Source organism: Phenylobacterium sp., assembly GCF_030646615.1.
Taxonomy (GTDB): domain Bacteria; phylum Pseudomonadota; class Alphaproteobacteria; order Caulobacterales; family Caulobacteraceae; genus Phenylobacterium.
In genome coordinates, this window is the sequence record NZ_JAUSLG010000038.1 from 1 (window position 1) to 56,015 (window position 56,015).

Consider the following 56,015-nt stretch of genomic DNA (forward strand, 5'->3'; position numbering starts at 1 on the left):
TGGAGATTTCTGCGGCAGTTCATTTACACCAATTGGGTGATAGTAGTGGACGACGACATCGACGCCCGCGACTGGAAGGATGTCATGTGGGCGCTGTCGACCCGCATTGACCCGGCCCGGGAAATCACCCTCGTGGAGGGCACCCCCATCGACTATCTGGACTTCGCCTCCCCGGAGAGCGGCCTGGGCTCCAAGATCGGCCTGGACGCCACCAACAAGTGGCCGCCGGAAACCCACCGCGAATGGGGCGAAAAGCTCGACATGGACGAGGCCACGGTCGCCCGGGTCACCGACCGCTGGGCGAGCCTCGGCCTGCCGCCCCTGAAGGGCTGATGGGCGCGCCGCAGGCGCAGGAAAGATCAACCACGAAGGTCACAAAGAGCACAAAGGTCAGCGCCGACCCTTGGTGTCCTTGGTGCTCTTCGTGGTGAAATATCTCCGCTGCGCGCAGGGTCTCAGGCCGCGGGCGGCGGCAGACGGCGGGCCGCGACGATGGGCCAGAGGATGTTGAGGGTGAGGCCGGCCATGACCAGGGCCGCGGCGCCGATCTTCCAGACCGGCATGGCCTCCCCCAGCAGCAGGGCCGAGGCGCCCATGCCAAAGACCGGGACCAGCAGGGCCATGGGCGTGATGGTCGCGGCAGGATGGCGGGCCAGCAGCCAGCCCCAGGCGGCATAGCCGAACAGGGTGTTGCCCACCGACTGCCAAACCACCGTGGCCCAGGCCGCCGGGCTCGCCGTGACCAGCGCCGCGCGCACGGTCGGCCAGCCCTCCAGAACCAGCGACATCACCACCAGGGGCGGGACTGAGAACAGGCTCGCCCAGACCACATAGGCCAGCATGTTCACCCGGCCGCTCAGCTTGGCCACATGGTTGCCGCCGGCCCAGCCCATGGCCGCGAGGATCACCAGGGCCAGGCCCAGGGGCGTGGTCGTCCGGTCCGAGTGGGCCAGGATCACGCCCACTCCGGCGGTGGCCAGCACCAGGGCGGCGATCTGGAAGCGCCGCACCCGCTCCCCGGCGGCCGCCATGGCCAGGCCGATGGTGAAGAAGACCTGCACCTGCACCACCAGGGAGGCGAGGCCCGGCGAAATCTGGCCGTTCATGGCGATGTAGAGCAGGCCAAACTGGCCCGCGCCGATCAGCACCCCATAGGCCGCCAAGTGGCGCCAGGGGACCATGGGGCGCAGCAGGAAGAAAACGGCCGGGACCAGGGCGAAGAAGAACCTCAGCGCCGCAAAGGCGAGCGGCGGCAGTTCGACCAGGCCGTACTTGATCACCACGAAGTTGGTCCCCCACACCGCCACCACCGCCAGGGCCAGGAGGACGTGCGGCAAGGGCAGAGCGGCGACGGGCATCGGGCGGAGCCTGGGGACAGAACGGAGGCTCATGTGGCGCGTGGCGCCGAGCTTGTCCATGGCGGCGTCCAAGGTCGTTTCGAAAGGGATCGAACCCCCTTGCCCCTGGGGCGAATTCGCAGTCCAACTGCGACCCGTGCGGGGGCGCACGGGGAACCATCATGAACCTGATCACATCGGGACACGCCGCAGCGCTCTGGACGGGGCTGCATCTGTTTCTGCTGCTGGCCCTGTCGATGCTGGTCGTCCGCCAGCGGCAGCGCCACAAGGTGGCGTTCGGCGACGACGGCATTCCAGAACTGGCCCAGGCCATCCGGGCCTTCGGCAACGCCACAGAGTATGTTCCCACTGGCCTGGCCGCGATCGCCGTCCTGGCCCTGGTGGAAGCCCCGCCCCTGGCCGTTCACATCTCGGGACTGGCGCTGTTCTCCGGCCGGGTGATGCACGCCATCGGCCTCTCGCAGAGCGGCGGCGCCTCTTTGCCGCGGGCGATCGGCGTGACCCTGACCTGGATTTCATACGTCTTCGCCGGCGTCGCCCTGCTGTTTTACGCGATCGTCTGACGATAGAATCCCGCCGTGACGCAGGCGCGCCACGGCGGGACATCAGGCGTCGGTGTGGGTCAGGCCGCCCGAGCCAGGTCGAAGCGGTCGGCGTTCATCACCTTGGTCCAGGCCTTGACGAAGTCGTCGACGAACTTCCGGCTCGCGTCAGAGGCGGCGTAGACCTCCGACAGGGCCCGCAGCTGCGAGTTGGAGCCAAACACCAGGTCGGTGCGCGTGGCCGTCCACTTCTCTTCGTCGGTGGCGCGGAGGGTGCCGACGAAGACCTCGTCGCCGCGGTCGTCCACCTGCTTCCACGCCGTGCCCATGTCGAGCAGATTGACGAAGAAGTCATTGGTCAGCTGACCCGGCCGGTCGGTGAAGACCCCGTGGGGCGAGCCGCCGTGGTTGGCGCCCAACACCCGCAGGCCGCCGACCAGCACCGTCATCTCCGGCGCGCTGAGGCCCAGAAGCTGGGCCCGGTCGATCAGCAGCTCCTCGGTCGGCACGCTGAACCGCACCTGCAGATAGTTGCGGAAGCCGTCGACCTTGGGCTCGAGCACCTCGAAGTTCGCCACGTCGGTCTGTTCGGCGGAGGCGTCGGTGCGGCCTGGCGTGAAGGGCGCCTCGACCTCGTGGCCGGCGTCCTTGGCCGCCTTCTCCACCGCCGCAACGCCGCCCAGCACGATCAGGTCGGCCATCGACACCTTCTTGCCGCCCGGCGCCGAGGCGTCGAAGCCGGCCTTGATCCCCTCCAGCACATGGAGCACCCGGGCCAGCTGGGCGGGTTGATTGACCTCCCAGTCCTTCTGCGGCGCCAGGCGGAGGCGTCCGCCATTGGCGCCGCCCCGATGGTCGGAGCCGCGATAGGTCGCAGCCGAGGCCCAGGCGGTCGCCACCAGTTCGGCCACGGTCAGGCCCGAACCCAGGATCTTGCTCTTCAGCGCGGCGATGTCGGCCGTGTCGATCAGCGGATGGTCGACGGGCGGGATCGGATCCTGCCACAGCAGGTCCTCGGCCGGCACCTCAGGCCCGAGATAGCGGGACTTGGGACCCATGTCGCGGTGGCACAGCTTGAACCAGGCCCGGGCGAAGGCGTCGGCGAACTGGTCCGGATTGGCGCGGAACCGCTCGGAGATCTCCCGGTACTTGGGGTCCATCTTCATGGCCATGTCGGCCGTGGTCATCATGGTCGGCAGGCGCTTGTCGGGGCTGTGGGCGCCGGGCGCCATGTCTTCCGGCTTCTGGTTGATCGGCTGCCACTGCTTGGCCCCGGCGGGGCTGCGCACCAGCTCGTACTCGTAGTCCAGCAGCATGTGGAAGTAGTTCATCGTCCACTGGATCGGGGTCGGCGTCCAGGCGCCCTCCAGGCCGCTGGTGATCGTATGATCGCCAATGCCGCTCTCGTGGCTTGAGGTCCAGCCCAGGCCCTGCTGGGCGATATCGGAGCCCTCGGGCTCGGCGCCCACCTTGGAGGCGTCGCCGGCCCCGTGGCACTTGCCGAAGGTGTGGCCGCCGGCGGTCAGCGCGACGGTCTCCTCGTCATTCATGCCCATGCGGGCGAAGGTCTCGCGGATGTCGCGCCCCGACTGGATCGGGTCCGGATTGCCGCCGGGCCCTTCCGGATTGACGTAGATCAGGCCCATCTGGATGGCGGCCAGGGGATTTTCCAGGGCCATTTCCTTGTCGGGCTGGATGCGGGTCTGGTTCTCCTCGTGGCCGACCCACTGCTCCTCGGTGCCCCAGTAGATATCCTTCTCAGGCTCCCAGATGTCCTTGCGACCGCCGCCGAAGCCGAAGACCGGGCCGCCCATGGACTCGATGGCCACATTGCCGGCCAGGATCATCAGGTCGGCCCAGGACAGCTTGGCGCCGTATTTCTGCTTGATCGGCCACAGCAGGCGCCGGGCCTTGTCGAGGTTGGCGTTGTCCGGCCAGCTGTTCAGAGGCGCGAACCGCTGTGAGCCCGACGAGGAGCCCCCGCGGCCATCGCCCGTGCGATAGGTGCCGGCGCTGTGCCAGGCCATGCGGATGAAGAAGGGGCCGTAATGCCCATAGTCGGCCGGCCACCAGGGCTGGCTGTCGGTCATCAGGGCGGTCAGGTCCCGCTTGACCGCCTCATAGTCCAGGGACTGGAAGGCCTTGGGATAGTCGAAGTCGTCCCCCATCGGGTCGCCATGCAGGCCCTGCTGGTGGAGGATTTCCAGCGACAGCTGGTTGGGCCACCAGTCTCGATTGGTGCGACCGAGCAGGGATCGGAGCGCCGCAGGCTGCTTCATCGGGCAGCCCAGCGGATCGCCGGTGTTGGAGGCGTCGTCCATGGTCGTTCTCCCTCGCGTTCTAGGCGTTGATGGAGCCTAGGCCCGGGGGCGGGGTATTGGAAAATCAATAAACTTGATGATCACGCACGGGAATTTCTATCAAGCTGCGCCACAGCCCGGCCGACCCCGCCATCCCTGAGCCGGCTTGCTCCACCGCCTGAGGTTCGCCATATGGCTGGGATGGATCAAAACCTGCTCGCCGAGCTGATCGCCGCCGCCCGCAAGGCCGGCGCCGATGCCGCTGAGGCCGTCACCGCCGAACGCCAGTCCCTGTCGATCTCCGTCCGCGAGGGCGAGTTGGAAGAGGTCGAGCGTGAGGAGTCCCGTGATCTCGGCCTGCGGGTCTTTGTCGGCCAGCGGCAGGCGACGGTCTCGGGCTCGGACCTGTCGCCGCAAGCCCTGTCCAAGCTGGTCGATCGGGCCGTGGCCATGGCCAGGCTGGCGCCGGAAGATCCCTATGCCGGGTTCGCCCCGGCCGAGCGTCTGGCCCAGGGGCCGCACCTGGACCTGGATCTCTACGATCCCACCGAACTCTCTCCGGAAGCCCTGGAGGATCGCGCCCGCGCCGCGGAGGCCTCGGCTCGCGCCGTGAAGGGCGTGGTCAATTCCGATGGGGCGACGGCGGGCTGGTCCACCGCCAAGTGGCTGATCGCCACCAGCCACGGCTTCGCGGGATCCCACCAGGCGTCGGGCTTTTCCCTGGGCGCCTCGGCGATCGCCGGCGACGGCCAGTCCATGGAGACCGGCTATGACGGCCGCTCGGTGCGCTGGCATGAGGACCTGCCGGCGCCTGACGGCATCGGAACCGAAGCCGGGCGCCGGGCCGCCGCGCGGCTGGGGTCGCGCAAGATCGCCTCGACGACAGCGCCGGTGATCTTCGAGAACCGCCTGGCCATGTCGATCATCAGCCCGCTGATCGGCGCGATCTCCGGCCCCTCCATCGCCCGCGGGTCCTCCTTCCTGAAGGACAAGCTCGGCCAGCCGGTCTTCGCCCCTGGCGTGACGCTCACCGATGATCCCCACCGCCGCCGGGGGCTCGGCTCCAGCCCCTTCGACGACGAAGGTGTGGCGACCACGGCCATGGACCTGATCGACAAGGGCGTGCTCACCACCTGGCTGCTGAATTCCAGCTCAGCCCGGCAGCTTGGCCTAGAGACCACGGGCCACGCCTCCCGCGGCCTGGCCGGCCCCCCCGGGGTCGGCGTCTCCAACCTGACCCTGCAGCCCGGGACCGAGGATCAGGCGAGCCTGATGCGCAGCGCCGGCAAGGGACTGCTGATCACCTCGATGTTCGGTCCTTCCCTGAACGGCAACACGGGCGACTGGTCGGTGGGCTGTTCGGGCTTCTGGTTCGAGGACGGAGAACTGGCCTATCCGGTCAGCGAAATCACCGTGGCCGGCAATCTGATCGAGATGTACGCCCGCCTCGTCCCCGGCTCCGACCTGGAGATCCGCGGGGCGTCCAACGCGCCGTCGGTGCTGATCGACGCCCTGGCGATCGCGGGGAAATGAGCCCCAGCGCCGCCCCCAGTCCCGCCCAGGACCTGGAGCTTCTGGTCGCCGCCGCCGTGGAGGCCGGGACCCTGGCCCTGGACCTGCGCGCCCGGGGCCTGAAGATCGCCTGGAAGGAAGGCAACTCCCCGGTCACCAACGCGGACTTCGCCACCGACACCCTGCTGAAGACCACCCTGGGCCGGGCGCGCCCCGACTATGGCTGGTTGTCAGAGGAGACGGCGGACGATCTGGAGCGGCTGGATCGGCGCCGCGTGTTCGTGGTCGACCCCATCGACGGCACGCGGGCCTATATGAAGGACAAGCCCTGGTGGGTGATTTCGGCGGCCGTGGTCGAGGACGGCCAGCCGATCGCCGGCGTCGTCTATGCCCCGCAGGTGGGCGAGGTCTACACTGCCATCCTGGGCGGCGGGGCCAAGCTGAATGGCTCCCTGATCGTGCCGGCCCCCACGGTGCGGCTGGATGGCTGCGGCATGGTCGGCGACCCGCGGATGTTCGACCACCCGTCCTGGCCGGAGCCCTGGCCGATCATGCGGGTGGAGTCCCGTAACTCCACCGCCTATCGCATGTGCCTGGTCGCCTCTGGGCAGTTCGACGCGGCGCTGGCCCTGGTGGCCAAGGCCGACTGGGACCTGGCCGCCGCCGATCTGGTGGCCCGGGAGGCCGGGGCCTATTGCGGCGACCATCTGGGGCGCAGCTTCGCCTATAACGGGCGGATTCCGTCGCAACGGAGTCTGTTATGCGCGGCGCCACGATTGGCCCCATTGATCATGGCGCGGGTCTCGCATATCGCCATACCAAACTGAGCCCTCTTTCGAGGAAGACATGCCCGAAAAACAGCTTTTGCACATCGTCATCGGCGGCGAACTCGAGGAAGTCGAGCAAGTTCGTTTCCGCGACCCGTCCAAGATCGACCTGGTCGGCGCCTATCCGACCTACGAGGAAGCCCTGGCGGTCTGGCGCTCCAAGGCCCTGGCGACAGTGGACAACGCCCTGATGCGCTACTTCATCATCCACGCCCACAAGCTGCTCGATCCCCAACTGGACGGCGAGAAGCCCGGCGGCTGAACAGGCGCAGGGCGACAAGCCCGCACCTTGTCTGAAAACTGTCACCCGCCGTAGGCAGAATGTCGCCCACGGAGGCTCCATTGTTCAGATCAGTTCTTCCCAAGCCGGGCGTGGCGGCGGCCACGGCCCTTGGTCTGTTGCTTGCCGGTTGCGCCAGCTTCGGTTCCGACGCGCCCAAGGATGGTACGCTCAGTGGAACCCTGGTTCCCGCGGCCCACGAGACTGTGGCTGTGGGCACCGCCAATAGCGACGCCGCCGATGACCCCGAAATCTGGGCCGACCCCCGCGATCCGAGTCGCGCGGTGATCTTCGGCACCGACAAGAAGGCCGGCCTTTACGTCTATGGCCTGGACGGTCAGGTCCGCGCCTTCCTGCCCGAAGGCCCGCTGAACAATGTGGACCTGCGCGACGGCTTCATGGTCGGGGGCAAGGCCCAGGTGCTCATCGCCGCCAGCCACCGCAGCCGCGGCGGGGCGCTGCTCTTCCTGATGGACCCCGACACCCTGGACGTGCGCCCCTGGGGCCTGGTCCCGGTTCCGGTCAGCGAGCCCTATGGCCTTTGCATGGCCCGCCGCGGCGACGACGTGGTGGTGATCGTGGTCGGCAAGGACGGCGACGTCCGCCAGGTCCGGGTGCGCGACCAGGGCGGCGAGCCCGTGGGCGTCGAGGAACAGAGCTTCGCCGTCGGCTCCCAGTCCGAAGGCTGCGTCGTCGATGACGAGACCGGCGTCCTCTATGTGGGCGAGGAGATGAAGGGGATCTGGCGCTATTCCCTCGATCCGGCGGCCGGCGGCGCCCGCACCCTGCTGGAAGCGGCCCCTGGTCCCCGCCTGACCCCCGATGTCGAAGGGCTGACCCTGCTGCGGGATTCGGGCCAGACCTTCCTGATCGCCTCGAGCCAGGGGGACAACGCCTTCGCCGTCTGGCGGGTGGCCGGCGAAGCCGCCGATTATCAGGGCCGGTTCTCCGTCGCCGCAGCCGGCGACGTGGATGCGGTCACCGGGACCGATGGCGTGGCCGCCCTGGGCGGCCCGGTCGGCCCCTATGCCGAGGGCCTGATCGTCGTGCAGGATGACGCCGACACCGAAGGCGCCTCCAGCGAGGTTCGTCGGGAGCGTCAGAACTTCAAGCTGGTGGACTGGCGGGCGGTGAAGTCCGCCCTGGAAATCAACCCCACGGCGCCTTAGGCCTAGGGGCCAAAATGGGGCCTTTGAGCCAAATGGGCGCTGCGTTGCGCCCCGCCGGCAAGCTAGGAGAGACATGATGAAGACGCTTACGGGCCTCTGCGCCGCCGTCGCCCTGCTGGGCGGCGCCGGCAGCGCGCATGCGGCGCGGGACTATGTGTGGGCGGCCGGCTCCTCGACCGTCTTCCCCTTCGCCACCCGGGTCGCCGAGAACTACGCCCGCAAGTCCGGCATGAAGGCCCCCAACGTCGAAGCCCTGGGGACCGGCGGCGGCATCAAGCTGTTCTGCAGCGGGGTCGGCGACAACTTCCCGGATATCGCCAACGCCTCGCGGCCGATGACCCAGCAGGAATACGACACCTGCGCCGCCAATGGGGTGACCGACATCGTCGAGCTGAAGGTGGGCTATGACGGCATCGTCATCGCCGCCGACCGTAGCGCGCCGGACTATCAGTTCCGCCTGCCCCACCTCTATCTGGCGCTCGGCGCCAATGTGCTGCGCGGCGGCAAGTTCGTGCCCAACCCCTACACCAACTGGAACGAGATCGGCCCGGGCCTGCCCAACAACCGCATCCTGGTCTATGGCCCGCCGCCGACATCGGGCACCCGCGACGCCTTTGTGGAGCTGGGGATCGAGGCTTCGGCCCGCACCTATCCTACCGCGGCGGCCCTGCGTGACCGCGATCAGGACGAGTTCAAGCAGATGACCCACCCGCTGCGCCGGGAGGGCTGGGTCGACTCCGGGGAAAACGACAACGCCATCGTCCAGACCCTGACCAAGACCCCGGGGTCCCTGGGGGTGTTCGGCTATTCCTTCCTGGAAGAGAACGGCGACAAGGTGAAGGCCATGTCGATCGACGGGATCGCGCCCACCGTGGCCACCATCGCCCAGGGGACCTATCCCCTGTCCCGCTCCATCTTCATCTATGTGAAGAAGGCCCATGTGGGCGTGACCCTTGGCCTGCAGGAGTTCACCACCGAGTTCACCTCCGATGCGGCGACCGGGCGCGGCGGCTATCTGCAGAGCCGCGGCCTGATCCCGCTGCTGCCGCCAGAGCATGAGGCCGTGAAGGCCGCCGCCGCCAACATGACCACCATGAGCCGGCCCAACTAAGGACCGATCGGCGGGGCGCAGGCCCCGCCGGCCCCGCCATGCCCCTGCAACCCGACCTGAGCTGGCTGGTCGCCGCCGTGGCGCTCGGGCCGTTCATCGGCAGTTTTCTGGGCCTGATGAGTCTTCGACTGCCTGAGGGGAAGCCGGTAGGCCTCGCCCGGTCGGCCTGCCCCGCCTGCGCGCGGCCCCTAGGGCCGGTCGACCTGGTCCCGGTGCTCTCCTTCGTCGCACTCAGAGGGCGGTGTCGCACCTGCGGCGCGCCGATCCCTCGCCGTTATCTGGCCCTGGAGCTGGCCTGCCCGGCGCTCGCCCTGTGGGCGGCGCTGGTCCATCCGTCAGCGGAGGGATTTCTCGGCGCTCTGCTCGCCTGGCAACTCCTGCTGCTGGCCCTGCTCGACGCCGAGCACTTCTGGCTGCCGCGGATGCTGACCCTGCCCCTGATCGTCTCGGGCCTGGCGGTCGCCGCAGCCCAGGGCGTGCTCGGAAGCCACCTGCTGGGCGCTGTCCTCGGCTTCGCCGGCCTGAGCCTGCTGGCCTTGGCCTATCGCAAGGCCCGGGGCCGAGAAGGCCTGGGCGGCGGCGACGCCTATCTGCTGGCCGGCGGCGGCGCCTGGTGCGGCGCCATCGCCCTGCCCAGCATCCTGCTGATCGCCGCAGCCTCCGGTCTGGTCTTCGCCCTGGTCCTGCGGTTTCGGGGCCAGGCGCCGGCCGCCGACCAGCCCCTGCCGTTCGGCGTGTTCCTGGCCGTGGGCGTCTGGCTCACCTGGCTCTATGGCCCCCTAGGGCTGGCCTAGCCGCCCGATCCACCGGCGCCGGTGGCCGTTCAGGGTGCGCTCATAGCCGGCCATCCCCAGGGCCGCCTCCACCTCGGGGCGGCTGGTGCGCAGGATCATGTCCATCTGATAACCGCCATCGGCCCCGATCAGCAGGTCGGCCTGCACATCGACCCCTTCGGCCTGGCCGCGAAGTGGCAAGGCGAGCGAGGCGCCCGCGCAGGCCGGGTCTCCCGCCAGGACGAGGCCCGGCAGTTGCAGGCCCGCAAGGCTGATATCGGCCAAGGATACCTGGCCGCCGGCCCTTCGGCATTCGCCGCCCCGAAGGTCGAGGGAGAGGCCGACCATCCGCACCGTCCCGGCCAATCCCGACGCCGGCGCGAGCTGGCCAAGGGGCAAGGCGGCGTCCACATCGATCAGTTCCACAGCGCCCCGGCCAAGCCGCGCCGCGCCGGTCGCGACCTCGCCAGCAAAGGTGAGGCGCGGCCGCGCCGCCAGCAACGACAGCGGGCTCAGCCCCAGGCGGACCTCGCCGAGCCGCAGGCCGCGGTAGGCGGCGTCCGACAGGCGGCCGCGCCAGACCGTCCCCGAGACCTGGGCTGCGCTCAGACCCGCTGCGCCGGCGCGGTCTCCCAGGACAAGGCTCAGGGGCGCCATGGCCAGCACGACCACCAGCGCCGCCAGACCGAAGACGCCCCCCAGGGCCGGGGCGGCGAGCGGCAGGCTTGGCCCGATGAGCCTCATGGAGTCACCGCCGCGAAGGTGGCGTCCACATCCAGCTGGCCGACCTCGCCTTTCAGCACCGTCAGGTGGCGGGCGGCGATGGCGTGTTCGGCCTGCAGGCGGGCGATCCAGGGCATGACTGAGGCGCTTGGCCCCATGACCACGGCCTGGACGCCGCCGTCCTCGCCGGCCTCGATCCGCACCACCTCCAGGCCAGCCGCCGCGGCGGTGTCGGCCACCAGTTGCTCCACCGGGGCCGACCGCGTAGGCGCAGGCGCGGCTTCGCCCAGGCGGGCGATCTCGGCGACGGCGGCGTCCACCACCGCCTCGTCAGCCAGGGCGCGGGCGAGGTGGTCTTCAGCGTCCTGGGCGGCGCCCCGCAGGGGCGAAGCCACGCCAAACCACAGGATGAAGATCAGCAGCAGCCCGGCGAGCGCGCCCAGGAGACTCTGCTCGCGCCGGCTGCGCGTCGTCCACCATTCCACCATCACCGTGCTCCCAGAATGACGTCGCTGATCACCCGCCCGCCCTCTTCCCGCGAGCCCTCGACCCGCACGGAGAGGCCAGAGGCGTTCAGGGCCTGGGCCAGGCTCTCGCCATCGGAATAGGCGGCATGGCTGAGGGCGGCCCGGGCTGCGCCGTCAGGCATGATGATCAGGCTTTCGACCTGGACCTGATCCATGGGTTCGACGGCGGCGAACAATTGCGCGGCCAGGCCGCTGGCGCCGCCGCCGGACACCAGGCTGAGCGCGTCCAGCTGCGCCTGGGCCTGGACGGCCGGGTCGGTGACCAGCGTCCCCTGGGGCAGGATGGCGGCGACCTTGGCCTCGGCCCGGGCCTCGGCCTGACGGGCGCGCAGGTGGTCGGCGCCGGCCTGGGCGCCCCAGAGGACCAGCGGGCTGATCAGCAGGGCCGCCGCCAGGATCGCGGTCCGGCGAAGGTCGCGGCGACCCAGGGGCTCGCGCCGCGTGGGATCGAACGCCCCCTGCAGCAGGTTGACCGCAGGGCTGACCGCCATGTCGGCCAGGGCGCGCTCCAGGGCGGGGCCGGCCAGGGCCTGGGCCGGACGTTCGCCGACGATGGCGGCCACCAGGTCCGGCTCACCGGTGAAGGCCAGCCGCTGGCCCCGCACGGCGGTCAGGGCGCCGAAATCTGCGGTGATGATCACCGGCACGCCCTCAGGATCGTCCGGCGGCTCGGGCAAGGCCAAGCAGTCGGGGATGACCAGATCGGGCGCGACCCCGTGCAGGGCGGCGTGGTCCAGCCAGGCCTGCATCCGGACCGCCGAAAGCGCGACGATCAGGCGATGACCATCGGCCTCAGGCGGCGACAGGCCCAGATGGGCGCCCACCGCGCTGGTCATCTGGTCTTCCAACAGGGCGAGCGCCGCCCCCCGGGCCTGGGCCTCCGACGCGGCCTTGATCGGCGCCCAGCGGACCAGGACTTCGGCGCCGGGGATCACCAGCACATTGCGCATGGGCGTCAGGGCCGAGGCCTCCTGCACCGGCAGGATGCCGCGCCCCACCACCGAGCCCAGCTCGTCGAGGATCAGATAGGTCGGCTCGGCGTCGGGCGCCGCGCCGGCGAGGACGATACGGGTTCGGTTCATTCGTCATATGTCCATCGGCGGGCGACCAGGCGGACCTGGCCGGCGGAATCGACCTCGAACAGGCCGCTGGCGACCACCTCGGCGTCGAGATAGTCCACCTGGGTCTGCAGGGTGAAGAAGCGGGTGATGGCCTTGAGCTGGCTGGGGTCGCCCGGGATGTGCTCGGCAAGCGCGGGCTGGGCCCAGAAATCGGTGACGCTCCAGCCGCCGGCCGGCCGCGCGGCGATCACGCGCAGGGCGAGCTCCGGGCTCACCTCGCCCTGCGTCAGCATGGTGATCAGCACAGCCTTGTCCGGCGTCAGGGTGTTCACATTGATCGGCGACAGGTCGGTGATCGGCAGGGCGCACACATAGGGGCGCAGGCGGGCATAGACCGAAGGCGTGAAGCCGCGGATGGCCCGCAGTTCGCTGACCTCGGCCAGCAGGGTCCCGCCGGTCCGATAGGCGGGCGATCCCGCCAGATAGGCCTCGTCCTCGGCGCCGCCGCTCTCGCGAACCCCGTCGCTGTCGATCCAGTCGGTGAGGGCCGCGCCCAGCATCTCGGCCTCGCGGGGGGCGAAATTGAGGGCGCCCAGCAGGGCGTTGAACTGGGCGACCCCGGTCTCGCGCCGGCTCAGCACATCGCCGGCCCCCTGGACCACGCTGTTCAGATTGAAGCAGGCGCCGCCATCGGTGATCCGGCTCTGGATCAGGCCGTTCTCCACCGGGAAGCTGAAGGGGCGATCATGCCAGCCGCCGTCCAGGGTGACCCGGTCCGACGCCCGCACCAGCTGGCTGATCTGTCCCGCCGCCAGGGTCTCGGCGCCCAGGGCGTACCAGCGGGCCTGGCCCACGGCCTGGGCGTTGGCGGCCCGACGAATGCCAAAGCGGATGTCGTCCAGCACCACGGCGGCCAGGGTGGCCAGCACCGCCACCAGCAGGAGGACGGTCAGCAGGGCGACGCCCCGCTCCGATGAGCTCGCCGCGGGCCTCATGCCCCGCCATCCGGCAACAGGACCAATTGCGTGACCTGGCCAAAGGACTCCAGGTCCATCTCCAGGCGGATCGCCTGCGGCAAACGCCGGTCGGCGCTGGGCGCCCAGGCCGGCGCCCAGGCCCCGCGGGCGTAGAAGGCGACCACCAGACCCCTCACCCCGCGCAGCAACACCTGAGGTTCGCCCAGGGCCGCGCCGTCCAGGGCCGAGCGGGCGCGCCGCTCCAGGCGGTCCTCCACCAGGCGGTATTCCACATACTGCATCGCCGCCCGCGGCGCGGCGTCGGGATTGTCCCAGCCCCGGCGGGTGAAGGCCAGGACCGGCGCGGCGTCGCTCTCGCCGCCTGAGAGGCTGCGGCTGGGGACGCCCCCATCGGCGCGGGTGCGGCGATCGGCGATCTGCTCCAGGTCGGTCTTGATCAGGGCCCGCGCGCTCTGCAGGGCGGCGATCTCGTCCATCCGTTCGCGCACCACCGCGCGGTTGTCGGCGGCGAAGCCCAGCACCGCCACGCCGGCGGCCGAGAGCAGGCTGAAGACCAGCAGGGCCACCAGCATCTCCACCAGGGTGAAGCCCTTCATGCGCCCCCCCGGAAGACGGTGACCTCGGCCACGGTGCGCGGCTCGCTGGCGCCCCGGACCTGAATGTCGATGCGCAAAAGACCCTGGTCGGCGGGCGCCGTGGTGCGCCGCCAGACCCAGTCCTGACCGCCGAGCTGGACCTGGCCCTCGGCCTCGCCCAGGGCCGGCGGCTCCGGCGAGATCAGGGCCTCGACGGCGGCGTTCTCCGCCACCATGGCCGCCAGGGTTCGGGTCTGCAGCAGTTGGGCGGTGCGGGTGTTTTCCCCCGCCAGGTTCAGGAGCGCGAGCACCACCAGGCTGAACACCGCCAGGGCGACCAGCAGCTCGATGAGGGTGAAGCCCTGTTCAGCCGGCCGGCGCATCGAGCCGCACCTCGCCGGTCCCATCGACGCTGACTGTCATCTGCTGGTCGGCCCGAGACAGGGTCACCCTGGCCGGCTCGGCCGACCCGGTGGGATCGAACCGCACGGCGTCCCGGCCCGGGGCCGCCTGCAGGCGCGCCCCCAGGCCGGCAGGCCAGGCGTGGGCCTCGAAGGGCGCAGCCTCCAGAGGCTCCCACTGGCCCCGGCGCAGGACGCGGAAGTCGTAGCCGTCCTCGTCCAGGCGAACCTCAACGGCGCGGTTGGTCAGCAGGGATTCCTCCCGCGCCCGGGCGAAGCGCCCGGCGAGCGCTTCGGCCTCGCGGCGCACCTCGCCGCGGCCGTCTGGGGCGGTCATCACCACCGCGGCGCCCATCAGGCCCAGGATGACAAGCACCACCATCAGCTCCACCAGGGTGAAGCCGGCCTCAGCGCGGCGGCGCGTCCCGGGGACGGCCTCAGTTCCAGTTGCCGATGTCCGCATCCTCGCCTTCGCCGCCCTTGGCCCCGTCGGCGCCGAAGGAGTAGACATCGAACCGGCCCCGCTCGCCGGGATAGGCGTACTGATAGGGGTTGCCCCAGGGATCGTCGGGCAGGCGGCGGATATAGCCCCCGTCCCGATAGCGATCGGCCCGGGGAAGCCCGGCCGGAAGCTGGGTCAGGGCCGCCAACCCTTGCTCGGTGGTGGGATAGGCCAGCATTTCCAGCCGGTAGGTTTCCACCGCCTGCTCCAGGGTGGAGATGTCGGCCTTGGTCTTCTCCCGCATGGCGCGGTCCTGGCTCGGCAGCACATTGATCATCACCACTGTGGCCAGCAGGCCCAGGATGACGACCACGACCATCAGCTCCACCAGGGTGAAGCCGGCTTCCGAGGCCGGGCGGGCGCGCATCTTGCGTCGGGTCATGAGGGCTCCTTCGAACGCTCTGGTCCCTAGCCCAGGGCCAGGGTGTTGATCTGCAGGATGGGCAGCAGGATGGACAGGACGATGACCGCCACCAGTCCGCCCATGAGAATGATGATCGCCGGCTCCAGCAGGCTGAGCGCCACGGCGGTGAAGGTCGCGAACTCGCGCTCCATGTATTCCGCCGCCCGACCCAGCATCAGCTCGACCCGGCCGCTGTTCTCGCCGCTGGCGGTCATATAGACGAGCAGCGGCGGGAAGACCGCCACCTTGCGCATGGCCGAGGACAGCGCCCCGCCCTCGCGGATCATCTCGGCCATGTCCGTCGTCGCCTGGCGCAGGACGTGGTTGTGGATGGTGGGCGCGGTGATCTGCAGGCCCTCCAGGATCGGCAGGCCGCTGGCGATCATGGTCGAGAGCGTTCGCGCCAGACGCGCCGCATGCAGGTCGCGGGTCAGGCGGCCCAGGATCGGCAGGCGCAGCATGAGCGCGTCGGCGTTCATCCGGATGTCTGGCCGCCGAAGCGCACGCGCCGCCAGGACGCCTGCGACCGCCAGGACCAGCAGCATGACCAGGCCATAGCTGCGGATCGCGTCGGAGGTTCCGATCACCAGCCTGGTCAGCAGGGGCAGGGTCTGGCCCATGGATTCGAACTGGTCGACCACCTTGGGCACCACGAAGGTCATGAGGGCCAGGACCACCAGCAGGGCGGTGGCGGCCAGCACGGCCGGATAGACCAGGGCCGCGGTGACCTTGCTCTGGGCCTGCTGGTCCCGCTCCAGAAGATCGGCCAGGCGCTCCAGGATCGATGGCAGGGCGCCGGAGCCTTCGCCGGCGGCGACCATGGCCCGGTAGAGGGGCGGAAAGGCCCGACCCTGGCGCGCCATGGCGTCGGACAGGCGATAGCCCTCCAGCACGCCCCCATGGACCCCCATCAGGGCGTTGCGCACCGCCGGCTTCTCGGCCTGGACGGCGATGGTGCGCAGGGCCTCTTCCAAGGGTGCGACGGCGACGAGCGTCGCAAGCTGCCGGGTGACCAGCGCCAGGGATCGCGCGTCCAGCCGTCCGCCGAACAGGCCGGCCGAGCCTGGCCTGGCCTTGCCCGGCGACAGGCGGATGGCGGCCAGGCGGCGACGTTCGAGGACCTCGCGGGCGGCGGCCTCGTCGGCCGCCGTCAGCTGGCCGGTGCGGGTGCGGCCGGCCAGGTCCAGGGCGACATAGTCAAAGCTGGCCATGACCGCCGCCTTCCTGGCGCGTGACCCGCAGGGCTTCCTCGACCGTGGTCAGGCCCTCGACGATGCAGGTGTGCGCCTCGGCCGATAGGCTGCCGCCGCCGGACGCTACCCCGGCCGCGGCGATGGCCGCCTCGTCGGCGTTCTCGCCGATCAGCCGACGCACATGGTCGTCGATCCAGATGGCCTCATAGATGCCGATCCGACCCACATAGCCGGTCTGTCCACAGTCGGCGCAGCCCTGGGCGCGGTAGAGGATCTGGCCCTCCGCCACCCCGGCCTGGCGGGCGGTGGCCGCGTCGGCGGGCTCCGGCCGGCGGCAGGTGGGGCAGAGCCGGCGGACCAGGCGCTGGGCCACGATCAGCCGCACGGTCGAGGCCAGCAGGAAGGGCTCGACCCCCATGTCGCGCAGGCGGGTCACGGCGCCGGCCGCGTCGTTGGTGTGGACCGTGGAGAGCACCAGATGGCCGGTGAGGCTGGCCTGGACGGCGATCTGGGCGGTCTCAACGTCACGGATCTCGCCGACCATGACCACGTCCGGGTCCTGGCGCAGGATGGCCCGCAGCCCGGCGGCGAAGGTCATGCCGACCTTGGCGTTGACCTGGGTCTGGCCGACGCCAGGCACGGCGTATTCCACCGGATCCTCGATGGTCAGGATGTTGCGGCTGGCGTCGTTCAGAAGGGCGAGACCCGCATAGAGGCTGGTGGTCTTGCCCGAGCCCGTGGGCCCGGTGACCAGGATCACCCCATTGGGCTCGGCCAGGGCCCTTTGGAAGGCCGAGAGCACGGCGGGGCGCATGCCCAGCTCGGGCAAGGGGATGCCCGCCTGTTCCTGGTCGAGGATCCGCATCACCACCCGCTCGCCGGCCCGGGACGGCAGGGTGGAGACCCGCACGTCCAGGCTGCGGCCGCCCAGCGCCAGGGAGATGCGGCCATCCTGGGGGATGCGCCGCTCGGCGATATCGAGCCGGGCCATGACCTTGATGCGGCTGACGATCAGAGGGCTCAGCCGGTGCGACAGGCTCAGCACCTCACGCAGCACGCCGTCGATCCGTAGCCGGATGATCAGGGCGGTTTCGAAGGGCTCCACATGGACGTCCGAGGCGCCGCGGCGGATGGCCTCGGCGATGACGCCATTGATCAGGCGGATGATCGGGGCATCGTCCTGGCTGTCGAGCAGGTCGGCGGCCGCAGGGATATCCTCGGCCAGGCTGTCGAGACCGCCGGGCATGTCGAGATCGTCAGGGCCGCCCGCCGAGAGGCCGTCATCGGCATAGGCCTCCGACAGGCGCCGCTCGAACTCGGCCCGCGGCAGGGCGTGGACCTTCAGGGCGCGGCCCAGGGCGCGGCGCGCCTCGACCAGCGCCAAGGGATCGGCGCCGTCGCGCAGGCCCACATGGGCGACCTCGTCGACGCCCAGCAGCACGACGCCGTGCCGCTTGGCGAATCCGTAGGGCAGCAGGGGCGGACCAGCGGCCTCCATCTCAGCGTTCCGGCGGCGGAAGCGGGGGCGGCGGCAGGGCCGTGACGGGTTCGGCCTGCATGTAATCGCGAACCAGGGCGTCGAGATTGCTCAGGCCGTCGGGGCTGCGGGCCAGCTCCCGGTCGCGGATATAGGCGTAGCGCGGCCCGGTCAGGGCCTGGGCGTCGGCGGCGCTTTCGATGATCGTCGGACGGATGAAGACCATCAGATTGCGCTGCACGTTCTGGCGCGAGGTCGCCTTGAACAGATTGCCCACCACAGGGATGTCGCCCAGGAACGGCGTGCGCTCGACGGTGGTCCGCTCATTGCGGTCCAGCAGGCCGCCCAGGACGACGATGGCGCCGTCGTCCACCGCCACGGTGGTTTCGATGGAGCGCTTGTCGAGGATCAGCTCGTTATAGTCCTCGCTCACCGGTCCGGCGATGCTGGACACCTCCTGGCGCAGGAAGAGGGTGATGGCCCCGCCGGCGTTGATCTGCGGCTTCACGTCCAGCTGGATGCCCACATCCTGCCGCTGGACGGTCCGGAAGGGGTTGCTGTTGGAGTCCCCCAGCACCTCGCCGGTGGTGATCGGGATTTCCTGGCCCACCAGGATGGTGGCCTCCTGGTTGTCCAGGGTCATCACCGAGGGGGTCGAGAGCAGGTTCGAGGTGGTGTCGTTCTTCACCGCATTGATGATGAAGCCGAACAGGGCGTCGCCGCTGCGCCCGTAGCCGCCGGTGATCATGCCGCGGGCGCCCAGCAGGGAGTCCATGGCGGTCTGGCGAAGGGCGGCCAGGGCGGCGGAATCCTCAGGCAGGTTCGCCTCGCCGGCCGCGGCCCCGGCCAGGGCCAGGAGGTTCGGCGCGGCGTTGGAATAGTTGGTGGCCGAGAACGGAATGCTGGAGCCGTTGATCCCGGCCAGGGCGAACTGGACGCCCAACTGCTGGGCGGCGTTGTCGGAGAGCTCCACCACCACGGCCTCCACCAGCACCTGGCGGCGGCGGGTGTCGAGCTGACGGATCACCTCGCCCAGCACCCGCTGAGTGTCGGGGTCGGCGGCGATGACGATGGCGTTGGCGCCGGGATAGCGGGCGATATTGGCCCGGCGACCGCCTCCGCCCGCCGTCGCGGTCTGGTCGCCAGCGGCGGCCGTCGAGGTGGCCGCGGCCTCGTCGTTTCCGCCCCGGGTCTGGGTCTGGCCGACCAGTTGCTGCAGCACGGGCACGAGTTGCTCGGCGTCGGCGTGCTGCAGGTTGATGACCCGCACGTCGCCGCTGGTCTCAGCCCGGCTGTCGAGGTCGCGCACCAGGTCCAGAAGCGGTCGGACGGCCTCGGGCTCGCCCCGCAGGATCAGGGAATTGCTGCTTTCCACCACCACGAGCGACACGATGCCGTTGCGGGCGCCGGGATCGGCGCCGGGGGGGTTCAGCACCTGGTTGACCACGCTGGCGATCTCCCGGGCCGAGCTGGAACGCAGGGTGACAGTTTCGGTGAGCGTGCGGTCCTGGTCCACCTGACCCAGCAGGCTGCGGATCCGGGCCAGGTTGTCGGCATAGTCGGCGACCACCAGCAGGTTGCCCCGCGGGCTCGGCATGATCACGCCCTGGCGGCCGATCAGCGGCTTCAGCGTTTCGGCGGCCGAGACGGCGTCGATGTTCCGCAGCCGGAAGACCTGGGTGGAGAAGCCATAGCCGCCCCCGCCGCTGAGGCTGGAGGGCTGGGCCGCCGCGCCCTCTTCCGGCGTGATGCGATAGACGCCCGCGCCGGCCGGTACGGCCACCAGGCCGTTGGCGCGCAGGGTCGAGAGCATCACCTCGAACAGCTCGTTGCGCGACAGGGGCTCATTGCTGCTGATGCTGACCTTCCCCTGGACCCGCGGGTCGATGACGAAGGTCTGGCCGGTGGCCCGGGCGACATCCTGGATGAAGACGCGGATATCGGCGTCCTGCAGGTTCAGGGTCTGCTGCTGGGCGTAGGCGGCTGGCGCCGGCCCGAGGCCCGCGCCGGCGGCCATAAGGATGACGAGGGCGATCAGTCTCTTCACGGGGCAGACATCCGCAGTCGGGTGTTCATGACCTGGCCGCCACGCTCGTAGCTGACGTCCACATGGGTGGCGGTGGCGAGGATCTGGGGCAGTTCGCTCATGCGCTCGCCATTGAGCTCCGAGCCGTCGATGGTGAGCAGGACGTCGCCGGGCTGCAGACCCGCCTGGGCGAGAATGGCGGCCCCCTGGGCGCCGCGGGGCGTCACCGTATAGCCGGCCGACCGACCCTCGCGCATCCGCGGCGCCAGGGCCAGGGCCGCCATGAGCTGGGCGCCGCTATAGCCTGGGGCGGCCTCGGAAGCCTGGGCCGTCGTCGCCGCGGTCGGCGGCGGCGCATAGGCGGACCCGCCGGGCGTCGGAAAGCCGATCCGGCGGCGGTTGGCGCCCTGGCGCACCACCACATGGTCGTCGGCCACCTCGACCAGGGTGATCCCGTCAGGACCCTGCTCGCCGATGAAATAGAGGGTCTGGGCGCCGCCGGGGGGCCCAAGAATGGCCGAGGCGCTCGCCCCGCCCGTGCGCACCCCATAGAGCTGGAGGTCCGAACCCGTCGTCACCGGGGCGTCGGACGGGCCGCCGAGGCGGAAGAAGGGGTCGAACCGGGCCAGGATTTCGGTCTGGGCCGAGGCGCCCGCCCCGCTCGTCGGCGCGACCCCGAGGGGGCCAGAGGGCGGAGCGACGACGATCCAGACCAGCCGCGCAGCCTGCACGGCGAGCAGGAGAACCAGGGCGATCTCCACCAGCCCCAGGATGGTGCGGGGCTGCAGGGCGACGCCGTGACGAACGGCGGCTAGGTTCACAGGAGGATCTCCGAAGTCCCTGGGATGGTGGGCTGGGCCGGCGGCCGCATGCCCGTCGGGGCCTTCATGTAAACTTTCGATGACAGGTCCGTGACAGCGCCGGGATTTGATGACGCTTTGCCGCAGGCCCTGTTCGATCAGGCGAAGGCGGCCGCCGGCCGCCTTCGCCCTGTCGTCAGAAGCGGGTCGACAGGCTGATGGTGTAGCTGCGACCGAGCTCGTAGTTGTTGAGGATCACCTTGTCGCCGCCCTGGGTCTGGAATTCATCGAACTCCTCGCCGAGCAGGTTGCGGGCTTCAAGGCCCAGGGTGAATTCCGGCCCCCAGATCTGGAACTTCTGGCGGAAGTTGAAGTCCAGGGTGACGCCGGGCTCCTGCAGGAAGTCCGCCGCGCCGGCCCCGCCGCGGGCGGTGGTCCGCTCGCTGGCGTAGTTGGCGAGGATGGTCGCCTGGGTGGCGCCGTCCAGGCTTTCGAAGCCGAACTGGATGTTGGCGATGTGCTCCGACGTGCCCTGCAGGCGGCTGCCGTCGATCACGAAGTTCTCCGCGGGAGCCGGTTGGCCAAGACCCGTGAGCGGGAAGACCAGATCGCCCTCATCCACCTGCACCTCAGCCTTGGTCCAGGTGTAGTTGGCGCCGATCAGCCAGCGCTTGTCGTCCACCCAGTTCATGCCGAACTGGGGTTCGAAGAACTTCTTGAACTCGGCCTCGACCCCGTAGAGCACGGCCTTGGGGGCGTTCAGGAAGGTCTGCTGCAGGCCACCGCCGGTCTCGTTGACGATCGACTCGATCGGCTTGTCGATATCCTTGTAGAAGGCGCCGATGGTGGCGAACTGGCCCCGCTCGAAGTAGCGCTCGTAGCGGATGTCCAGGTTCAGCAGCTCGCTGTCGATCAGGTACGGATTGCCGATGAAGGTGCGGTCCGATTCCGGGTCGAGATAGAGCTGCGGCGCCTGCTCGCGGAACTGCGGGCGGGCGATGGTCTTGGACGCGCCGAACCGGAGCTGCTGGTCCTCGGCGAAGTTCCAGGTGACCGTGGCGGCGGGCAGGACATAGTCGTTGTTCAGCTCCACGCCGAGGGGCTGGTTCGTCGAGAAGAGATCCAGCGCGCGGACGAACTGTTCGCCCTCCTCGTAGCGCACGCCAAGGCTGGCGCGCACGGCGGGAAGGATCTCCCCTTCAGCCTGAAGGTAGACCGCGTTGGTGGTCAGCTTGGCCTCGTAGGCGGCCGCCCCTTCCGAACCCGTCACTTCCCGGAGGAAGAGGCCATTGGGGCCGATGTTGTAGTCCGAATAGAGGAAGTCGACCCGCTGCTGCTGGAAGGCCAGTGACGGGGTTTGGTCCATGGTGAACCGGAACACGCGAGTCACGGAGTCGCGCTCGTTTTCGTAGAAGGCGTAGCCGCCCGACAGCGTCAGATCGACGATCAGCGGATTGTCGAGGCGATAGCGAACATCGACGCCGGCCCCGTAGGTGGTATCTTCCAGCTCGCTGAACCGGATGAAATTCGCGTCCGATTGGGGGTTATGGTAGAAGGTGTCGGCGATCCGCCGGTAGCGGGTCTGCGTCTCGTAAGGCGCATCGCGACGGGTCTGGGCGTAGGACCCGCGCCAGTCGATCTCCAGATCCCCGAAGGTGTGCGCCCCGGTCAGCTGGCTGTTGAACAGCTCGCGCTCGTACCAGGCGGTGTAGTCGTCGCGGATGAAGTTGCTGGAAAGCGTGCTTTCGCCCTCAACCGAGCGGGCTTCCTTGGTGACGTTGCGGACGTAGAAGTTGGTCCACTGGAACTTGTGGTCGTCGAGATCGAGGGCGACGCTGCCCAGGCCGTGCCACTCGACGTCCATCTCGGTGGAGTTGGAGATCAGGTCCTCAGTGATCGACAGACCGCCCAGGCTGACGACGCCAGCCTGCTGGACCGCGCGCCTGGTCTCCCAGCTGCGGTCGTAGCCGCCGACCGCGATGACGCCCAGCGAACCCCAGTCATAGTTCCAGCGCGAGCCCGCCGAGATTCCGAAGCTGCCATTGATCGGCACGTCGTTGGTGGACTGGAGCAGGCGGACATTGGCGTTCTGGAAGCTGCGCCCCATGGTCGCCAGGGTCGCGGCGTCGAAGTTGCTCTGGTCGATGCGCTTGCCCGTGGCGATGCCGGCGGCGATGGCGGCCGGAACATCGCGGGTGCCGTCGTCGAAGCCGGTGAGATCGGACTCGCCGCCGAAATAGGTCAGGCCCTGCTTGAGGGACGTCTCATCATTGGCGCCGAGGCTGAAGCTGAGCGCCAGGAAGGGCTCGTCCGGCACGCCGACGGTGCGCAGGTCGATGACGCCGCCGCCGAACTCGCCCGGATAGTTGGCCGAATAGGTCTTCTGGACGTTCACGCTGGCCAGGATGCCGCTGGGGAACAGATCCAGGGGCACGACCCGCTGTAGCGGCTCGGGGCTTGGCAGCGGCGACCCGTTGAGCAGCGCCGAGGAGTAGCGCTCGCCGAGGCCACGGACATAGACGAAGCGGCCGCCGACCACGCTGAGGCCGGTCAGGCGGGTCAGGGCTTCGGCCGCGGTGCCGTCGCCCTGGCGGACCAGATCGTCGGCGGTGACGATGGAGGCGACCTCGGCCGTCTCGCGCATCACTTCGGGGATGTAGCGGCCGCGGACAACCAGTTCCTGAACCTCAGCCCCGTCAGAGGCCTGGGCGGAGACCACCGCCGGCGCCATCAGCGCTGTGGTGCAGAGAAGGAGGCCCGTGAGGGGGCGGAGCATATTCATGGAAGGTCGCCTTGATTGTCGACGGACGCGAAGAGAAAGGGGGCGGCCCGAAGGCCGCCCCGTTCCGGCTCGATCAGCAGTTGCTTCCGCTGGCCAGACCGCAGGTCCAGCCCTGCCACCAGGTGTCGCTCGCATTGCGAACGGCGCCGACATAGTTGGTGGTGTCGAAGAAGGCGTAGATCGTCTTCGGATCGGTGGCCGTCGCGGCGGTTTCATTGGCGCCGTTGACGAAGCCGTTCAGGGTCGAGGTGTGGTTGGCGTTGTTGTTCGTGCCGGCGGCGAAGAGGGCCTGGGTCGCCGGGCCGTCGACGTCGCTGTCGGCGCGGAAGGCCGTGGCGCACGAGAAGAGCACCGAGTCCCAACGGGGTGCCGCCGCGACGGTGGAGGGGGTGTCCACATCCAGGCAGGCGGTGGCCGGATTGGCCGACACGTGGATGCCGTTCACGAAGCGACCGCCGGTGCCGGTGTTCAGCAGCTGGATGTCGCCCGCGCCGGTGCGGCCCGAGCCGATGACAGTGTAGTTGGCGAACTTGGGCTGGGAGTTGTAGGCCGCCTGAACGCCGACCGAGCTCTGTTCGAAGCCGCGGTCGCCGCCATTGGCCCGCTGACGAACGATCAGATACTGGATGCCGCCGCGCCAGCCTTCATCGGTGTCGACGCTGTCGTCGTCGGCGCCGGTGATGACGATGTACTTGCCGTTCACAGTGCCGCCGAAGAACTCCATGCCGTCGTCGGAGCCGTTGTGAACCTGGACATATTCCAGGGTCGTGCCGGCGCCCACGCCGTTGAAGGTGATGCCGTTCAGCTCGCGGTTCGGCTGGATTTCGAAGCCGGCGTAACGGACCTGGACGTAGCGAAGACGGCCGGAATTGTCGTTGGGGCTATTGCCGCCATAGAGGGCGACGCCGCCTTCGAAGGTGGCGACGCAGTTGATGTTCGGCGGCGTCGTGCCGGCCGGGCAGGAGGCGATCGGCGCGCGGCCGGAGATCACCAGGCCGCCCCACTGGCCGATGGAGTCGGCGCCGGTCGTGCCTTCGATGTTCTGACGACTGGTGAGGATGATCGGGTTGGTCGAGGTGCCTTCGGCGAAGATCTGCGAGCCACGCTGGACGTTGATGTAGTCGAGGCCCGCCGAACCGAAGACGCGCACGCCGGGCTCGATGGTCAGGATGCCCTGCTGGGCGCCGGCCACCGGGTTGGCCGGATCGGCGCCGCGGTCATCGCCCACATCAGTGCGGCCGCCGATCGAATAGATGGTGCCGGCGCGGGCCGGGACGACCAGGTTGCCGGTGATCTTGGAAGGCAGCTGGCAGTTGCGCAGGGTGCCGTTCAGGATGACGCCGACATTGGTGAAGCCGGTCGGGCAATCGGCGGCGGCCTGGCCCGTGCCGGGATCGGTCGGGTTCGTCGGCGTGGTGGGGGTGGTCGGGTTCGGAGGGAAGGCGCCTTCGCCCGGCGAGGCGACATTGTCGGCGCCGCCGCCGCAGGCGGCCAGGGCCATGGCGCTGATCGACACGATCAGCAGGTTTCTGAGGGTGGTGGTGCCGGTCATCTTTATCTCCGCCGTGGCGATGAATTGCGCGCAGGCGCCGGCTTTCCCCAGATCCCATCTTGAGACCTGAACGCCCGCTTGCCCGACCGCCGTTCTAGGTAGGCTGCGTGACAGGTCGCGAACGGATGTGTGACAGTTCTGTGCAGCCGACGGCCTGCGACATCTCGGCCACGGCCTGGGTCAAGACGTTGTTTCTGCTAACGAAAATAGCGCCAAAGGCGTCGGTGATCGCCGATTCAAGCGTGTCGAAATCTGGGCCGTCCGCAGGGGAAAACGAGATTTGTCGCGCCGGGCGCGACAGGCTCAGTCCTCGTTGGGGATGTTCAGGAGCGCGCCGCAGGCCTTGCAGTGAACCGCATCAGGGTCATGCCGCATCAGGCCGCAGACCTGGCAGGTGTGGCGCACCTTGTAGGGCTTGAACAGGGCCTGGGCGAACCGCACGAACAGGGTGATCCCCGAGATCATGATGACGATGGAGACCAGCCGCCCGGTGATTCCCGGCAGGATGATGTCGCCATAACCCGTGGTCGTGAGCGACGTGACGGTGAAATAGAGGGCGTCGATATAGCCGCTGACCCCGCCCTCATCGCCCACATAGATGGTGTAGACGAAGCCGGTGGCGACGAAGACGAACGTCACCAGGGTGGCGGCCGCCCGGATGACGTCCTCCCAGCGCGTGTCATCGAACCGATGGCCGACGGTCTCCCAGAAGAAGTCGCTGTGAAACAGGGTCCAGATGCGCAGCACGCGCAGGAAGGCCAGGTTGATCAGTACGGTGGGGAACAGCAGCGTCAGCAGGACAAAGAGGTCGATCATTACGATCGGCCGCCGGATCCAGGACTTCAGGCTACGCCAGGCCAGGGCCCGGGCGGTCATGTCGACGGCCAGGATCGCCGCCACCGTCAGATCCAGGGGCAGGAAGGCCCGGGACTCCCGCAGGAACGGCGCGGCGATGAAGAAGGCGATCAGCGCCAGGTCCACGCCGATAACCGCCAGCCGGAACCGCACGGCGCCGGGGGACTCGCCGTGATAGAGCGCGCGAAGACGGGCGCGCAGCCGCCAAAGCGCGCGCTTACGTTCCGAAGGTTTGGCGTCCGACGGGGTCAAACGGTCCGCGCGTCTGTGCAGTTCGTCGCCAAAGCTGTCACCTTTCCCGCCTGGCCATCACAGGTCCGTGAGACGCCGCCTTCCGAGGCCGCGCCCATGTTAGCTCTAACCGAGAGCGCCCCGCAGACTGAACCGATAATGCGCAGGGGCCTTATTAGATCGGCGGCCTGAGGCCGACCCGCAGGGGGCCCAGCGCCCCACTGGCCGCCGGCCCGACAAGACAGAACAGACAAGGAGGCCCCGGCGTGGTCAACACGGCAAGCGAACAGGTCATTCTCGGACTCCATGAGAGCTGGAACGCGCTGCTGCGCTTAGGGCCCGGCGCCCTGGCCCTGAACATCGCCCTGTCCGCCCTGGTGATCATCGCCGCCGTCGGCGCGGGCGTCCTTGTGCGCCGCCTGTTGAAGCGCGGCGTGCGCGCCATGCCCGGCCCGGCCGACGCCGAGAAGACCATCCGCACCCGGCGCGTGACCCAGGTCACCTGGGCGGCGTTCGAGACGGGCCTCGTCCTGGGCGCCTTCTTCGCCCTGGCCGCCATCTGGGGCTTTGACATCCTCGGCTGGCTGACCGCGGGGCTGGGCCAACAGGTGGTCGAAGGCGTCATCCGCATCGCCATCCTGGCGGTCGTCACCTTCGCGGCCGCCGAGCTTGCGACCTTGCTGGTCAACCGTCTGCTGGCGCGCATGGCGGCGCGCAAGGAAGCCGGCGTGCGCCGAGAGGCCCAGCTGAACACCATCGGCCCCCTGCTGCATGGGGTGGCCCGGGGCGTCATCGTCATCATCGGCCTGATGATGATCCTGGCCGAGGTCGGGCTGGAGATTGGTCCGCTTCTAGCCGGCGCCGGCGTCATCGGCCTGGCCATCGGATTCGGCGCCCAGACCCTGGTGAAGGACTTTCTCACCGGCATCTTCCTGATCTCGGAGGATATCGTCGCCGTGGGCGACGTGGTGGAGATTGCCGGCTCCAGCGGCGTCGTGGAGCAGATGACCATCCGCACCATCCGCCTGCGGGCCCTGGACGGCACCCTGCACGTCCTGCCCTATGGCGAGGCGCAGATCATTCACAACATGACCAAGGTCTTCTCCTATCACGTCATCGAACTGGCGGTGTCCTATGAGTCGGACATCGACAAGGCCTTCGAGGTGATGGCCCAGGTGGTGGATGACATGCGGGCCGACCCCGACCTGTCGCCCCGCATCCTGGAGCCCCTGGAGGTGATGGACGTCAGCGCCCTGGCCGACAGCGGCGTCGTCCTGCGGGCGCGGATCAAGACCCCGCCCGGCGCCCAGTGGGGGGTCGGCCGCGCCTTCAATCGCAGAATCAAGACCGCCTGGGACGCCGCCGGCGTCGAAATCCCCTATCCGCACGTGCACCTTGTCCTGCCCCAGCCGGCGGAGACCGCGCCGCAGCCGGATAAGAAACCCGCAAAGGCCCAAGCCTGATGCCCCGTCTCGTCGTCATCTCAAACCGTGTGAGCCCGCCCAGCGATGTGGGCGGCGGGACCCAGGGCGGTCTGGCCATGGCCCTGGCCGCGGCCCTGCGGGAGCATTCCGGCATCTGGTTTGGATGGAGCGGCCAGACCACCGAGACCTATAGCGGCCAGGTGGGGGTCCAGCGGGCCGGCGGCGTCACCGTCGCCACCATGGATCTCGAGGAGCAGGACGTTCAGGAATATTACAACGGCTACGCCAACAAGACCCTGTGGCCGCTGTTTCACCATCGCGTGGACCTGACCGCCTATGAGCGCTCGTTCGGCGAAGGCTATGCCCGGGTCAACGCCCGCTTCGCCGAAACCGTCCTGCCGCTGATCGAGGAAGACGACTTCGTCTGGGTCCATGACTACCACCTGATCCCGCTGGCCCAGGAGCTTCGCCGGCGCGGGGTGAAGAACCGGATCGGCTTCTTCCTGCACATCCCCTGGCCGGCCCGCCACCTGATCACCACCCTGCCCCGCCATCCTCAGCTGGTGGAGGCCCTGTTCGCCTATGACCTGGTGGGCTTCCAGACGAACGACTCCCTGGAGGCCTTCGAGGACTATGTGCTGCACGAGGCCGGCGGGTCCGTGGGGGAGGACCACCGGCTGAGCGCCTTTGGCCGCACCGCCGACTTCGGCGCCTTTCCCATCGGCATGGACGTCACCGAGTTCACCGCCGCCCTCGAGCAGGACACGGCCAAGGCGGAATATGCCCGCATGCAGACCAGCATGCTGGACCGCCAGATGATCATCGGCGTCGACCGGCTGGACTATTCCAAGGGGCTGGAGGAGCGCTTCCTCGCCTACGAACAGTTCCTGCATGACAATCCCGACCTGCACGAGAAGGTCTTCCTGCTGCAGATCGCCACCCCCAGCCGGGAGGATGTGGAGGCCTATCAGGAGATCCGCGGGCGGCTGGACGGGGTTTCGGGCCGGATCAATGGGGCCTTCTCCACCGTCGACTGGGTGCCGATCCGCTATGTGAACCGGGGCTATCGCCGCGACCAGCTGGCCGGCATCTATCGGGCGGCCAAGCTTGGCCTGGTGACGCCCCTGCGCGACGGCATGAACCTGGTGGCCAAGGAATATGTGGCCGCCCAGGATCCGGAGGATCCCGGCGTGCTGATCCTGTCGCGGTTCGCCGGCGCCGCCGAACAGATGGGCCAGGCCCTGATCGTCAACCCGTTCAGCCGCGAGGACGTCTCCGACGCCATCCTGCGGGGACTGGCCATGCCGCTGGACGAGCGTCGGCGGCGGTGGGAGACCCTGATGGCGGACCTCAAGGCCACAGACGTCTCGGCCTGGCGCGACGCCTTCGTCTCGGCCCTGATGACCGGCGAGCGGGCGATCTAGCCCCGCTTCCTAGAACGGGAACATCTTGGGGATCACCCAGACAGCGACCGCGCCGGTGATGACGTTCAACGGCAGGCCAACCCGGACGAAGTCCATATAGGTGTAGCCGCCGATCTGCTGGACGATGGCGTTGGTCTGGTAACCCACGGGCGTGGCGAAGGACGAACTGGCCGCCATCATCACCGCCACCACGAAGGGGCGCGGGGAGACGCCGAGGTTCTCGGCCAGGCCGATGGCCAGGGGTGTAATCAGCACCGCCACCGCAGCATTGGACATGATCTCGGTCAGGACGGAGGTGGCGATATAGATGATCGCCAGGGCGGCGATCGGCCCCAGCGGCTGGGTCCAGAGGGCCATCATGTTGGTGGCCTGGAAAGCCAGGCCCGTCTTGCCCAGGGCTTCGCCCACCACCAGCATGCCGCCGATCATCAGCAGCACCTGGGGCCGGAGCCCCGAATAGGCTTCGTCGGGCTTCATCACCTGGAAGGCCATCAGGGCCATGGCCCCGACAAAGGCGACCACGGCGATGGAGAGCCCCCCGGCCGCCGCCCCCAGGACGAAGGCGAAGACCGTCACGCTGACCAGGGCCGGCGCCAGCTTCAGAGGCGGGGCGATCTCCTGCAGGGCCGGGGTCGTCTCGGTGGCGTCGCTGTCGTCGCCGGGCAACAGGCGTGGGGCGACGAAGGCCAGATAGAGCGCGCCCACCGCGGCGACGCAGAGGCCGACGCCGGTGATCTCGAACAGGGTGAAGGGCGCCAGGTGCTGCCGCCTCGCCATGTCGTCCACCAGCAGGTTGGTGGAGGTGCCGATCAGCGTACAGGCGCCGCCCATGATCGAGGCGTAGGACAGGGGGATCAGCAGTCGCTTGGGCGAAATGCCCAGGCGCTTGGCCGAATCCTTGATCACCGGCGCGCCGAGGATCACCAGGGGCGTGTTGTTCAGGAACGCCGACAGCGTGCCGCACAGGGCGATGATGATCGGCGCCGAGGCGGCCCCCATTCGGTCGGTCATATTGGCCGCCGAGCGAATGATGACGCCCATGACGCCCGTGACATCCAGCGCCCGGGCGATGACGAACAACGAGGCGAGCGCCACCAGGGCGGGACTGGCCAGACCGCGGCCGAGGTCCTCCAGCGACACCACCCCCAGACCCAGCAGGGCCGCCGCCGCCGCCATGGCCGCCACGTCGGCCCGGATCCTGTCACTGAGCAGGGCGACGACGACCGCGGCCAGGACGGCCAGGGTGGCGAGCTGTTCGAAGTTCAAGGAGGACCTTTCCCGGGGGGCGGCGTCGCGTCCGCACCATCCTGTGGCGCCGTTGACCTTGGCCGATCCTAGAGGCGGCCCGGGGTTCGGGGAAGGGCCGCTGGCCTAGTCGGGCTTGACCGCCGCCTGCACCTCGATCTCGACCATCATGCCCGGCGCCACCAGGGCCGACACCTGCGAGGTGATCCGCGCCGGACGGTTGGGCTGCTCGGCGTTGGCGAAGAACTGCCGATAGCCCTCCATCATGCCGGCGAAGTCCATCTTCCCGTCCAAGGCCGGGTCGCCCACCAGCAGGACGCGCATCATCACCACGTCGCCCATGGTTGCGCCCTGGCCTTCCAGGATGGCCTTGATGCGGTTGAGGACGCCGATGGTCTGGGTCTTGGTGTCGCCGAACTCCCGCGGCGTCCCTTCGGGGGCGCCTTCGTTGGTGACGGGCGGGGTGATGCCGCTGACATAGATCGTGTCATAGCCGGCCGGCACCACGACGGCGCTGGCGATCGGCGAGGTCTCGGCGCCGATACGCTTGATCTCGGCGGCGGCCGGGCTGGCGGCGAGAGCGGCGAGGGCGGCGGCCAGGAAAAGGGGGGTCGGGCGCATGGGCGTCTCCTTGATCTTGGTTTTCGTTGAAGCCGGAAGGCGCCCTAGGACGCGAGGACCGCGCTACGGGTCTGGGCGGCGAGGGCCCTGATCGTGCGATGGGCCGACAGCACGGCGCCCTCCTGCCAGCCCGGCATCTGGCTGAGATGGGCGCCGGTGAAGTGGAAGGGGCCGTCCGGCTGATTCAGCAGGCGATAGGCCGGCATGTCCATATGGCCTTCCTGTCCGCCGTGGCCCTCCCAGTCGGGCCATGGACCCAGGTTGTGCGGGATCTTGCTCCAATTGACCACCACCGGCTTGGCCAGATCCCCCTCATGGCCCGGATGCACCCGGCCGACCGCGGCGCGGGCGGTGGCGATCTGGGTTTCCATCGGCAGGTCGGCGAAGGCCTTGGCGCCCGGCCCCGAGCCATAGCAGGCCAGCAGCATGCCGCGCTCGGTGTGCAGGCCGTTGCTCGGATACCAGATCAGCGAGGTGTCGCCCCCGACCCAGGAGATGCCGCCGAAGATCTGAGACGCCTCCCAGAACCGCGGCGCCTCGAAGCCGATCTTGTTGGAATAGGCGTTGGGCACGCTGGCCACCGCGGTCTTCACCGGCGGAGAGAAGTCCGATGGGATCCCCGCCAGGATCGACAGGGGGATGGTGATGACGGCGAAGTCGGCGGCGATCACCTGCTCGACGCCGCCCCCCTGCCGATAGGCCACCTGGACGCCCTGGCCGGAGCGGCCAATGCGGGTGACCTGGGCCTTGCGCAGGATCGGGCTGGCGACGGCCCGCTCGAAGCCGGCCACGATCTGGTCCATGCCGCCCACCGGCTGGAACATGGTGGCCTGCATGTTGATATTGTCCTCGAACAGGGTCGCCCGGAGCTGAGGATTGGCCAGAAGGTCGCGCAAGGGAACGGGCGGACGGCGCTGGCTGAACTGGTCGGCGGCGCCTGGTGCCTGGGCGAAGCCCGACCGCTCCGTGCCCTGGAAGCTCATATCCTCCGACAGGTCGCCATAGGCCCGTAGGAACGGCAGCAGCTTCTCCTTGTCGGCCAGGGTCAGTTCGGCGTCCAGGGCGCCCTTGTTGATCGCCTTGGCCAGCAGTTCGGAGACGTGGCCGCGGGTGTCGTTGATCCCCTGGCGCAGCTGGATGGGCTTGCCCCCATGGGCCTTGTCGCCCCACAGAAGGGCGCTGCGGCTGACATTGATCTCGACTTCGAGCGGCACGCCAAGCTTGCGGCAATAGGCCAGCAGACCCTCGTGGTGGCTGGGAATGCGGGCCGGCCCCGCATTCATGTAGACATCCTTCTCGAAGGTGACGGTCTGGTCGGCCTCGCCCTCCATCTCGACCTTGTCGCCGCCGCGCAGGGTCCAGTTGCGACCGCCGAGCCGGTCGCGGGCCTCCAGGATGGTCACCGAAAACCCGGCCCGCTCCAGTTCATAGGCGGTGACCAGACCCGCAATCCCCGCCCCCAGGATCACCACCCGGCGCCCTTGGCCGAGATCAGGCGACAGGGCCGGGGCGGCGGCGGCCTCGGCGGCGTTCAGCCCCAGGGCGGTCATGGCGCCATAGGCCGCGCCCAGCCCGCCCACGGCCCCAAGGCGATGCAGAAATAAACGCCGACTGACACTCATGACTCGACCCCGCCCAAACGCTCGACGGACCTAGAGCGTTGGGCGGCCGTCGGCTTGGCAAGACGCGACGGCGCGCAAGACCGGGACTCCGACGAGAGCGCGCGGATTGACGGCGTTCAGGCGCCTTCCCGCCCGAAATCTTTGCACGCGCCTAGAGGTTGAGCAGGGCCGGGTCGCCCCCTTGGGCGGCGATGTTGACGCTGAGGGCGCGTTCCACGGCGTAGCGGGACAGGGCGTTGGGGCCGCCGGCCTTGGGACCTGTGCCCGACAGGCCCTCGCCGCCGAAGGGCTGGACGCCCACCACCGCCCCGGTCATGCCGCGGTTCACATAGGCGTTGCCTGCCGGGACCAGCTCGCAGATTCGCCGGGCGAAGGATTCGATCCGCGAATGCACCCCCAGCGTCAGACCATAGTTCAGGTCCGCCAGTTCCTTGGCCATCGCCTCCAACTGGCCGGCCTCGTAGCGCACCACGTGCAGGATAGGGCCGAACACCTCGCGCTTCAGGAACCCCGGCCGGGGAATCTCCGCCAGGACGGGCCCGAAGAAGGTCCCGCCGGCCGGCGCGTCCAGCCGTTGCAGGATCTTCGCTTCCCGACCCAGGCGTTCGGCATGGGCCGCAAGGGCCTCGCGGGCCTCGGCGTCGATCACCGGACCCACATCGGTGGCCGGATCGGCGGGGTCCCCGAGGACGAGGGCGTCCATGGCCCCGATCAGGCCCTCGATCAGCCCATCGGCGGTTTCGGCCGGCAGGAAGAGGATGCGCAGGGCCGAGCAGCGCTGGCCCGCCGAGCCGAAGGCCGAGAGAATGACATCGTCGATCACCTGCTCGCGCAGAGCGGTGGTGTCGACGAACATGCCGTTCAGCCCGCCGGTCTCGGCGATGAAGGGCACAATGGGACCCCGCCGCTCGGCCAGGGCGCGGTTGATCGCCCATGCGGTCTCGGTCCCGCCGGTGAAGGCGACGCCGTCGCAATCCGGATGAGCCACGAGAGCCGCGCCGACCTCGCCGCCCGGACCCGGCAACAGGGCCAGAAGTTCGGGCGCCAGACCCGCGCGGTGAAAGAGCCGCACGGCCTCGGCGGCGATCAGCGGGCTCTGTTCGGCCGGCTTGGCCAGCACCGCGTTGCCGGCCGCGAGCGCCGCACAGATCTGACCGGTGAAGATGGCCAGCGGGAAGTTCCACGGGCTGATGGCCACGAACACGCCGCGCCCGCGCAGGGCCAGGGTGTTGGTCTCCCCGACCGGCCCGTCCAGCACCTGCGGGGCGCCGAACCGGGTCTCGGCCAGATGGGCGTAGTAGCGGCAGAAATCGACAGCCTCACGCACCTCGGCGATCCCGTCGGCTAGGCTCTTGCCCGCCTCGAGGGCGCATAGGGCGATCAGGCGTTCGTGCTCGGTCTCCAAGGCCTCGCCCATGGCGCGAAGCACCTGGGCGCGGCCGGCCCCGCCGCGCGCGTCCCAGGCCGGCTGGGCCTTGCGGGCGGCGGCGAAGGCGGCGTCGATATCGGCTGGGCCTGCGGCGACCACGTGGCCCACCAGGCGGCCATGATCGGCGGGGCTACGGATCGGCTCGGCGCCGCCTGCGCCGCCCACCCGCCCCGCCACCACCGGACCGGCCGCGAAAGGCTCATGCCTGCGAGCGGCGGCGGCCAGGCGCTCGGCCGTCTGGTTGATACTCAGGTCTGGCCCATGGGAGTTGGTCCGCGCCGCGCCATAGATGTCGGCCGGGGCCGGAATCTTCGGATGGCGTCCCGGCCCGCTCTGCGCGATCTGCGCCAGGGGGTCGGCCACCACCTTCTCCACCGGCACGCGCTCATCCAGGAGGGCGTGGACGAAGGAGGTGTTGGCGCCGTTCTCCAGCAGGCGGCGTACCAGGTAGGGCAGCAGGTCCTCGTGGCCGCCCACTGGCGCATAGGCCCGCAGTCGCAGCGGCGCCTCGGCCTCGGCCTCGGCAGCGGCATAGAGCGCCTCGCCCATGCCATGCAGGCGCTGGAACTCGATGGCCACGCCGGCGTCGGCCGCCATCTTCCGCACCGCCGCCAGGGAATGGGCGTTGTGGGTGGCGAACTGGGCGTAGAGATGCGGAGCCGCGGCGATCAGGGCCTTGGCGCAGACCAGATAGGACAGATCGGTGGCCGCCTTGGTGGAATAGACCGGGTAGTCGGCGCGGCCCTGAACCTGGGCGCGTTTGATCTCGGTGTCCCAATAGGCGCCCTTGACCAGCCGGACCATCAGGCGGCGGCCGCTGTCCTTGGCCAGGTCCGCCAGGGCGGCGATCACCTGCGGACAGCGCTTCTGGTAGGCCTGGACGGCCAGGCCAAGACCCTGCCAGTCGCCGAGCTCGGGCTCCCGCGCCAGCCGGTCCAGCAGCTTCAGCGACAGAACCAGGCGGTCGGCCTCCTCGGCGTCGAGGGTCAGGTTCAGGTCATGGCGCGCGGCCAGGGCCGCCAGCCGCTTCAGGCGCGGATAGAGTTCGTCCCAGACCCGCGCCGCATGGGTCGCCTCATAGCGTGGCGAGAGCGCCGAGAGCTTGACCGATATGCCGTGGCCGGCCTCCGGCCCCTGGCCGCGGTTGGCCTGGCCCACCGCCTCGATGGCCTGGGCGTAAGCGGCCTCGTAGCGGGCGGCGTCGGCGGCGGTGCGGGCCCCCTCCCCCAGCATGTCGAAGGAGCAGAGATAGCCCTCGGCGCCGGCCCGCTTCAGGCCGGCCTCGATGTTCCGTCCCAGCACGAACTGTTCGCCCATGATGCGGACCGCCTGGCCGACCGCCGCGCGGATCACCGGCTCGCCGAGCCGGCCCGTGAGGCGGCGCAGGAAGCTCCCCAGATCGCGCTGGGCCTCGTCGTCCACCTCGACCAGTCGCCCGGTGAGCATCAGGCCCCAGGTCGAGGCGTTGACGAACAGGCTGTCGGACTTGCCGAGATGGGCGGCCCAGTCGGCCGAGCCGATCTTCTCGGCGATCAGCCGGTCACGGCTTTCGTCGTCGGGCGTGCGTAGCAGGGCCTCGGCCAGACACATCAGGGCCAGACCCTCGCGGGTGCCGAGGCTGAATTCCTGAAGGAAACTCTCAACGACGCCCTGTCGGTCGGCCTTGCGCCGGGCCGTACGCACCAGCGCTTCGGCCTGGCTGCGGATGACGGCCTGATCGGCGGGACCGAGGGGCGCCGCCGCCAGCAGGGCGCTCACGGCCTCGGGTTCATCGCGATATTTGTCGGCGTCCAAGCTGTCCCAGTTCACCGCAACCTCCGTTAGGGCTTTCCCTTCGATGTAACGTTGCCACAGGCGAATGTGCTTCGTAAGTTTGGGAGAATGACCGAATATTTGCGCAATCGAGAGCGCCCTTGCCGAACCTTGATGAGACCGACCTGCGCATCCTGCGGCTGTTGCAGGCCGATGGACGCATCACCAACCAGGCCCTGGCGGCCCGCTGCCATCTGTCGCCCGCCGCCTGTCATGAACGTGTCCGGCGGCTGCGGGAGGCCGGGGTCATCCAGGGCTATGCCGCCCTGCTCGACCCCAAGGCGATCGATCGCGGCCTGCTGATCTTCGTCGAGGTCCAGCTGGACCGCACCACCGGCGACCTGTTCGCCGAGTTCGCCGCCGCCGCCCGCGCGGCCCCGGAGATCCTGGAATGCCACATGGTGGCCGGGGGCTTCGACTATCTGATCAAGGCGCGCGTCGCCGACATGGACGCCTATCGCAGCTTCCTGGGCGAAGTGCTGGTGCAGATGCCCGGCGTGCGCGAGACCCGCACCTACGCCGTGCTGGAGGAGGTGAAGAACACCGTCCGCCTGCCCCTATAGGAGGCGCGCAGGAGGCGCTGGTCAGCCGGTGGACAGGATGGCATGGCGCTCGCGCACCCGCCGCAGACCATCAAGCACCGGCTCGGCGACCTCCCCGGACTCCGCTGGCAGATTGCGCAACAGGCGCAGCGCCTGGATATGCACGCCGACCCCATCCCGATCGAGCTTGCCCGTCGTCCGCAGGCGGTCGAGGAGATCACAGAGGCTGTGGGCGGCGTTCTCCAGGGCGTCGAGGCCGCAGAGACTGGGCAGGCCGATCAGCCGGACGGCGGCCTCATAGTGCTCGGCCAGGAGGGCGTCATCAAAGACCTGGCCATAGCGGCTGTAGATGGCTTCCACCTGCCCCAGACCCTCGTCCAACTGAGGCCAGGCCTCGGCCTGCAAGCCGTCGAGATTGGCCCCAGCCCTTTCCACCGCATGGGCCACGGTGAGGCCGCCGGGCTTTCTGAGCATGCCAGCCAGGGCGTATTTGGGGCGGTGGATACGGACCGAACTCACAGGGACACCTTCCGGGCGGCGAAGAGACCATCGACCTGGTCCTGGCTCATGTTCGGCTCCTGGGCCAGGCCAACCTCGGGGGGCAGGTCGTCGCGGCGGCGGGGCTTGCCGTCGGGCGGACCCTCGTTCTTGTGACGGCGATCCGGCCCCACATAGGCGTCGCATTCGATGAACGGCCGGCTCTCGCGGGCGATCCACAGGATGCGCTCCAGCATGACGATCGGGGTCAGGGGCTTCTTGACGATGTAATGCGCCCCGCAGTCGCGGGCCTTCTGGACCATCGACACGGGCGTGTGGGCGGCGGTGACCACCACGGGCGCAAAGCTGTTGGGCTCCCCGCCTTGGGTGCGGAGCCACGAGACGAACTCATAGCCCTCGCCAGCCGGCGAAAGGGCGTCAGCGATGATGAGGTCGACATTATTGTGCCGCACGACCTCCTGGGCGTCCTCGACGGTGTTGCAGCGATACAAGGACTTTGCGCCAAGGCCGGTGACGATCTGGACCAGGATGTCCATCCCCATCCCGTTGGCCTCGAGCATCAGGATCGACGCCTTCTCGAGATTGAAGCGGCCGCGGGATGTGGGTTCGAGAGCCATAAGGCGCTCCAGAGGGAAAGCCAGCCGCTGGGGTCGCGATGGCAAGCTGAGCCATGAGCTTCAACCAGGCCTGAAGGGACACGGACAGTCGTTAAGAAAGTCCTTCAGCCTTGCTTAACTGAAGCGGGCATTTGGTCGCAGCACACGCGCCGAACCACGTGGTGGCGCACCGCGCGCCACAATGTCGCAGACCGCCGCAGGTCATATGAATCAAGGCCTGAACATTGGTATGCGGCAAAATTCCTGCCCCCGAGTAACGCTTTCTTCAGCGGTCAAGCCTGTTCTCTCACCAGAGTTAACGGGCGCGCCTCGGGGGTCTCCCCCGCCAACGCCCATCGAAGGCCAGTGTACGGGCCAAAACCTCTCGCTTCGCCATCACGGCGCGGCGAACCGAAGACTGGGATGGCTGACGTGTCGTTCAACGACTGGAAGATTTCGCACAAGCTCGCCGCGGGCTTCGCGCTCATGGTTCTGGTGATCGCCGGCACCGGCGCGGCCACCTTCTACAACATGAACCGCCTCACAACCGCGCGCGCCGACTACAGCGCCTCGCAGAGCGCCATCGCCGCCACCACCCAGGCCAGCTTCCTCCTGGCGCGCCAGGAGAACAGCTTTCGCGGCTATCTGATCGGCCTCGACCCCTACTATCTCGAACGCGCCCAAGTCCACCGGACCAACTTCGGTAAGGCGATTGACGAGCTTAGGGTCTTTCTCGCCGCCGAGCCCGCCAAGCTGGCTCAGCTCGAGGCCGCCCAGCTCGCCGCCGACGCCTGGTACACGCAGGTCGTCGAAGGCGGCGCCGCCCTGGCCGCCAATCCGATGACCTACCAGGACGCCACCGACATGATCGGCTCCGACGGCGTCGCCGATGGACTGATGGGCGCGGCTGAAGATCCCATCGACCAGATCGCCGCGGCCGAAGCCGTTGAGGTTGAGGAAACGCGCACCCGACTGGCCGCGATCAACAACCAGACCACGATGATGATCTCCGGCGCCCTGGCCTTCTCGGTCCTGGCCGCGGTCGTCCTGGGCTGGATGCTGTCCAAGGCCATCGGCTCACCAATCGCCGCCATGACCACCGCCATGCGCCGCCTGGCCGAGGGCGATTCCTCTGTCGAAGTGCCGGCCCGCGGCCGCAAGGACGAGGTCGGCCTGATGGCCGAGGCCGTCCAGGTCTTCAAGGACGCCGCCATCGAGAAGACCCGCCTGGAGAACCAGACCGACGAACAGCGCCGCGCCACCGAGGCCGAACGCGCCCGCAACGAGGCCGACCGCGCCGCGGCCGCCCAGGAGCAGGCCAAGGTCGTCACCGGTCTCGCCGCCGGTCTGGACCACCTGGCCCGCGGCGACCTGACCTTCCGCATCAACGAACCGTTCCCGACCGACTATGTGAAGCTGCGCGACGACTTCAACGCCGCCATCGGCCAGCTGCAGGAGGCCATGTCCGTGGTCGCCGTCAACGTCCGGGCTATGCGCTCGGGCGCCGGCGAGATCAGCCAGGCCGCCGACGACCTGTCGCGCCGGACCGAACAGCAGGCCGCCAGCCTGGAAGAGACCGCCGCGGCCCTCGACGAGATCACCGCCACGGTCCGCAAAAGCGCCGAAGGCGCCAAGCAGGCCTCCACCGTCGTCGCCACCTCGCGCGGCGACGCTGAAAAGACCGGCCTGGTGGTCGGCGACGCCGTCGACGCCATGAGCGAGATCGAGAAGTCGTCCGAGCAGATCACCCAGATCATCGGCGTGATCGACGAAATCGCCTTCCAGACCAACCTGCTGGCCCTGAACGCCGGGGTGGAAGCCGCCCGGGCCGGCGACGCCGGCCGCGGCTTCGCCGTGGTCGCCTCCGAGGTCCGGGCGCTCGCCCAGCGCTCGGCCGACGCGGCCAAGGAGATCAAGGCCCTGATCAGCGCTTCGTCTCAGCAGGTGGCCCAAGGGGTCGGCCTGGTGGGCCAGACCGGCGAGGCGCTGAAGCGCATCGTCAGCCAGGTCACCGAGATCGACAGCCTCGTCTCCGAAATCGCCGCCTCGGCCCAGGAGCAGGCCACTGGCCTGCATCAGGTCAACACCGCGGTGAACGAGATGGACCGGGTCACCCAGCAGAACGCCGCCATGGTCGAGGAAACCACTGCGGCCAGCCATTCGCTGGCCACGGAAGCCGAAAGCCTCTCGCAAAGCGTCGGGCGCTTCAACATCGGCGCCACCGGCGAACCGGCCAGGACCCAGCCCGCACAGCGGCCGGCGCCCAAGGCTTCGCGTGGTGAGAGCTTCGCCAATCGCCACACGACCCAGATGAAGACGACCTCTCGCGAAGGTTCGGCCGCCCGCAAGCCGGAGCCGGTCACCGAGAGCGAGGGGTGGGAAGAGTTTTAAGAGTTTTCATCCTAACTCGACCTGATCATTAAGGGGGGAAAAGCCTGATGTCTGAAACGGACACAAACGTCGCCGAGGTGAGTCTCTGCCCGGTGCTCGATCTCCAGGCCGCTGAACCGCTTCGCGCAGAGCTGATGGCTCTGCGCGGGCGCCCCCTGCAGATGGACGCCTCCCAGGTCAGCCGGCTCGGCGGGCTCTGCCTGCAGGTCCTGCTGTCGGCGCGGATGAGCTGGGCGGAAGACGGATTGCCGCTGCGCATCGAGCGGGCCTCCGAAGGTTTTATTGAACAACTGGCCGCCTTCGGCGCGCCGCAGATCGACTTCGAACCCGAGGGGGCAAACCTGTGAACAAGACCGTTCTGACCATCGACGACTCTCGCACCATGCGTGAAATGCTCAACATGGCCCTGGTGCAGGCCGGCTACCGTGTGATCCAGGCGGTCGACGGCGTGGAGGGCCTCGAGGTCCTGCGCGCCCAAGGCGCCGATGTGGTCATCACCGACATCAACATGCCGCGCATGGACGGCTTCGGCGTCATCGAAGGCGTGCGGGCCGATCCGGCCCACCGGGCGACCCCGATCCTCGTCCTGACCACAGAGAGCGACGCCACCAAGAAGGAGCGGGCCCGGGCCGCCGGCGCCACCGGCTGGATCGTCAAGCCGTTCAATCCGACCAAGCTGGTGGACGCCATTCGCCGCGTCGCCGCCTAGGCGCAAGCCAGCGCCGACCTAAGCCAGCCCTGACCCCGGAGCGACCCTGTGGACCCATTTGAGAGCATCAAGGCGACCTTCTTCCAGGAGTGCGACGAGCTGCTGACCGACATGGAGTCGGGGCTGCTCGCCATGGAAGCCGGCGACGATGATTCCGAGACGATCAATGCGGTCTTCCGGGCGGTCCATTCGGTCAAGGGCGGGGCCGGGGCCTTCGGTCTCGAGGAGCTGATCCGCTTCGCCCACATCTTCGAGACCGTGCTGGACGAGATGCGCTCGGACCGGCTGCACCTGACCGACGAGGTCGCCAAGGTTCTGCTGCGCGCCTCCGACGTGCTGGCCGACCATGTGGCCGCCGCCCGCAGCGCCGGATCGGTGGACGAGGGCCGCACCCTGGGCATGATCGCCGACCTCCAGGGTCTGATCGACCAGGAACGGGCCGCCGAGCTTGGCCTTGACGGCGACGGCGCCGACGATGCGGCTGACGAAGACTTCGGCTTCGTGCCGATCGTCCTCAGCCTGGACGAACCCGCCGCCGAGGCGCCCGAGGTGGATCTGGCCGCCCTGATGGCCGCCGCCGCGGAGCCGGCCGATGCGGCGCCCCAGGCCGCCACCGCAACCCCAGCCTGGCTCGTCACCTTCCGGCCCAAGGCCGAGATGTACGCCAAGGCCAATGAGACCGCCCTGGTGCTGCGCGAACTGGCGCGCCTGGGTGAGGTCGAGGTGGTCGTCGATACGACCGCCGTGCCGCCCCTGGACCAGCTTTCGGCCGAACAGGCCTATCTCTCCTGGACCATCCGCCTTCTGGGCCCGGCCACCGAATCTGACGTGCGCGAGGTCTTCGAATTCGTCGAGGACGACTGCGAACTGACTGTCCGCCGCGAGGGCGAGGCCGAGGCGCCGAGCGCCAGCCTGCAAGCCGCCGACGATGCCGAAAGCGACGCCTCGGCGAGCGCTGTGGAGGCCGCCGCGGCCGCCCCGCTCGACCTGGACGCCCTGCTGGCTCGCGTGCAGGGCGCGCCGTCTCCTGAGGCGGCGACGCCCGCCCCCGAGCCGGCGCCGGAGCCCGTCCAGGACGCCCCCAAGGCCGACCCGGCCAATATGGGCGTGGCCGGGCTGATCGCCCTGGCCGAGCAGGCGTCCCTGGATCACGTGCAGGCCGCCGCGCCGCCAAAGGCCGAGGCCAAGACGGACCCCAAGGCCGACGCCAGGGCCGAACGGGCCAGCGCCGGCGGAACCGCGACCGCGGCGACCCCGACCATCCGCGTGGATCTCGACCGGGTCGACCGGCTGATCAACGCCGTGGGGGAGCTGGTCATCCAACAGGCCATGCTGTCCCAGCGGGTCTTCGAAAGCGGCCTGGCCCGCTCGTCGGACGTGGCGCTGGGTCTTGAAGACCTGGAGCTGCTGACCCGCGAGATCCAGGACAGCGTCATGGCCATCCGCGCCCAGCCGGTGAAGTCGGTGTTCCAGCGCATGCCGCGCCTGGTTCGCGAAGTGGCCGACATGGTGGGCAAGAAGGTCCGCCTGGTCATGGACGGCGAGAACACCGAAGTCGACAAGACGGTCATCGAGCGCCTGTCCGACCCCATCACCCACATGCTGCGCAACGCCAGCGATCACGGGCTGGAAACGCCCGAGGAGCGCGAGGCGGGCGGCAAGGGCGTCGAGGGCGTGGTCCGCCTGGCCGCCCTGCATCGCGGTGGCCGCATCGTCATCGAGGTCCAGGACGACGGGCGGGGCATCAATCGTCCCCGGGTCCGCGGGATCGCCGTGACCAAGGGCCTGATCGCCGAGGATGCGGTGCTGTCGGACGACGAGATCGACAACCTGATCTTCCTGCCCGGCTTCTCCACCGCCGACGTGGTGTCCGACATCTCCGGCCGCGGCGTCGGCATGGACGTGGTCAAGCGGTCCATCCAGGCGTTGGGCGGACGGATCTCCATCACCTCGGAGCCCGGCAAGGGCTCGAAATTCTCCATGAGCCTGCCCCTGACCCTGGCCGTCCTGGACGGCATGGTGGTCTCGGCCGCCGACCAGACCCTGGTGGCGCCGCTCTCCAATATCGTCGAAAGCCTGACCCCCCGCGCCGAGGACGTCCACCTGGTGGGCGGGCGGGATGCGGTGATCCGCATCCGCGACACCTTCGTGCCCCTGATCGACGTGGGCATGGCGCTCGGTTTCCGTGATGAGCCTCTGCCGCCGGCCTCCGGCGTCGCCGTCCTGGTCGAGAGCGAAGGCGGCGGCAAGGCGGCCCTGCTGGTCGAAGCGATCCAGGGCCAGCGCCAGGTGGTGATCAAGAGCCTGGAAGCCAATTATCAGCACATCCACGGCGTCGCCGCGGCGACCATCCTCGGCGATGGCCGCGTGGCCCTGATCCTGGATGTGGACGCCTTGGTGACCACGTCGCGTCGCAAGGCTCCCCGTATCGAGAAGCGAATGGCGGTTTGACCATGACTGACACCGTGACCCCCGGCGTCGCCCAGCGGCGCGAACTCATCGCTTTCCGGATCGGCGACCAGGAATTCTGCGTCGACATCATGTCGGTGCGGGAAATCCGCGGCTGGGCGCCGGCCACCCCCCTGCCCCGCACGCCATCCTTCGTGAAGGGCGTCATCAACCTGCGCGGCGCTGTCCTGCCGATCATCGACCTGGGCGCGCGCCTGGGCCTGACCACCTCGGAGCCCACCGCCCGTCACGTGATCATGGTGGTCCATATCGGCGAGCGGACCATCGGCCTGCTGGTCGATGCGGTGTCCGACATCATCAATATGAGCGACGACCTGGTCCAGCCGACCCCCGACGTCGCCAGCGACCAGGTGAAGACCTTCGTAAAGGGGCTGTTCGCCCTCGAAGGCCGCATGGTCAGCCTCATCGCCCTGGACCGGGTTCTTCCCGAGACTGAAGCCGAGGCGGCATGACGCAGACCCCAGAGTCACGGCGCGGCGCAAAGAACGAAGGTCTGGTCGACGGCGAATTCCTGCTGACCACCGACGACTTCCGCAAGATCGCTCAGATCCTGCACTCCCATGCCGGGATCGCGCTCAACGAGGGCAAGGCGGCCCTGGTCTATTCGCGCCTGGCCAAGCGCCTGCGCACGCTGGGCCTGCGCAGCTTCCGGGAGTACTGCGCCCTGGTGGAGGACGCCGACAGCCTGGACGAGCGCCAGGCCATGATGGCGGCGCTGACCACCAATGTGACGCGCTTCTTCCGTGAGCCGCATCACTTCGATCACCTGCGCGACAAGGTGATGCCGGACCTGGCCGCCCGCGCCCGGGCCGGCGGTCGCGTGCGCATGTGGTCGGCCGCCTGCTCCAATGGTCAGGAGCCCTATTCCATGGCCATCACGCTGCTGTCGGTCCTGCCGGAAGCCGCGCGGCTGGATGTGAAGATCCTGGCCACCGACATCGACCCGAACATGATCGCCGAGGGCAAGGTCGGCTGTTACCGCGAGGATGCGGTCTCCCCCGTGCCCCTGGAGCTGCGTCGCCGCTGGTTCGAGAAGGTCCCCGCCGCCGACGGCCGCATCTGGTCGGTCTCGCCGGAGCTGCGCGATCTGGTGGCCTTCCGGGAATTGAACCTGATTGGCGAATGGCCCATGCGGGGCCGGTTCGACGTGATCTTCTGCCGCAATGTGGTGATCTATTTTGATGAGCCGACCCAGGAGCGCATCTGGAGCCGGTTCGTCCCGGCCATGGCGCCGGGCGCCACGCTCTATATCGGCCACTCCGAACGGGTCTCCGGTCCCGCCGTATCGACCCTGGAGACCGCCGGCCTGACCACCTATCAGCTGAGGCCCGCCCGATGACCGTCCGCGTACTGATTGTCGATGACTCCGCGACGATGCGCAGCCTCATCGCCGCCACCCTGCGCCAGGATCCCGAGATCGAGGTGCTGGGCTTCGCCAACGACCCCATCGAGGCCCGCGAGGCGATCAAGCGGCTGAATCCGGACGTGATCACCCTTGATGTCGAGATGCCGCATATGAACGGCCTCGACTTCCTTGAGAAGATCATGCGGCTGCGCCCGATGCCCGTGGTCATGGTTTCGACCCTGACCCAGGCCGGCGCCGAGGCGACCCTGACCGCCATGGAGCTCGGCGCCGTCGACTGCGTCGGCAAGCCTGGCGCCGGTCACACCGCCATCGAGGCCTTCGCCGATCTCGCCGAAAAGGTGAAGGCCGCCGCCCGCGCCCGGGTGCGTCCGTTCGTCGGCCACGTCACCAAGGTGGAAGACACCCGGTCCTACAAGGCCGAAGACATCATCGTGGCCATTGGCTCCTCCACCGGCGGGGTGGAGGCGCTGATGACCATTCTCTCGGCCTTCCCGGCCACCTGCCCGCCCACCGTGATCACCCAGCACATGCCGGCCACCTTCACGCGGTCGTTCGCTGAGCGGCTGGACCGGGTGTCCGGCGCCAAGGTGGCCGAGGCCTGGGACGGGGCGCGGCTGGCCCCGGGCCATGTCTATCTGGCGCCCGGCGGCGAGGCTCACCTCGAGATCACGGGCACGACCCACCTGTCCTGCCGCCTGCGGCACGACGCCCCGGTCAGCGGCCATCGGCCCTCGGTGGATGTGCTGTTTGAGTCCGTGGCCCGGCTGAACCGCCCGGCCCTTGGGGTCATTCTCACCGGCATGGGCCGGGATGGCGCCCAGGGCCTGCTGTCCATGCGCCAGGCCGGGGCCCGCACCCTGGGCCAGGACGAGTCCAGTTGCGTCGTCTATGGCATGCCCCGCGCAGCCCACGAGATCGGCGCAGTGGAAAAGCAGTCGCCGCTTGCTCGCATGAGCTCGGCCATCCTTGGAATATGCGCGGCCGCCGAACCGCAAAGGAGCGCCTGATGCCCGCCCCCGGAGCCATCAAGACCTTGATCGCCGACGATCAGCAGTCCATGCGCTCGCTGATCCGCACCAGCCTGAACGCCCTGGGCATCAACCAGACACGGGAGGCCGCCGATGGCGAGGACGCCCTGCGCCTGTTGCTGGCCCAGCCGGTCAATCTGGTGATCACCGACTTCAACATGCCTAAGCTGGACGGCCTTGGCCTGTTGCGGGCGATCCGCGCCCATGGGCCGATCTCCAAGACCGCGGTCATCATGCTGACGGGCCGCGCCGACCGCGAGCTGGTGCAGCGGGCGGTGCAGTTCGGCGTGAACAACTATCTGGTCAAACCCTTCACGACCCAGATCCTGAAGGAAAAGATCGAAGCCGTTTTCGGACCTCTCGAATGATTATTGAGAACATCTCGAACCGGCCGGGAAAGCGGGTTCACGTGGTGCAGGGCGAGCACTATGTGACCGACGACCCCGACATCACCCTGACCACGATCCTGGGCAGCTGCGTGGCCGTCTGCCTGTGGGATCCGCAGCGGGGCGTCGGCGGGATGAATCACTTCCTGCTGCCCGAGGGCAAGGCCGAGGGCGCCAATGAGGGCCGCCGCTACGGCGCCTTCGCCATGGAGCTCTTGATCAACGAACTGCTGCGCATGGGCGCCCGTCGCGAGAACATGCAGGCCAAGCTGTTCGGCGGCGCCCGCATGTTCAGCGGCCTGTCGGACGTGGGCGCCTCCAACGCCGCCTTCGCCGAACGCTTCCTTCGGGACGAAGGCATTCCCGTGGTGGGCACCAGTCTCGGCGGCTTTGGCGCCCGCCGGATCCAGTTCTGGCCGGTCAGCGGCCGGGCTCAGCAGAAGACCGTCACCGACACCAACGAGCTGAAGGAAGTCGCCAAGCCGCGCGCGCCTGCGCCCTTGCCGGTGGCCGAAGGCGCGGTGGAGCTGTTCTGATGCGCCCAGCCCAGGTCGCCGCCCTCGCCCCGCCCGTCCTCGCCGCCCTGGCTGCGGAGTTGGACCATGCCGGGGAACTGTGCGCGCGCCTGGAAGATCTCGTCACCCGCCTGGCCGCCGCCGTCCAGGGGGAGCCGCGGGAGCTGGCCCTGAGCGAGGCCCAGACCCTGGACGTCCTGACCCAGCACCTGGCCGCCCTGTCGGTCTTCACCCGGGGCCTTTCCGGCGAACTGACCAGCGCGCGCACGGTGGACCCGGACGTGGTCCTGGCCCAGGTGCCGCTGAGCGATCTGGCGGGCCGTCTGCGCGCCTGCCTCTATAGCGCCACCCTGATCCTCCCCCCGAGGGACAGTGGATCGGGTGACCTTGACCTGTTCTGAGGCCGCGGCGCCATGAGCCTTCATCCCGACATCCGGATGAACCTGGCGCGGTCCAACGTCCTGCTGATTGACGACAATCCGCAGGCCCTGGAGGTGCTGGCCTCGATCTTCCGTGGCTTTGGCGTCCTTCGGCAGGTCAAGTGCGGCTCGGCGGCCGAGGCGCAGAACATATTGCGCAGCCGGGAAATCGACCTGATCGTCTGCGACACCGTCATGCCCGACATGGACGGCTATGACTTCGTCCGCTGGCTGCGCCGGGAAGGCCCGGAGGAGGCGCGCTTCTCCCCCGTCATCATGCTGACCGGCCACGCCGCGCGGAGCACCGTCGAGAGCAGCCGCGACTGCGGCGCCAACTTCATCGTCTCCAAGCCCTTCACACCGGAGGTCCTGCTTCAGCGGATCTACTGGGTGGCCAAGGACGAACGGGCCATGGTCCGGAGCGACACCTATGTCGGCCCCGACCGACGCTTCCGCAATATCGGCCCGCCCCTGGGCGTCAAGGGCCGCCGCAAGGACGACCTGTCCACCCATGTGGGGATGGCCAAGGATCCGAACATGGATCAGGACGAGATCGACATGCTGCTTAAGCCGCAAAGGGCCGCCCTATGAGCGAGGCCGAAGTCTTCAAGGTCCGGAACCGACTGGCCCAGCACGTCGCCGAGCCGGGCGGCATGACCGCCGGCATGGCCAACAGCCGCGCGGGCCGCGAACTGGCCGCCCAGCAGGGTCGCTCCTACGAAGCGATCGGGGAAACCCTGGAGACCCTGGAATGGCTGTGCGACACCCGCGATGCGCCGATGGATTCGGTCTACGACCTGTCGACCCAGGTGCTGGATATTGCGGGCCTGTTCGACGACAAGCAGCTCTGCCGCGCCGCCTACAGCCTCTGCGAGCTTTCCGACAAGCTTCGCACCCGCGAGGGCGAGGACTGGGCTTCGATCAAGCTGCACGTCAACGGCATGCGGCTGATCTGGAACACCGAGGCGGCGGGGCGCGAGCACCTGGACACCATGGTCGAAGGCCTTTGGGCCCTGACCGATCGCCTGCGCTTCGATGACAGTGACGGCGAAGTCGAAACCTCGCCCGCCGAATGAGGGATAGCCGCCCCCGGAGCTGAAAGCTCCAGGGGCGATCCCTAAGGCCCGTCAGGCCTCGTTGGAAAAGATCACCGTGCCCGAGGCGGCGAACATGCCGCCCACCCCGTGGCAGACGCTGATCTTGGCGCCGTCCACCTGGGCCGGCGCTATGCCGCGCATCTGACGCACGCTCTCCTGCAGGGCGTACATGCCGTACATCCCCGAGTGCATATAGGAGAGCCCGCCGCCATTGGTGTTCAGCGGCAGCTTGCCGCCGATGGCGGTGTTGCGTTCATTGATGAAGTGCTTGGCTTCGCCCGGCTTGCAGAAGCCGAGATCCTCCAGGCCGTACAGCGGCAGGTGGGCGAAGGCGTCGTAGATCATCAGGTGATCGACGTCAGCGTGGCTGATCCCGGCCTCATCGAAGGCCTTCTTGCCCGAGACCCGGAAGGCCTTGGACGAGGTAAAGTCCTCCATCTGGCTGACCATGGGGGTTTCCACGCTCTCGCCCGTACCCAGCACATAGACCGGCTTTTGCGGGAAATCCTTGGCCCGCTCGGCGCTGGTCAGGATGAGCGCGCCGCCGCCGTCGGTGACCAGACAGCACATCAGCTTGCGGAACGGCCAGGCGATCATGTCGGAGTTGAGCACGTCGTCGATCGTGATCGGGTCCTTGTAGGAGGCGCGCGGATTCTTCGCCGCCCACTCCCGCTGGATCACCGCCACATTGGCCAGGTCTTCCTCGGTGACCCCATAGGTCTTCATGTAGCGAAGCACCGGAATGGTGAACATGGTCGGCGGCGCGGTGACGCCATAGGGCATTTCGAACTGCCCCATCAGGCTGGACGGCGCCCGGCCAAAGCCGCCAGCGCCGACCCGCGAGCGACCGGATTCGCCGTGGGTGATCAGGACTGTGGTGCACAGGCCTTCGTTGATGGCCGCCGCGGCGTGGCGGACATGCAGCATGAAGGAGCAGCCGCCGACGCTGGTGCCGTCGGCATAGGTGGGGGTGATGCCGAGGTACTGGGCGAGCTCCACCGGCGAGATGCCGGCGCAGGCCACGCCGTCGATATCGGTGGGCTTCAGGCCGGCGTCGGCCATGGCGTTCAGGGCCGCGTCAGCGTGCAGGCCGATCACGGACACGTCCGGAATCTTGCCCATCTTGGTGGTTTCAGCGGCGCCTACGACCGCGACAGATTTCTGCTTCATGGTCGCCTTACCCCTTGGCCGGCTGGAAGAACGGCAGCGTGATGGTGTCGCTCATCTTCTCGAAGACGACCTCGAGCGGCATGTCGAGCACCAGGGCTTCCGGCGTCTGCGGACAGCCGACGATGTTGGTCATCATCCGCGGGCCTTCCTCGAGCTGCACCACGGCGATGGCGTAGGGCTCGGTCCCCATGTCCGGACGGGGACGATGGTTAATGACATAGGAGTGCAGGGTGGCGCGGCCGCTGGCCTTGAAGACCTCGACATTGCGCGAGCCGGTCTTGGGCGCGAAGGGGCGCGGGGGAAAATAGGCTTCACCGGTCTCCTTGCAACGCTGGAGCAGCAGCTCCCCGTTGCGGGTCCCGTCCCAGAAATGCTGGGTCTCCGGAGTCGGCTCCGGCAAAATGCGAGGCGGCATTCGTCTCCCTCCCTCAAATAATGTTGTCAAAAATCCCGGCCTGTTCCGGCCGAGCGGGCGCCACAAAAGACGAGTGCGGGCCGCTTGTCGACCGGCTTAGAGCCTGATGCGATCAGACGGAATCGTCTGATCGTTGAATCAGGCTCTAAACTCCAAGTCTGGAGCGCGTTTCGTCCCGATAACCGGTTCCCACTTATCGGAACGCGCTCTAGACCGGAGACCCCGAAAGACGCCGCCGTTCGGCGCCCGCCACGAGTTCGCGCCAGATGTCGGCTTCAAGGTCCTTGGCCTCGGGATCGTCGCGGCGCTCAAGCTCGGCGTGCAGGGCGATCAGAGCCACCCGCAGCTCGGCGTTGGCGCCCTGCAGGGCGCTCAGGCGAAGGCTCCCGTCGCGGCCGCCGGCCAGCTCGACCAGCCAGCGGCGGCGGGCATTGTCCTGGCTCACCCGGGCGCCGGAGGCCAGCAGGCCACGCAGGGCCGCGTTCTCCTGAACCAGGATTTCGGCCGCGCCGTCCCACATTTCGGCAGCCAGACCGAGCAGCATGGCCGAGAGGCCCAGCTCTCCAGCCCTCTGGGCGGCGGGGATCTGTGGCGCAGCGTTGCGAGCGACACGGCCCGCCAGATCGACGAGCACCTGGGCGACATCGGGCTTCATAGACGTTCCATCACATGCAGGGCGGCGCGGTCCTGGGCGTTGATCAGGGCCCAGGCCGGATAGACCAGGATCGGGTCGCGGTTGGCGCCGTCCATCCAGGCCCGGGCGCTGGAGACCCAGATGGCCTGGCCCTTTACGCAGGCGAACAGCTCCCACCATTTCAGAGCCTCAGGCTCGGCGCGCAGGCCGCTGGCCTGTTCCCAGACGGCGAGGGCGTCCGCCCGGGGCAGGAGCCCGCCGGGCATCCCGCGGCCGAAGAACCACACCGGATTGAAGCTCCAGCCGAGGTCCTCCAGGGGATCGCCCAAATGGCACATCTCCCAGTCGAGCACGCCATGGACGCCGCCCTCCGTGTCATAGAGGAAGTTGCCGGTGCGATAGTCCCCGTGCACCACGCCGACCTTCTGGGCCGGCGGCGGGGGATTGGCCCGCAGGTGACGGATGGCCGCGCGAATGATCGGCAGGGGCTCGCTCTCGTCGGCGTCGAGCACCGCCTCCCAATGGTCCAGTTCGCGGCGCCAGCAGTCCTCGGCCCTCACCGCCGGCAGGGCGCCGGCCAGGCCCAGGGCTGTAGGATCGGCGCGGGCGATCTGGCCCAGGATCTCCCACTTCCGCGCCCCCAGGATCGCATGGGTTTCCAGATAGGGCGAAGACCACAGGGCGCCGGGTCCGGCCTGGAATCCGGCGATCTCCTCGGCCACGAAGAAGGGACTGCCCAGGGCGTCAGCGCCCTCCTCCAGCCAGAGCATCTCGGGCACCGGCACCCCTGTGCCGTGAAAGGCGCGATAGGCCTCGAACTCCACCCGCCGCTCGGTGTCGATCAGGCTATCGGCCGGGTCCCGGCGCAGGATCAGGCCCCGTTGGCGGGCGACGCCGTCAGCCTCGGTCCACGACAGGGTGAAGCGATAGGTCTGACGCGAGGCGCCGCCGGTGATGCGGGCCACATTGCTGATCGCCACGTCCCGGGCCTGCGGCATCTGGCCGGCGATATAGCCGGCCAGCCGCGTGGTCAGTTCCGCCTCCTCCATGGCTAGTGCATGCGGAAGCGGATGGGCAGGGTCTTGGGCCCGTTGACGAACACCGCCTGGGACATCTGCGGTTCGCCGGCCAGTTCCAGGGATTCCAGGCGCGGGATCAGCTCCTCCCAGAGGATGCGCATCTCCATCTTGGCCAGGTGCTGGCCCAGGCACAGGTGCGCCCCATAGCCGAAGGCCAGGTGGCGGTTGGGCTTGCGGTCGACCCGGAAGGCCTGGGGATCGTCGAACACCGCCTCGTCCCGGTTGCCCGAGGCGTAGCAGAGCATCAGCCAGTCCTGCGCCGCCAGATCGCGGCCGGCCAGGTGGGTCGGCTCGGCCACGGTGCGCATGAAGGTCTTCACCGGGGTGGTCCAGCGGATCGACTCGTCCACCAGGCCGGCGATCAGCGACGGGTCGGCCTTGAGCTTGGCCAGTTCGGCAGGGTTCTCGGCCAGGCCCCAGATGGCCCCGCCGGTGGACGACGAGGTGGTGTCATGGCCGGCCGTGGCGACGATGATGTAGTAGCTCATCGCCTCGAATTCCGAGATCGGCTGGCCGTCGATCATGCTGTTGGCGATCACGCTGGACAGATCATCGGTCGGGTTGGCGCGGCGATCGGCCGACAGCTTGCGGAAATATTCGAAGAAGTCGGTGATGACGCCCGGCGTCAGCTTCGCCCCCGGCTCCACCTCCTCCTTGCGGGCCAGTTCCGGGTCGGCGGCGCCGAACAGCTCCTGGGTCAGCATCAGCATCCGCGGCTCGTCCTCCCGCGGCACGCCCATGATCTCCATCACCACCCGCAGGGGATAGTGCAGCGCCACCTCGCGGACGAAGTCGCACTGGCCGCCGGTGGCGGCCATCTGATCGACGGCGGCCCTGGCGACGCCGCGGATGCGCTCCTCCATGGCCCGCAGGTTCTGCGGCATGAACCAGGCCTGGGTCAGGGCGCGGTACTTGTGGTGATCGGGGGCGTCCATGTGGATCAGGGTGCGCAGCAGGTGCGGGCTGCCCCCGGTCATCTCGCGGATCTTGGCGTCGGTCTCCTGGTTGACGATGGTCGGGGACTTGGCGCCATTGAGGAACAGGGCGTTCTGGCGGCTGATCTCCAGGATGTCCGCATGCCGGGTCGCCACCCAGAAGGGCTCAAACCCCTTGGGCTCGGCCCGCCCGAAGGCGTTGTTGCCCCTCAGCCAGGCATAGGTTTCGTGGATGCGTCCATCGGCATAGGCGGCCGGATCGACGAGGGTTTGCGCATGTTCGTCTGGTATGCGCGCCGAAGCTTTAGTCATGATCGCCCTGGCCGGACCGTTTACGCGACGGAATGCTTACCTAGCGGCAGCAATTTCATTCCGCGACGTCAGCAGCCCGACACCTCCCTTGCTTTGTTCTATTTGGACAATTGATACTGCGAGCCTGAGCGGCGTCGCAATACCGACAATCAAATGGACGTAAGAAAGACCGCCAGGAGGAGGACGCCATGCTGACCAAGGCCGACGATTTTCCCATCCACCAGACGGCCGAGCCGGTCGCCTATGCCGGGACCGACCGCAACTTCTACGACCGCTATTTCTTCAACGGCTACAGCCCCGATGGAGAGACCTATTTCGCCATCGCGTTTGGCGTCTATCCGCACCTGAACATCGCCGACGCCCATTTCAGCGTCGTCCGCGGCGGGGTGCAGCATTGCCTGCACGCCTCGCGGGTCCTGCATTCCGAACGGCTGGACCTCAGCGTCGGCCCGATCTCGATCTCGGTGATCGAGCCGCTGCAGATGCTGAAGGTGACGGTGACCGGCGGCGAGGGCCTGGCGGCCGAGATCACCTTCACCGGCCGCGCCTTCCCCATCGAGGAGCCGCGGTTCACCCGCCGCAACGGGCCGCGGGCCTTCATGGACTATACCCGCATGACCCAGAACGTCCGCTGCGAGGGCTGGATCGAGGTGGACGGTCAGCGGCGCGACCTGCCGGCCGGCACGGTGGGCTCCCGCGACCGCTCCTGGGGCGTGCGCCCGGTCGGCGCGCCGGACCCGCAGCCGCCGGTCCCCATGACCATGAGCGGCTTCTTCTGGCAGTGGACGCCGCTGAACTTCGCCGACCGCAGCCTCTTCTTCCACGTCAACGCCGATCCGGACGGGAGCGCCTGGAACACCCGGGCTGTGGTCCTGCCCGACGGGGCGGCGCAGGGCGGCGGCTATCACACCGAGGCCGCGCGCATGACCGGCGTCGAGCTCGTTCCCGGCACGCGGCACGCCAAGGGCGGGGTGCTGGAGATTCCCGTCGACGGGGGCGTGGCCAAGGTGAGCTTTGCGCCCTTCCTCACCTTCCTGATGCGCGGCATCGGCTATTCCGGCGCCTGGCGTCACGGGGCCTATAAGGGCGAGCTGGTGGTGGAGCGCGAAGACATCGACCTGGCCGCCGCCGACATGTCCGCCCCCGAGCATGTCCATATCCAGGCCCTGTCGCGGGTGCGGCTGGCCTGGCCGGGGGAGGCCGAGCAGACCGGCCTGGGGGTTTTTGAACAGCTCATCGCCGGCCCCTATAAACCCTACGGCCTGGGCTGAGGGTCTTGCCAAGCGGCCCCGCGCCTGATCGGGTCAGGGTCCATCACCGACGGAGGCGATCATGAGGCGGTTTCTGGCACAGATGTTCGGCGCGGCGCCGGCGGCGGCGGCCCCTGCCGCAGCTCAATCCAGGGCTGAGCCGGCGGGCTATGTCGAACGCACCTGGACCTCGAGCGACGGCCTGAAGTTGTGGGCCAGGGACTATGGCGGCGGGGCCGGGCCCGCCCGGCTGCCGGTGATCTGCATCCACGGCCTGACCCGCAATTCCGGGGATTTCGAGGATGTGGCGCCGGCCATCGCGGCTGCCGGCCGCCGGGTCCTGGCCCTGGACGTCCGCGGACGGGGCCGCTCGGCCTATGACCCCAATCCCACCAACTACAACCCGGCTGTCTATGCGGGGGATGTGGCGAGCCTGATGGGTGAGGCCGGGATCGCCCGGGCGATCTTCCTGGGCACGTCGATGGGCGGGCTGATCACCATGACGCTCTCGACCCTGCGGCCGGACCTGATCGCCGGCGCCATCCTCAACGACATCGGCCCGGAGATCGCCACCGAGGGGCTGACCCGGATCGGCAGCTATGTGGGGTCAGGCGGCCCTGCGGCCAGCTGGGCCGAGGCGGCCGAACGGACCCGGGCGATCAACGGCTCGGCCCAACCCCACCTCACCGACGCCGACTGGGACCGCTTCGCCCGGCGGACCTGGCGGGAGGCCGAGCCCGGCAAGCTGGTGCTGGATTACGACCCGGCCATCGCCCAGGCCTTCGCCGCCGCCCCGGCCGGCACGCCGAGCCCGGACCTCTGGCCGCTGTACATGGCGCTGGCCATCAACCGCCCGATGCTGCTGGTGCGCGGCGGCGCCTCGGACCTGCTGGCTGAGGGCACGGCGGCGCGGATGCAGGCCCTGGCCCCGCAGTTGCGCCGGGTGGATATCGACGGCGTCGGCCATGCGCCCACCCTGGAGGAGCCGGCCGCCCGCCAGGCGATCGCCGACTTCCTGGCCGACGCGCCCTGAAGCCCGAAGCCTGGAGCGTATTCTGTCCGATAACCGGCGGCCGCTTTCGGAATGCGCTCGGCGGGTTCACACGATGCGGCTTGCCTTTGGGGCGCTCGGCTTGGCACTATCGACAGATTGCACCCAAGAGGGCCGCGATTTTTCGACGGCGGCCCGAATTTTGAGAGATTGAGACTTTGACGATTTTGGCTCAGGCGGCGAACGCCTCGCCGCCCATGGACTCGTTCGCCTCGGTCGACGCCCTCGTCCAGGGCCTGGCCGGCGTCGGCTATATCGCCTCGCGCCGCATCGCCACGGCGCTCTACATGTCGGTCCACCTGCAGAAGCCGATCCTGGTGGAAGGGGTCGCCGGCGTCGGCAAGACCGAGCTGGCGCTCTCCACCGCCACCCTCCTCGACCTGCCGCTGATCCGCATGCAGTGCTATGAGGGCCTGGACGAGTCCAAGGCCCTGTACGAGTGGAAGTACGGCAAGCAGCTCCTCTACACCCAGATCCTCAAGGACCGCATGGGCGCCGAACTGGCCGATGCCGCCGGCATGGACGAGGCCATGGAGCGCCTGCATGGCATGGGCGACATGTTCTTCTCCGAGCCCTTCCTGGAGCCCCGGCCCCTGATGAAGGCCCTGCGGGAGGATGGCGGCTGCGTCCTGCTGATCGACGAGATCGACAAGTCCGACGAGGCCTTCGAAGCCTTCCTGCTGGAGGTGCTGTCGGCCTATCAGGCCTCGGTGCCCGAGCTCGGCGTGATCAAGGCCAAGACCCCGCCCATCGTCTTCCTGACCTCGAACAATGTGCGCGACCTGGGCGACGCCCTGAAGCGCCGCTGCCTGCACCTGCACATCCCCCTGCCCGAGGCCAGCCTGGAGCGGCGGATCGTCGCCAGCCGGGTGCCCGACATCGAGGCGCGCCTGACCCACCAGCTGGTCGGCTTCGTCCACGCCCTGCGCGAGATGGACCTGCGCAAGTCGCCTTCGATCTCCGAGACCGTCGACTGGGCCCGGGCGCTGATCCTGATGCATGCTGACAGCCTGGACCCGGCCATGGTCCGCGACACCCTGAACGTGATCCTCAAGTACGAGCAGGACATTCAGATGGTCGAGCCGCAGATCAGCGAACTGCTGCGGACGGCCCAGACGACTCCGTAGGCGCCGCGCCATGCAGCACCAGATGGAGGACTTCATCCGCGCCCTGCGGGCCGCCGATGTGAAGGTCTCGCCGGCGGAGTCCATCGACGCCCACGAGGCCGTCGCCCGCATCGGCTATGCCGATCGCGAGCTGCTGAAGGACGCGCTCTGCGCCACGCTCGCCAAGAGCGAGGACGAGGTGCGCCGGTTCGACCGGGCCTTCGACAACTTCTTCGCCCGGGACCCGTTCGACTTCGCCACACAGCCCCCGCCGCCGGAGGGGGGCGAGGCCGCCCCGCCCGAGGCGAGGCTGGAGGACGTGTCGGAAGAGGCCGCCGGCTCAGAGCTCGCCCAGATCATCCTGGCGGGCGATTCCACCGCGCTCACCCAGGCCATGGAGAAGGCCGCCCAGGCCGCCCAGGTCTCGGAGATCAGGCTCTCCACCCAGAAGAGCCGTCTGACGAGGCGTCTGCTGGACGAGATGGGGGTGGCGCAGATCGAGAAGATCATCAG

Annotated in this window: 54 protein-coding genes and 1 pseudogene (1 of these 55 running past the window's edge); 27 read left to right on the forward strand and 28 right to left on the reverse strand. The window is 68.9% G+C overall.

From position 1 onward, the window contains the following. Positions 1-333: pseudogene (locus tag Q7S93_RS05900) on the forward strand (UbiD family decarboxylase domain-containing protein); the annotation flags it as partial. Positions 334-455: 122 nt separating this feature from the next. Here Q7S93_RS05900 and Q7S93_RS05905 read toward each other — a convergent pair. Further along, entirely contained in the window at positions 456-1,358 is a 903-nt protein-coding gene (locus tag Q7S93_RS05905; RefSeq protein WP_304712813.1) for an EamA family transporter, read from the reverse strand. 161 nt (positions 1,359-1,519) lie between these two features. Here Q7S93_RS05905 and Q7S93_RS05910 point away from each other — a divergent pair, with 161 nt between their 5' ends. After that, positions 1,520-1,921 (forward strand): MAPEG family protein, encoded by a 402-nt coding sequence (locus Q7S93_RS05910; protein ID WP_304712814.1) that lies wholly within the window; start codon positions 1,520-1,522, stop codon positions 1,919-1,921. 59 nt (positions 1,922-1,980) lie between these two features. On the opposite strand, the gene katG is transcribed toward Q7S93_RS05910, so the two are convergent. Then, positions 1,981-4,221: a catalase/peroxidase HPI gene (katG, locus tag Q7S93_RS05915; RefSeq protein WP_370652084.1), complete on the reverse strand. Its 2,241-nt coding sequence runs from the start codon at positions 4,219-4,221 to the stop codon at positions 1,981-1,983. A 180-nt stretch (positions 4,222-4,401) separates the two neighbouring features. Between katG and Q7S93_RS05920 the strand changes: the two genes are divergently transcribed. The 6 genes from Q7S93_RS05920 to Q7S93_RS05945 all read left to right on the forward strand — a co-directional run bounded on the left by Q7S93_RS05920 (position 4,402) and on the right by Q7S93_RS05945 (position 9,893). Further along, the gene (locus tag Q7S93_RS05920) at positions 4,402-5,733 is read left to right on the forward strand and encodes a TldD/PmbA family protein (protein ID WP_304712942.1); all 1,332 of its coding nucleotides are present in this window, start codon (positions 4,402-4,404) and stop codon (positions 5,731-5,733) included. Further along, positions 5,730-6,539, forward strand: a complete 810-nt coding sequence (locus Q7S93_RS05925) for a 3'(2'),5'-bisphosphate nucleotidase CysQ (RefSeq protein ID WP_304712815.1) — start codon at positions 5,730-5,732, stop codon at positions 6,537-6,539. The genes Q7S93_RS05920 and Q7S93_RS05925 overlap by 4 nt, the downstream gene beginning before the upstream one ends. A 19-nt stretch (positions 6,540-6,558) precedes the next feature. Then, positions 6,559-6,801 (forward strand): DUF4170 domain-containing protein, encoded by a 243-nt coding sequence (locus Q7S93_RS05930; protein WP_304712816.1) that lies wholly within the window; start codon positions 6,559-6,561, stop codon positions 6,799-6,801. Positions 6,802-6,881: 80 nt separating this feature from the next. Next, complete coding sequence (locus Q7S93_RS05935) at positions 6,882-7,988, forward strand: phytase (RefSeq protein ID WP_304712817.1); 1,107 nt, start codon at positions 6,882-6,884, stop codon at positions 7,986-7,988. Between the two features lie 73 nt (positions 7,989-8,061). Continuing rightward, positions 8,062-9,099: a substrate-binding domain-containing protein gene (locus tag Q7S93_RS05940; RefSeq protein ID WP_304712818.1), complete on the forward strand. Its 1,038-nt coding sequence runs from the start codon at positions 8,062-8,064 to the stop codon at positions 9,097-9,099. Between the two features lie 38 nt (positions 9,100-9,137). Beyond that, complete coding sequence (locus Q7S93_RS05945; protein WP_304712819.1) at positions 9,138-9,893, forward strand: prepilin peptidase; 756 nt, start codon at positions 9,138-9,140, stop codon at positions 9,891-9,893. Here Q7S93_RS05945 and gspN read toward each other — a convergent pair. The 15 genes from gspN to Q7S93_RS06020 form a co-directional block, all read right to left on the reverse strand. Beyond that, on the reverse strand, positions 9,879-10,616 hold the full coding sequence (gspN, locus tag Q7S93_RS05950; RefSeq protein ID WP_304712820.1) for a type II secretion system protein N: 738 nt from the start codon (positions 10,614-10,616) through the stop codon (positions 9,879-9,881). The genes Q7S93_RS05945 and gspN overlap by 15 nt on opposite strands. After that, a complete protein-coding gene (gspM, locus tag Q7S93_RS05955) occupies positions 10,613-11,083 on the reverse strand; it encodes a type II secretion system protein GspM (RefSeq protein WP_304712821.1) in 471 nt (156 codons plus the stop codon). Before gspM ends, gspN begins: the two co-directional genes overlap by 4 nt. Next, positions 11,083-12,204 (reverse strand): type II secretion system protein GspL, encoded by a 1,122-nt coding sequence (gene gspL / locus Q7S93_RS05960; protein WP_304712822.1) that lies wholly within the window; start codon positions 12,202-12,204, stop codon positions 11,083-11,085. Before gspL ends, gspM begins: the two co-directional genes overlap by 1 nt. After that, entirely contained in the window at positions 12,201-13,178 is a 978-nt protein-coding gene (gene gspK, locus Q7S93_RS05965) for a type II secretion system minor pseudopilin GspK (RefSeq protein WP_304712823.1), read from the reverse strand. The genes gspL and gspK overlap by 4 nt, the downstream gene beginning before the upstream one ends. Continuing rightward, on the reverse strand, positions 13,175-13,756 hold the full coding sequence (gene gspJ, locus Q7S93_RS05970) for a type II secretion system minor pseudopilin GspJ (RefSeq protein WP_304712824.1): 582 nt from the start codon (positions 13,754-13,756) through the stop codon (positions 13,175-13,177). The genes gspK and gspJ overlap by 4 nt, the downstream gene beginning before the upstream one ends. Beyond that, positions 13,753-14,118, reverse strand: coding sequence for a type II secretion system minor pseudopilin GspI (gene gspI / locus Q7S93_RS05975; protein WP_304712825.1), 366 nt, complete (start codon positions 14,116-14,118; stop codon positions 13,753-13,755). Before gspI ends, gspJ begins: the two co-directional genes overlap by 4 nt. Continuing rightward, positions 14,102-14,599, reverse strand: coding sequence for a type II secretion system minor pseudopilin GspH (gene gspH / locus Q7S93_RS05980; RefSeq protein ID WP_304712826.1), 498 nt, complete (start codon positions 14,597-14,599; stop codon positions 14,102-14,104). Before gspH ends, gspI begins: the two co-directional genes overlap by 17 nt. Then, positions 14,574-15,020 carry a type II secretion system major pseudopilin GspG gene (gene gspG, locus Q7S93_RS05985; RefSeq protein ID WP_304712827.1) on the reverse strand — a complete coding sequence of 149 codons (447 nt, stop codon included), beginning with the start codon at positions 15,018-15,020 and terminating at the stop codon, positions 14,574-14,576. Before gspG ends, gspH begins: the two co-directional genes overlap by 26 nt. A gap of 26 nt (positions 15,021-15,046) precedes the next feature. Next, positions 15,047-16,252, reverse strand: a complete 1,206-nt coding sequence (gene gspF / locus Q7S93_RS05990; RefSeq protein WP_304712828.1) for a type II secretion system inner membrane protein GspF — start codon at positions 16,250-16,252, stop codon at positions 15,047-15,049. Then, complete coding sequence (gspE, locus tag Q7S93_RS05995; RefSeq protein WP_304712829.1) at positions 16,239-17,732, reverse strand: type II secretion system ATPase GspE; 1,494 nt, start codon at positions 17,730-17,732, stop codon at positions 16,239-16,241. The genes gspF and gspE overlap by 14 nt, the downstream gene beginning before the upstream one ends. Position 17,733: 1 nt before the next feature. Further along, on the reverse strand, positions 17,734-19,758 hold the full coding sequence (gspD, locus tag Q7S93_RS06000; protein WP_304712830.1) for a type II secretion system secretin GspD: 2,025 nt from the start codon (positions 19,756-19,758) through the stop codon (positions 17,734-17,736). Further along, on the reverse strand, positions 19,755-20,558 hold the full coding sequence (locus tag Q7S93_RS06005) for a type II secretion system protein N (RefSeq protein ID WP_304712831.1): 804 nt from the start codon (positions 20,556-20,558) through the stop codon (positions 19,755-19,757). Before Q7S93_RS06005 ends, gspD begins: the two co-directional genes overlap by 4 nt. A 175-nt stretch (positions 20,559-20,733) precedes the next feature. Then, positions 20,734-23,319, reverse strand: a complete 2,586-nt coding sequence (locus tag Q7S93_RS06010; protein ID WP_304712832.1) for a TonB-dependent receptor domain-containing protein — start codon at positions 23,317-23,319, stop codon at positions 20,734-20,736. A gap of 73 nt (positions 23,320-23,392) precedes the next feature. Then, complete coding sequence (locus tag Q7S93_RS06015; protein WP_304712833.1) at positions 23,393-24,871, reverse strand: hypothetical protein; 1,479 nt, start codon at positions 24,869-24,871, stop codon at positions 23,393-23,395. Between the two features lie 303 nt (positions 24,872-25,174). Beyond that, positions 25,175-25,978, reverse strand: coding sequence for a potassium channel family protein (locus tag Q7S93_RS06020; RefSeq protein WP_304712834.1), 804 nt, complete (start codon positions 25,976-25,978; stop codon positions 25,175-25,177). A 245-nt stretch (positions 25,979-26,223) separates the two neighbouring features. Here Q7S93_RS06020 and Q7S93_RS06025 point away from each other — a divergent pair, with 245 nt between their 5' ends. Both Q7S93_RS06025 and otsA read left to right on the forward strand, forming a co-directional pair. Continuing rightward, positions 26,224-27,420, forward strand: coding sequence for a mechanosensitive ion channel family protein (locus Q7S93_RS06025; RefSeq protein ID WP_304712835.1), 1,197 nt, complete (start codon positions 26,224-26,226; stop codon positions 27,418-27,420). Continuing rightward, a complete protein-coding gene (otsA, locus tag Q7S93_RS06030) occupies positions 27,420-28,805 on the forward strand; it encodes an alpha,alpha-trehalose-phosphate synthase (UDP-forming) (RefSeq protein WP_304712836.1) in 1,386 nt (461 codons plus the stop codon). The genes Q7S93_RS06025 and otsA overlap by 1 nt, the downstream gene beginning before the upstream one ends. Positions 28,806-28,814: 9 nt before the next feature. On the opposite strand, the gene Q7S93_RS06035 is transcribed toward otsA, so the two are convergent. The 4 genes from Q7S93_RS06035 to putA all read right to left on the reverse strand — a co-directional run bounded on the left by Q7S93_RS06035 (position 28,815) and on the right by putA (position 35,531). Continuing rightward, on the reverse strand, positions 28,815-30,071 hold the full coding sequence (locus tag Q7S93_RS06035; protein WP_304712837.1) for an SLC13 family permease: 1,257 nt from the start codon (positions 30,069-30,071) through the stop codon (positions 28,815-28,817). 105 nt (positions 30,072-30,176) lie between these two features. Continuing rightward, positions 30,177-30,671, reverse strand: coding sequence for a RidA family protein (locus Q7S93_RS06040; protein WP_304712838.1), 495 nt, complete (start codon positions 30,669-30,671; stop codon positions 30,177-30,179). Positions 30,672-30,715: 44 nt separating this feature from the next. Further along, a complete protein-coding gene (locus Q7S93_RS06045; RefSeq protein WP_304712839.1) occupies positions 30,716-32,293 on the reverse strand; it encodes a flavin monoamine oxidase family protein in 1,578 nt (525 codons plus the stop codon). Positions 32,294-32,444: 151 nt separating this feature from the next. After that, complete coding sequence (gene putA, locus Q7S93_RS06050; protein WP_304712840.1) at positions 32,445-35,531, reverse strand: bifunctional proline dehydrogenase/L-glutamate gamma-semialdehyde dehydrogenase PutA; 3,087 nt, start codon at positions 35,529-35,531, stop codon at positions 32,445-32,447. Between the two features lie 104 nt (positions 35,532-35,635). Here putA and Q7S93_RS06055 point away from each other — a divergent pair, with 104 nt between their 5' ends. Then, positions 35,636-36,097, forward strand: a complete 462-nt coding sequence (locus Q7S93_RS06055; protein ID WP_304712841.1) for an Lrp/AsnC ligand binding domain-containing protein — start codon at positions 35,636-35,638, stop codon at positions 36,095-36,097. A gap of 21 nt (positions 36,098-36,118) precedes the next feature. On the opposite strand, the gene Q7S93_RS06060 is transcribed toward Q7S93_RS06055, so the two are convergent. Next, entirely contained in the window at positions 36,119-36,595 is a 477-nt protein-coding gene (locus tag Q7S93_RS06060) for a hypothetical protein (RefSeq protein WP_304712842.1), read from the reverse strand. Next, entirely contained in the window at positions 36,592-37,191 is a 600-nt protein-coding gene (locus Q7S93_RS06065) for a response regulator (protein WP_304712843.1), read from the reverse strand. The genes Q7S93_RS06060 and Q7S93_RS06065 overlap by 4 nt, the downstream gene beginning before the upstream one ends. 402 nt (positions 37,192-37,593) lie before the next feature. On the opposite strand from Q7S93_RS06065, the gene Q7S93_RS06070 reads away from it, so the two are divergent. Genes Q7S93_RS06070 through Q7S93_RS06125 form a run of 12 tightly spaced genes read left to right on the forward strand, consistent with a single transcriptional unit; the run spans position 37,594 to position 47,529 of the window. After that, positions 37,594-39,561, forward strand: coding sequence for a methyl-accepting chemotaxis protein (locus Q7S93_RS06070; protein WP_304712845.1), 1,968 nt, complete (start codon positions 37,594-37,596; stop codon positions 39,559-39,561). Positions 39,562-39,608: 47 nt separating this feature from the next. Continuing rightward, complete coding sequence (locus tag Q7S93_RS06075; protein ID WP_304712846.1) at positions 39,609-39,908, forward strand: STAS domain-containing protein; 300 nt, start codon at positions 39,609-39,611, stop codon at positions 39,906-39,908. After that, entirely contained in the window at positions 39,905-40,270 is a 366-nt protein-coding gene (locus Q7S93_RS06080) for a response regulator (protein ID WP_300577290.1), read from the forward strand. Before Q7S93_RS06075 ends, Q7S93_RS06080 begins: the two co-directional genes overlap by 4 nt. Before the next feature lie 48 nt (positions 40,271-40,318). Next, the gene (locus Q7S93_RS06085; RefSeq protein ID WP_304712847.1) at positions 40,319-42,721 is read left to right on the forward strand and encodes a chemotaxis protein CheA; all 2,403 of its coding nucleotides are present in this window, start codon (positions 40,319-40,321) and stop codon (positions 42,719-42,721) included. A gap of 2 nt (positions 42,722-42,723) precedes the next feature. Beyond that, a complete protein-coding gene (locus tag Q7S93_RS06090; protein WP_300577294.1) occupies positions 42,724-43,191 on the forward strand; it encodes a chemotaxis protein CheW in 468 nt (155 codons plus the stop codon). Beyond that, entirely contained in the window at positions 43,188-44,078 is an 891-nt protein-coding gene (locus Q7S93_RS06095) for a CheR family methyltransferase (RefSeq protein WP_304712848.1), read from the forward strand. The genes Q7S93_RS06090 and Q7S93_RS06095 overlap by 4 nt, the downstream gene beginning before the upstream one ends. Further along, a complete protein-coding gene (locus tag Q7S93_RS06100; RefSeq protein WP_304712849.1) occupies positions 44,075-45,112 on the forward strand; it encodes a protein-glutamate methylesterase/protein-glutamine glutaminase in 1,038 nt (345 codons plus the stop codon). The genes Q7S93_RS06095 and Q7S93_RS06100 overlap by 4 nt, the downstream gene beginning before the upstream one ends. Further along, complete coding sequence (locus tag Q7S93_RS06105; protein ID WP_304712850.1) at positions 45,112-45,501, forward strand: response regulator; 390 nt, start codon at positions 45,112-45,114, stop codon at positions 45,499-45,501. Before Q7S93_RS06100 ends, Q7S93_RS06105 begins: the two co-directional genes overlap by 1 nt. Next, positions 45,498-46,055 (forward strand): chemotaxis protein CheD, encoded by a 558-nt coding sequence (locus Q7S93_RS06110; protein WP_304712851.1) that lies wholly within the window; start codon positions 45,498-45,500, stop codon positions 46,053-46,055. Before Q7S93_RS06105 ends, Q7S93_RS06110 begins: the two co-directional genes overlap by 4 nt. Next, positions 46,055-46,435, forward strand: coding sequence for a hypothetical protein (locus Q7S93_RS06115; protein ID WP_304712852.1), 381 nt, complete (start codon positions 46,055-46,057; stop codon positions 46,433-46,435). The genes Q7S93_RS06110 and Q7S93_RS06115 overlap by 1 nt, the downstream gene beginning before the upstream one ends. Before the next feature lie 12 nt (positions 46,436-46,447). Continuing rightward, positions 46,448-47,044, forward strand: coding sequence for a response regulator (locus tag Q7S93_RS06120; RefSeq protein ID WP_304712853.1), 597 nt, complete (start codon positions 46,448-46,450; stop codon positions 47,042-47,044). Further along, complete coding sequence (locus Q7S93_RS06125) at positions 47,041-47,529, forward strand: hypothetical protein (protein ID WP_304712854.1); 489 nt, start codon at positions 47,041-47,043, stop codon at positions 47,527-47,529. Before Q7S93_RS06120 ends, Q7S93_RS06125 begins: the two co-directional genes overlap by 4 nt. Positions 47,530-47,580: 51 nt before the next feature. On the opposite strand, the gene Q7S93_RS06130 is transcribed toward Q7S93_RS06125, so the two are convergent. The 5 genes from Q7S93_RS06130 to Q7S93_RS06150 all read right to left on the reverse strand — a co-directional run bounded on the left by Q7S93_RS06130 (position 47,581) and on the right by Q7S93_RS06150 (position 52,095). After that, positions 47,581-48,720, reverse strand: coding sequence for a thiolase C-terminal domain-containing protein (locus Q7S93_RS06130; RefSeq protein WP_304712855.1), 1,140 nt, complete (start codon positions 48,718-48,720; stop codon positions 47,581-47,583). Between the two features lie 7 nt (positions 48,721-48,727). Continuing rightward, entirely contained in the window at positions 48,728-49,135 is a 408-nt protein-coding gene (locus Q7S93_RS06135; RefSeq protein WP_304712856.1) for a Zn-ribbon domain-containing OB-fold protein, read from the reverse strand. A gap of 208 nt (positions 49,136-49,343) precedes the next feature. Next, positions 49,344-49,790 carry a hypothetical protein gene (locus tag Q7S93_RS06140; protein WP_304712857.1) on the reverse strand — a complete coding sequence of 149 codons (447 nt, stop codon included), beginning with the start codon at positions 49,788-49,790 and terminating at the stop codon, positions 49,344-49,346. Beyond that, positions 49,787-50,818: a phosphotransferase family protein gene (locus Q7S93_RS06145; protein WP_304712858.1), complete on the reverse strand. Its 1,032-nt coding sequence runs from the start codon at positions 50,816-50,818 to the stop codon at positions 49,787-49,789. The genes Q7S93_RS06140 and Q7S93_RS06145 overlap by 4 nt, the downstream gene beginning before the upstream one ends. A 2-nt stretch (positions 50,819-50,820) precedes the next feature. Next, positions 50,821-52,095: a cytochrome P450 gene (locus Q7S93_RS06150; protein WP_304712859.1), complete on the reverse strand. Its 1,275-nt coding sequence runs from the start codon at positions 52,093-52,095 to the stop codon at positions 50,821-50,823. Positions 52,096-52,283: 188 nt separating this feature from the next. On the opposite strand from Q7S93_RS06150, the gene Q7S93_RS06155 reads away from it, so the two are divergent. The 4 genes from Q7S93_RS06155 to Q7S93_RS06170 form a co-directional block, all read left to right on the forward strand. Beyond that, positions 52,284-53,366 (forward strand): hypothetical protein, encoded by a 1,083-nt coding sequence (locus Q7S93_RS06155; RefSeq protein ID WP_304712860.1) that lies wholly within the window; start codon positions 52,284-52,286, stop codon positions 53,364-53,366. A 61-nt stretch (positions 53,367-53,427) separates the two neighbouring features. Continuing rightward, positions 53,428-54,378 carry an alpha/beta fold hydrolase gene (locus Q7S93_RS06160; protein ID WP_304712861.1) on the forward strand — a complete coding sequence of 317 codons (951 nt, stop codon included), beginning with the start codon at positions 53,428-53,430 and terminating at the stop codon, positions 54,376-54,378. A gap of 176 nt (positions 54,379-54,554) precedes the next feature. Then, positions 54,555-55,523, forward strand: a complete 969-nt coding sequence (locus Q7S93_RS06165) for an AAA family ATPase (RefSeq protein ID WP_304712862.1) — start codon at positions 54,555-54,557, stop codon at positions 55,521-55,523. 10 nt (positions 55,524-55,533) lie between these two features. Further along, a protein-coding gene (locus tag Q7S93_RS06170; protein ID WP_304712863.1) for a VWA domain-containing protein crosses the window boundary here: on the forward strand, positions 55,534-56,015 show its 5' end (the start). 901 nt of this gene lie beyond the right edge of the window; the window shows 482 of its 1,383 coding nt (coding positions 1-482); it begins with the start codon at positions 55,534-55,536; the stop codon falls past the right edge of the window.

Excerpts from the sequence above, each read along its gene's own strand:
- Q7S93_RS05905 (WP_304712813.1), bottom strand. The coding sequence starts at position 1,358 with ATGCCCGTCGCCGCTCTGCCCTTGCCGCACGTCCTCCTGGCCCTGGCG.
- Q7S93_RS05910 (WP_304712814.1), top strand. The coding sequence starts at position 1,520 with ATGAACCTGATCACATCGGGACACGCCGCAGCGCTCTGGACGGGGCTG.
- katG (WP_370652084.1), bottom strand. The coding sequence starts at position 4,221 with ATGGACGACGCCTCCAACACCGGCGATCCGCTGGGCTGCCCGATGAAG.
- Q7S93_RS05920 (WP_304712942.1), top strand. The coding sequence starts at position 4,402 with ATGGATCAAAACCTGCTCGCCGAGCTGATCGCCGCCGCCCGCAAGGCC.
- Q7S93_RS05925 (WP_304712815.1), top strand. The coding sequence starts at position 5,730 with ATGAGCCCCAGCGCCGCCCCCAGTCCCGCCCAGGACCTGGAGCTTCTG.
- Q7S93_RS05930 (WP_304712816.1), top strand. The coding sequence starts at position 6,559 with ATGCCCGAAAAACAGCTTTTGCACATCGTCATCGGCGGCGAACTCGAG.
- Q7S93_RS05940 (WP_304712818.1), top strand. The coding sequence starts at position 8,062 with ATGATGAAGACGCTTACGGGCCTCTGCGCCGCCGTCGCCCTGCTGGGC.
- Q7S93_RS05945 (WP_304712819.1), top strand. The coding sequence starts at position 9,138 with ATGCCCCTGCAACCCGACCTGAGCTGGCTGGTCGCCGCCGTGGCGCTC.
- gspN (WP_304712820.1), bottom strand. The coding sequence starts at position 10,616 with ATGAGGCTCATCGGGCCAAGCCTGCCGCTCGCCGCCCCGGCCCTGGGG.
- gspM (WP_304712821.1), bottom strand. The coding sequence starts at position 11,083 with ATGGTGGAATGGTGGACGACGCGCAGCCGGCGCGAGCAGAGTCTCCTG.
- gspL (WP_304712822.1), bottom strand. The coding sequence starts at position 12,204 with ATGAACCGAACCCGTATCGTCCTCGCCGGCGCGGCGCCCGACGCCGAG.
- gspK (WP_304712823.1), bottom strand. The coding sequence starts at position 13,178 with ATGAGGCCCGCGGCGAGCTCATCGGAGCGGGGCGTCGCCCTGCTGACC.
- gspJ (WP_304712824.1), bottom strand. The coding sequence starts at position 13,756 with ATGAAGGGCTTCACCCTGGTGGAGATGCTGGTGGCCCTGCTGGTCTTC.
- gspI (WP_304712825.1), bottom strand. The coding sequence starts at position 14,118 with ATGCGCCGGCCGGCTGAACAGGGCTTCACCCTCATCGAGCTGCTGGTC.
- gspH (WP_304712826.1), bottom strand. The coding sequence starts at position 14,599 with ATGCGGACATCGGCAACTGGAACTGAGGCCGTCCCCGGGACGCGCCGC.
- gspG (WP_304712827.1), bottom strand. The coding sequence starts at position 15,020 with ATGACCCGACGCAAGATGCGCGCCCGCCCGGCCTCGGAAGCCGGCTTC.
- gspF (WP_304712828.1), bottom strand. The coding sequence starts at position 16,252 with ATGGCCAGCTTTGACTATGTCGCCCTGGACCTGGCCGGCCGCACCCGC.
- gspE (WP_304712829.1), bottom strand. The coding sequence starts at position 17,732 with ATGGAGGCCGCTGGTCCGCCCCTGCTGCCCTACGGATTCGCCAAGCGG.
- Q7S93_RS06010 (WP_304712832.1), bottom strand. The coding sequence starts at position 23,319 with ATGAATATGCTCCGCCCCCTCACGGGCCTCCTTCTCTGCACCACAGCG.
- Q7S93_RS06015 (WP_304712833.1), bottom strand. The coding sequence starts at position 24,871 with ATGACCGGCACCACCACCCTCAGAAACCTGCTGATCGTGTCGATCAGC.
- otsA (WP_304712836.1), top strand. The coding sequence starts at position 27,420 with ATGCCCCGTCTCGTCGTCATCTCAAACCGTGTGAGCCCGCCCAGCGAT.
- Q7S93_RS06040 (WP_304712838.1), bottom strand. The coding sequence starts at position 30,671 with ATGCGCCCGACCCCCCTTTTCCTGGCCGCCGCCCTCGCCGCTCTCGCC.
- Q7S93_RS06045 (WP_304712839.1), bottom strand. The coding sequence starts at position 32,293 with ATGAGTGTCAGTCGGCGTTTATTTCTGCATCGCCTTGGGGCCGTGGGC.
- Q7S93_RS06065 (WP_304712843.1), bottom strand. The coding sequence starts at position 37,191 with ATGGCTCTCGAACCCACATCCCGCGGCCGCTTCAATCTCGAGAAGGCG.
- Q7S93_RS06070 (WP_304712845.1), top strand. The coding sequence starts at position 37,594 with ATGGCTGACGTGTCGTTCAACGACTGGAAGATTTCGCACAAGCTCGCC.
- Q7S93_RS06075 (WP_304712846.1), top strand. The coding sequence starts at position 39,609 with ATGTCTGAAACGGACACAAACGTCGCCGAGGTGAGTCTCTGCCCGGTG.
- Q7S93_RS06090 (WP_300577294.1), top strand. The coding sequence starts at position 42,724 with ATGACTGACACCGTGACCCCCGGCGTCGCCCAGCGGCGCGAACTCATC.
- Q7S93_RS06095 (WP_304712848.1), top strand. The coding sequence starts at position 43,188 with ATGACGCAGACCCCAGAGTCACGGCGCGGCGCAAAGAACGAAGGTCTG.
- Q7S93_RS06100 (WP_304712849.1), top strand. The coding sequence starts at position 44,075 with ATGACCGTCCGCGTACTGATTGTCGATGACTCCGCGACGATGCGCAGC.
- Q7S93_RS06105 (WP_304712850.1), top strand. The coding sequence starts at position 45,112 with ATGCCCGCCCCCGGAGCCATCAAGACCTTGATCGCCGACGATCAGCAG.
- Q7S93_RS06110 (WP_304712851.1), top strand. The coding sequence starts at position 45,498 with ATGATTATTGAGAACATCTCGAACCGGCCGGGAAAGCGGGTTCACGTG.
- Q7S93_RS06115 (WP_304712852.1), top strand. The coding sequence starts at position 46,055 with ATGCGCCCAGCCCAGGTCGCCGCCCTCGCCCCGCCCGTCCTCGCCGCC.
- Q7S93_RS06120 (WP_304712853.1), top strand. The coding sequence starts at position 46,448 with ATGAGCCTTCATCCCGACATCCGGATGAACCTGGCGCGGTCCAACGTC.
- Q7S93_RS06125 (WP_304712854.1), top strand. The coding sequence starts at position 47,041 with ATGAGCGAGGCCGAAGTCTTCAAGGTCCGGAACCGACTGGCCCAGCAC.
- Q7S93_RS06130 (WP_304712855.1), bottom strand. The coding sequence starts at position 48,720 with ATGAAGCAGAAATCTGTCGCGGTCGTAGGCGCCGCTGAAACCACCAAG.
- Q7S93_RS06135 (WP_304712856.1), bottom strand. The coding sequence starts at position 49,135 with ATGCCGCCTCGCATTTTGCCGGAGCCGACTCCGGAGACCCAGCATTTC.
- Q7S93_RS06140 (WP_304712857.1), bottom strand. The coding sequence starts at position 49,790 with ATGAAGCCCGATGTCGCCCAGGTGCTCGTCGATCTGGCGGGCCGTGTC.
- Q7S93_RS06145 (WP_304712858.1), bottom strand. The coding sequence starts at position 50,818 with ATGGAGGAGGCGGAACTGACCACGCGGCTGGCCGGCTATATCGCCGGC.
- Q7S93_RS06150 (WP_304712859.1), bottom strand. The coding sequence starts at position 52,095 with ATGACTAAAGCTTCGGCGCGCATACCAGACGAACATGCGCAAACCCTC.
- Q7S93_RS06155 (WP_304712860.1), top strand. The coding sequence starts at position 52,284 with ATGCTGACCAAGGCCGACGATTTTCCCATCCACCAGACGGCCGAGCCG.
- Q7S93_RS06160 (WP_304712861.1), top strand. The coding sequence starts at position 53,428 with ATGAGGCGGTTTCTGGCACAGATGTTCGGCGCGGCGCCGGCGGCGGCG.